Source organism: Empedobacter sp. UBA5924 (assembly GCF_002431085.1).
Taxonomy (GTDB): domain Bacteria; phylum Bacteroidota; class Bacteroidia; order Flavobacteriales; family Weeksellaceae; genus Empedobacter; species Empedobacter falsenii_B.
In genome coordinates, this window is record NZ_DJDM01000055.1 from 1 (window position 1) to 57671 (window position 57671).

At 30.8% G+C, this 57671-nt stretch carries 49 protein-coding genes (1 of these 49 running past the window's edge); 26 read left to right on the plus strand and 23 right to left on the minus strand.

Annotation, left to right across the window (positions count from 1 at the left end; translation table 11 throughout):
- Positions 1 to 596, minus strand: a 596-nt coding sequence (locus B3792_RS13585; protein ID WP_291069905.1) for a hypothetical protein, incomplete at its 3' end; no start/stop codon positions are given.
- A 267-nt stretch (positions 597 to 863) separates the two neighbouring features.
- Here B3792_RS13585 and B3792_RS13590 point away from each other — a divergent pair.
- Entirely contained in the window at positions 864 to 3290 is a 2427-nt protein-coding gene (locus tag B3792_RS13590; protein ID WP_291069907.1) for a hypothetical protein, read from the plus strand.
- A gap of 274 nt (positions 3291 to 3564) precedes the next feature.
- On the opposite strand, the gene B3792_RS13595 is transcribed toward B3792_RS13590, so the two are convergent.
- Both B3792_RS13595 and B3792_RS13600 read right to left on the minus strand, forming a co-directional pair.
- Complete coding sequence (locus B3792_RS13595) at positions 3565 to 3762, minus strand: hypothetical protein (protein ID WP_291069908.1); 198 nt, start codon at positions 3760 to 3762, stop codon at positions 3565 to 3567.
- A 66-nt stretch (positions 3763 to 3828) separates the two neighbouring features.
- Positions 3829 to 4323, minus strand: a complete 495-nt coding sequence (locus B3792_RS13600) for a hypothetical protein (RefSeq protein ID WP_291069910.1) — start codon at positions 4321 to 4323, stop codon at positions 3829 to 3831.
- A 2211-nt stretch (positions 4324 to 6534) separates the two neighbouring features.
- Here B3792_RS13600 and B3792_RS13605 point away from each other — a divergent pair.
- Together B3792_RS13605 and B3792_RS13610 are read left to right on the plus strand one after the other, a co-directional pair.
- Entirely contained in the window at positions 6535 to 6927 is a 393-nt protein-coding gene (locus tag B3792_RS13605) for a DoxX family protein (RefSeq protein ID WP_280050222.1), read from the plus strand.
- A gap of 183 nt (positions 6928 to 7110) precedes the next feature.
- On the plus strand, positions 7111 to 8103 hold the full coding sequence (locus tag B3792_RS13610) for an OmpA family protein (RefSeq protein ID WP_291069913.1): 993 nt from the start codon (positions 7111 to 7113) through the stop codon (positions 8101 to 8103).
- Positions 8104 to 8324: 221 nt separating this feature from the next.
- On the opposite strand, the gene B3792_RS13615 is transcribed toward B3792_RS13610, so the two are convergent.
- Both B3792_RS13615 and B3792_RS13620 read right to left on the minus strand, forming a co-directional pair.
- Positions 8325 to 10520 carry a B12-binding domain-containing radical SAM protein gene (locus B3792_RS13615; protein ID WP_291069915.1) on the minus strand — a complete coding sequence of 732 codons (2196 nt, stop codon included), beginning with the start codon at positions 10518 to 10520 and terminating at the stop codon, positions 8325 to 8327.
- A 59-nt stretch (positions 10521 to 10579) separates the two neighbouring features.
- Positions 10580 to 11530, minus strand: coding sequence for a M20/M25/M40 family metallo-hydrolase (locus B3792_RS13620; protein WP_291067470.1), 951 nt, complete (start codon positions 11528 to 11530; stop codon positions 10580 to 10582).
- A 313-nt stretch (positions 11531 to 11843) separates the two neighbouring features.
- Between B3792_RS13620 and B3792_RS13625 the strand changes: the two genes are divergently transcribed.
- The 5 genes from B3792_RS13625 to B3792_RS13645 all read left to right on the plus strand — a co-directional run bounded on the left by B3792_RS13625 (position 11844) and on the right by B3792_RS13645 (position 15341).
- Positions 11844 to 12407 (plus strand): RNA polymerase sigma factor, encoded by a 564-nt coding sequence (locus tag B3792_RS13625; protein ID WP_221855759.1) that lies wholly within the window; start codon positions 11844 to 11846, stop codon positions 12405 to 12407.
- Complete coding sequence (locus tag B3792_RS13630; RefSeq protein WP_291069917.1) at positions 12400 to 13227, plus strand: hypothetical protein; 828 nt, start codon at positions 12400 to 12402, stop codon at positions 13225 to 13227. The genes B3792_RS13625 and B3792_RS13630 overlap by 8 nt, the downstream gene beginning before the upstream one ends.
- 21 nt (positions 13228 to 13248) lie before the next feature.
- Positions 13249 to 14058, plus strand: coding sequence for a DUF4097 family beta strand repeat-containing protein (locus B3792_RS13635; protein WP_115000345.1), 810 nt, complete (start codon positions 13249 to 13251; stop codon positions 14056 to 14058).
- On the plus strand, positions 14055 to 14780 hold the full coding sequence (locus tag B3792_RS13640; protein ID WP_115000346.1) for a hypothetical protein: 726 nt from the start codon (positions 14055 to 14057) through the stop codon (positions 14778 to 14780). The genes B3792_RS13635 and B3792_RS13640 overlap by 4 nt, the downstream gene beginning before the upstream one ends.
- Positions 14781 to 14876: 96 nt before the next feature.
- Entirely contained in the window at positions 14877 to 15341 is a 465-nt protein-coding gene (locus tag B3792_RS13645) for an OsmC family protein (RefSeq protein ID WP_038330636.1), read from the plus strand.
- 41 nt (positions 15342 to 15382) lie between these two features.
- On the opposite strand, the gene uvrA is transcribed toward B3792_RS13645, so the two are convergent.
- Entirely contained in the window at positions 15383 to 18184 is a 2802-nt protein-coding gene (gene uvrA / locus B3792_RS13650) for an excinuclease ABC subunit UvrA (RefSeq protein WP_125350351.1), read from the minus strand.
- A 151-nt stretch (positions 18185 to 18335) separates the two neighbouring features.
- Positions 18336 to 18674, minus strand: a complete 339-nt coding sequence (locus B3792_RS13655; RefSeq protein WP_038331633.1) for a hypothetical protein — start codon at positions 18672 to 18674, stop codon at positions 18336 to 18338.
- Between the two features lie 158 nt (positions 18675 to 18832).
- On the opposite strand from B3792_RS13655, the gene B3792_RS13660 reads away from it, so the two are divergent.
- Together B3792_RS13660 and B3792_RS13665 are read left to right on the plus strand one after the other, a co-directional pair.
- Positions 18833 to 19807 carry a bile acid:sodium symporter family protein gene (locus B3792_RS13660; protein WP_280045722.1) on the plus strand — a complete coding sequence of 325 codons (975 nt, stop codon included), beginning with the start codon at positions 18833 to 18835 and terminating at the stop codon, positions 19805 to 19807.
- Complete coding sequence (locus B3792_RS13665) at positions 19788 to 20879, plus strand: DUF3810 family protein (RefSeq protein WP_291069922.1); 1092 nt, start codon at positions 19788 to 19790, stop codon at positions 20877 to 20879. Before B3792_RS13660 ends, B3792_RS13665 begins: the two co-directional genes overlap by 20 nt.
- A gap of 33 nt (positions 20880 to 20912) precedes the next feature.
- On the opposite strand, the gene B3792_RS13670 is transcribed toward B3792_RS13665, so the two are convergent.
- Together B3792_RS13670 and pepT are read right to left on the minus strand one after the other, a co-directional pair.
- Positions 20913 to 21581: a head GIN domain-containing protein gene (locus B3792_RS13670; RefSeq protein WP_125350349.1), complete on the minus strand. Its 669-nt coding sequence runs from the start codon at positions 21579 to 21581 to the stop codon at positions 20913 to 20915.
- An 88-nt stretch (positions 21582 to 21669) separates the two neighbouring features.
- Positions 21670 to 22911 carry a peptidase T gene (gene pepT, locus B3792_RS13675; protein ID WP_291069925.1) on the minus strand — a complete coding sequence of 414 codons (1242 nt, stop codon included), beginning with the start codon at positions 22909 to 22911 and terminating at the stop codon, positions 21670 to 21672.
- A gap of 64 nt (positions 22912 to 22975) precedes the next feature.
- On the opposite strand from pepT, the gene B3792_RS13680 reads away from it, so the two are divergent.
- Together B3792_RS13680 and B3792_RS13685 are read left to right on the plus strand one after the other, a co-directional pair.
- Positions 22976 to 23842 (plus strand): hydroxymethylglutaryl-CoA lyase, encoded by an 867-nt coding sequence (locus B3792_RS13680; RefSeq protein WP_125350348.1) that lies wholly within the window; start codon positions 22976 to 22978, stop codon positions 23840 to 23842.
- Between the two features lie 136 nt (positions 23843 to 23978).
- A complete protein-coding gene (locus tag B3792_RS13685) occupies positions 23979 to 25349 on the plus strand; it encodes a peptidylprolyl isomerase (protein ID WP_291069927.1) in 1371 nt (456 codons plus the stop codon).
- Between the two features lie 60 nt (positions 25350 to 25409).
- On the opposite strand, the gene B3792_RS13690 is transcribed toward B3792_RS13685, so the two are convergent.
- Positions 25410 to 25952 (minus strand): lipocalin family protein, encoded by a 543-nt coding sequence (locus tag B3792_RS13690; RefSeq protein WP_219034590.1) that lies wholly within the window; start codon positions 25950 to 25952, stop codon positions 25410 to 25412.
- A 125-nt stretch (positions 25953 to 26077) separates the two neighbouring features.
- Here B3792_RS13690 and B3792_RS13695 point away from each other — a divergent pair, with 125 nt between their 5' ends.
- Genes B3792_RS13695 through B3792_RS13710 form a run of 4 tightly spaced genes read left to right on the plus strand, consistent with a single transcriptional unit; the run spans position 26078 to position 28322 of the window.
- Complete coding sequence (locus B3792_RS13695; RefSeq protein WP_038331614.1) at positions 26078 to 26350, plus strand: DUF2089 family protein; 273 nt, start codon at positions 26078 to 26080, stop codon at positions 26348 to 26350.
- A complete protein-coding gene (locus tag B3792_RS13700) occupies positions 26343 to 26822 on the plus strand; it encodes a PH domain-containing protein (RefSeq protein WP_291053330.1) in 480 nt (159 codons plus the stop codon). The genes B3792_RS13695 and B3792_RS13700 overlap by 8 nt, the downstream gene beginning before the upstream one ends.
- Positions 26803 to 27399 carry a hypothetical protein gene (locus tag B3792_RS13705; RefSeq protein WP_291053334.1) on the plus strand — a complete coding sequence of 199 codons (597 nt, stop codon included), beginning with the start codon at positions 26803 to 26805 and terminating at the stop codon, positions 27397 to 27399. Before B3792_RS13700 ends, B3792_RS13705 begins: the two co-directional genes overlap by 20 nt.
- A complete protein-coding gene (locus B3792_RS13710; RefSeq protein WP_291053337.1) occupies positions 27396 to 28322 on the plus strand; it encodes an alpha/beta hydrolase in 927 nt (308 codons plus the stop codon). The genes B3792_RS13705 and B3792_RS13710 overlap by 4 nt, the downstream gene beginning before the upstream one ends.
- Positions 28323 to 28695: 373 nt before the next feature.
- On the opposite strand, the gene B3792_RS13715 is transcribed toward B3792_RS13710, so the two are convergent.
- From B3792_RS13715 to lipB, 9 genes are all read right to left on the minus strand, one after another.
- Complete coding sequence (locus tag B3792_RS13715) at positions 28696 to 29547, minus strand: carboxylesterase family protein (protein WP_219034585.1); 852 nt, start codon at positions 29545 to 29547, stop codon at positions 28696 to 28698.
- Positions 29548 to 29650: 103 nt separating this feature from the next.
- Complete coding sequence (locus B3792_RS13720) at positions 29651 to 31105, minus strand: glycoside hydrolase family 30 protein (RefSeq protein WP_291069929.1); 1455 nt, start codon at positions 31103 to 31105, stop codon at positions 29651 to 29653.
- 5 nt (positions 31106 to 31110) lie between these two features.
- A complete protein-coding gene (locus tag B3792_RS13725) occupies positions 31111 to 31950 on the minus strand; it encodes an endonuclease/exonuclease/phosphatase family protein (RefSeq protein ID WP_221855166.1) in 840 nt (279 codons plus the stop codon).
- 93 nt (positions 31951 to 32043) lie between these two features.
- Positions 32044 to 34290: a glycoside hydrolase family 3 N-terminal domain-containing protein gene (locus B3792_RS13730; protein WP_291069931.1), complete on the minus strand. Its 2247-nt coding sequence runs from the start codon at positions 34288 to 34290 to the stop codon at positions 32044 to 32046.
- Between the two features lie 10 nt (positions 34291 to 34300).
- Positions 34301 to 35641: a glucoamylase family protein gene (locus tag B3792_RS13735; protein WP_125350338.1), complete on the minus strand. Its 1341-nt coding sequence runs from the start codon at positions 35639 to 35641 to the stop codon at positions 34301 to 34303.
- Entirely contained in the window at positions 35641 to 37074 is a 1434-nt protein-coding gene (locus B3792_RS13740) for a RagB/SusD family nutrient uptake outer membrane protein (protein ID WP_291069934.1), read from the minus strand. The genes B3792_RS13735 and B3792_RS13740 overlap by 1 nt, the downstream gene beginning before the upstream one ends.
- 19 nt (positions 37075 to 37093) lie before the next feature.
- The gene (locus B3792_RS13745) at positions 37094 to 40024 is read right to left on the minus strand and encodes a SusC/RagA family TonB-linked outer membrane protein (protein ID WP_291069936.1); all 2931 of its coding nucleotides are present in this window, start codon (positions 40022 to 40024) and stop codon (positions 37094 to 37096) included.
- 178 nt (positions 40025 to 40202) lie between these two features.
- Entirely contained in the window at positions 40203 to 42920 is a 2718-nt protein-coding gene (locus B3792_RS13750) for a helix-turn-helix and ligand-binding sensor domain-containing protein (RefSeq protein WP_291069938.1), read from the minus strand.
- A 60-nt stretch (positions 42921 to 42980) separates the two neighbouring features.
- Complete coding sequence (lipB, locus tag B3792_RS13755; protein WP_125350693.1) at positions 42981 to 43694, minus strand: lipoyl(octanoyl) transferase LipB; 714 nt, start codon at positions 43692 to 43694, stop codon at positions 42981 to 42983.
- Between the two features lie 147 nt (positions 43695 to 43841).
- Here lipB and B3792_RS13760 point away from each other — a divergent pair, with 147 nt between their 5' ends.
- The 5 genes from B3792_RS13760 (at position 43842) to B3792_RS13780 (ending at position 48586) form a co-directional block, all read left to right on the plus strand.
- Positions 43842 to 44315: a hypothetical protein gene (locus B3792_RS13760; protein WP_291069940.1), complete on the plus strand. Its 474-nt coding sequence runs from the start codon at positions 43842 to 43844 to the stop codon at positions 44313 to 44315.
- 6 nt (positions 44316 to 44321) lie between these two features.
- Positions 44322 to 44462, plus strand: a complete 141-nt coding sequence (locus tag B3792_RS13765; protein ID WP_291069942.1) for a hypothetical protein — start codon at positions 44322 to 44324, stop codon at positions 44460 to 44462.
- A 196-nt stretch (positions 44463 to 44658) separates the two neighbouring features.
- The gene (locus B3792_RS13770) at positions 44659 to 46827 is read left to right on the plus strand and encodes a S46 family peptidase (RefSeq protein ID WP_181816304.1); all 2169 of its coding nucleotides are present in this window, start codon (positions 44659 to 44661) and stop codon (positions 46825 to 46827) included.
- A 145-nt stretch (positions 46828 to 46972) separates the two neighbouring features.
- Positions 46973 to 48121 carry an AI-2E family transporter gene (locus B3792_RS13775; protein WP_291046547.1) on the plus strand — a complete coding sequence of 383 codons (1149 nt, stop codon included), beginning with the start codon at positions 46973 to 46975 and terminating at the stop codon, positions 48119 to 48121.
- A 33-nt stretch (positions 48122 to 48154) separates the two neighbouring features.
- Positions 48155 to 48586, plus strand: coding sequence for a hypothetical protein (locus B3792_RS13780; RefSeq protein WP_219034573.1), 432 nt, complete (start codon positions 48155 to 48157; stop codon positions 48584 to 48586).
- Positions 48587 to 48694: 108 nt separating this feature from the next.
- Here the strand turns inward: B3792_RS13780 and B3792_RS13785 are convergent, their stop codons facing one another.
- From B3792_RS13785 to B3792_RS13800, 4 genes are all read right to left on the minus strand, one after another.
- Entirely contained in the window at positions 48695 to 49270 is a 576-nt protein-coding gene (locus B3792_RS13785) for a phosphatase PAP2 family protein (protein ID WP_125350689.1), read from the minus strand.
- The gene (locus tag B3792_RS13790; protein ID WP_236688155.1) at positions 49270 to 49824 is read right to left on the minus strand and encodes a twin-arginine translocase TatA/TatE family subunit; all 555 of its coding nucleotides are present in this window, start codon (positions 49822 to 49824) and stop codon (positions 49270 to 49272) included. The genes B3792_RS13785 and B3792_RS13790 overlap by 1 nt, the downstream gene beginning before the upstream one ends.
- Positions 49825 to 49916: 92 nt before the next feature.
- Entirely contained in the window at positions 49917 to 52832 is a 2916-nt protein-coding gene (gene secD, locus B3792_RS13795) for a protein translocase subunit SecD (protein ID WP_291069944.1), read from the minus strand.
- Between the two features lie 122 nt (positions 52833 to 52954).
- Positions 52955 to 53803 (minus strand): DUF6929 family protein, encoded by an 849-nt coding sequence (locus B3792_RS13800; protein WP_286500656.1) that lies wholly within the window; start codon positions 53801 to 53803, stop codon positions 52955 to 52957.
- A 124-nt stretch (positions 53804 to 53927) separates the two neighbouring features.
- Here B3792_RS13800 and B3792_RS13805 point away from each other — a divergent pair, with 124 nt between their 5' ends.
- From B3792_RS13805 to mnmE, 5 genes are all read left to right on the plus strand, one after another.
- A complete protein-coding gene (locus B3792_RS13805) occupies positions 53928 to 55145 on the plus strand; it encodes an MDR family MFS transporter (RefSeq protein WP_291069947.1) in 1218 nt (405 codons plus the stop codon).
- Between the two features lie 37 nt (positions 55146 to 55182).
- Positions 55183 to 55749, plus strand: a complete 567-nt coding sequence (locus B3792_RS13810) for a cob(I)yrinic acid a,c-diamide adenosyltransferase (protein ID WP_125350685.1) — start codon at positions 55183 to 55185, stop codon at positions 55747 to 55749.
- A complete protein-coding gene (locus B3792_RS13815; RefSeq protein WP_286495510.1) occupies positions 55742 to 56374 on the plus strand; it encodes a thiamine diphosphokinase in 633 nt (210 codons plus the stop codon). Before B3792_RS13810 ends, B3792_RS13815 begins: the two co-directional genes overlap by 8 nt.
- Positions 56375 to 56439: 65 nt before the next feature.
- Positions 56440 to 57174, plus strand: coding sequence for an SIMPL domain-containing protein (locus B3792_RS13820; RefSeq protein ID WP_291069950.1), 735 nt, complete (start codon positions 56440 to 56442; stop codon positions 57172 to 57174).
- Positions 57175 to 57635: 461 nt separating this feature from the next.
- Positions 57636 to 57671 carry the beginning of a tRNA uridine-5-carboxymethylaminomethyl(34) synthesis GTPase MnmE gene (gene mnmE / locus B3792_RS13825; RefSeq protein WP_115000468.1) on the plus strand. It continues 1362 nt past the right edge of the window, so only the first 36 of its 1398 coding nucleotides appear in the window; it begins with the start codon at positions 57636 to 57638; its stop codon lies off the right edge, out of view.

Below are 57671 nucleotides of genomic sequence, written 5' to 3' on the forward strand. Positions count from 1 at the left end.
CTAATTTTGGGGAAGCTTACAAAATAACTACATATAATTAAATCACAATTATTACCTTCTTTATCAAAAACTATATTTATTCTATTACAATTTTTTTCAATATTAATTGGTAAATTACATTCAGTTTTAATTCTTTCAAAATATGCTTCCCACAATTTGCTGTTTTGAGGAATTGGAAATAAAACAAAAGCAATAATTCCATATTTTGTATTCAATTTCTTTGTGTCGGAAATTATTGAAGCAATATTTTTCGTAATTGGTCTTCCACATTTTTTTACACCATTAATATTCCAATTTGTATTTGGAGTTTTTAATTCAATGAAGTATGTTGAATAGTCACCATTCATAAATGTTAAATCGTATCTATCTCTACTATTTTCATATTTAGATTCAACTATAACATCTCTTAAGTTTAATTGATTTAATTTCTTAGCTAACTCAAATTTTAACCAACCCTCAAATTTATTTCTATTTTTAACAGCAATACTTATAATGTCAATATTATCTAGTAAAATTTCTGTTATTGATTTTTTTATTAAATCATCAATATTTTCATAAGTTTTAGAATTTTGTTCTATTTTAGAAGTAAATTTCATTTTTATAGTTTATATAGAAGTTTTGCCTAATCTTGTTTTCACGAAGTAAAATATAGCTTCATTAAATATCCCCTATATCTTCATTTCGTAATATTATTCCAAACATACAACAACCATTTAACAATAAATTACGGTTTCACGTAAAAACAAATAACCTCCTTAAAATCACTTTTAAAGAGGTTATTTATTATTCTAAAGGTTATGTTATGGTTAATAATATTATACAAAGTTTTTAATTATATTTACGAAAAATACTAATATAGAATGATGGATTGGGGCGAAATTTCCGAAATATTTGCAGATATACATAAAAGAGCATTAGATAAGAGTTTAGAAAATGAATCCGAAGCACAAACCAGATTCGATATAATTGATCGAATAATTAGAGAAGTACTACAATGGCAACACGGTCAAATTAGTGTTGAACCTCATACAACAGGAGTTAGAGATGGTTATATAGATTATCTATTGACAGCAGGTGATTTTAAAATTATTATTGAAGCAAAAAAATATGGAGTTTCATTTCCTTCACCAACAAAACGTAAAAGGCTTAAAGTTACTGGAACTATTTTAAAAGCTACTGAAATAAAGAATGCTATTAATCAAGCTGAAGACTATGCAAAAAATAAAAAAGCAGATGTTGTCATTGTAACTAATGGAAATTGTTGGTGTTATTTTACTACAAATTATTCAGATAGAGAAAAATTATATGCAAATATTTTGTTTCCTTTTGATGATTTAAATGATGCAGAAGAATTATTTAATGTATTTGAAGTTCATAACGTTGAAAATGGCAGTTTATCAAATATTACAGGAGAAGAGGATTATATTCTTAATAATAGATTAATAAATGTACTTGATAATTCTGATTACAGGTTAGGAAGAAACAGTATTGCTGATCATATAATGGTTGGAATAGATAAAGCAATTATGTCAGAAGCTTTATTGTCTGATGAAGATATATTAAAAGAATGTTATGTAGAAAGCGATAATCGAACAAAATTCGATAAAACATTACAAATTCACTTAACTCAGTATAAACCTGAAATTATTGAGCCTGCTAAAAAGATAAAAAGAGACTCTAAGAAAGATGTTATTAATGATTTATTAAGTATATCTAAGCCTAATATTACTTCTCCAGTGACTTTAATAATAGGTTCTGTAGGTTCTGGTAAATCGACATATCTCAAACATTTTGAATTAATAAAATCTAAAGAAATATTAAATGATCAAAAAGCACAATGGGTATATATTGACTATGAAAAAATGGGAATTAGCGGTAATCCACGTGAATTTTTATATAAATCATTAAATGAATATTTATTACAGGATCATGATGATAATCCAACAGATTTCGAATCAGTTATTTTACCTGCTTACCAATCAGAAATTGAAGCATTAAAAAGAGGCCCGTATGCCTTATTGAGTAAAAATAAAGAAAAATTTGAAGAAAAAATCATAGAATTAATTGATAAAGACTTTAAAAATGTTGAACCTTACGTTGAGAAGGTTTATAATTATATTGCATCACAACAATTATGTATAATTGTAATTGACAATGTTGATCTCTATGAAGATGATACTTTAGAAACAAATGTATTTTCGGAAGCAATTTCAATTTCAAAAACTTTTAAATGTTTAGTTTTTATATCTTTAAGAGATTCTACATATATTAAACACAAAAATAGTTCCATATTTAATGCTCATGAATTAAAAAAGTTTTGGATTAATCCTCCTTCTTTTAAAGATGTTTTATCAAAACGACTAAATTATGCAGCCAGAAAATTAAAAGATCAAACTGCAACTGTCGAACTTCAAACAGGAGCTATATTGAATATTTCTGACTTAGGATTGTTCTTTAAAATTGTACAAAGAAGTGTATTAAATGAAATAAATTCAAAATTATTGGAATATTTAAGTGATCGTAATACACGAAAAGGTATAACATTAATTCAAAATTTTTTAATATCTGGACATATCCAAGCTGACAAAGCTATTAGAGATTATGTTGAAGGTGAAGCTAGTTTTTCATTTCCATTTCATGAAGTGTTTAAAGGAAGTGTTTTAGGACCATGGAAGTATTATAAGGAAGAACGGTCTGAAGCTTTAAATATATTTGATTCAAAGTTAGGTTCTCAAAAGCAACAGCTAATTATCTTATACTTATTAAAATATCTTCAATTAAATGCCAGAATAGATAATGCTGAAATAGATTTTCAAGAAATAGTAAAATTTGTATCAAATTTTGGTGCGAGTGAAGATGTATGTAAATTAATAATAGATAAGCTAACTGATTTTAATTTAATTCATACAAATGAAAAACATTTAAAAAATCCTAAATATTTTATAACATTATGTGGAGGATATTATATATCAAATTTAAGTAAACTATTTGTTTATATTGAAACTGTATTATTTGATACAAATATATTTGATACTGATATCTTCGATGAAATATGTGAAATTACATACCTGATTGAAGATAGTAAAAGTTGGATTGATAAAATGCATTTGAGAAAAAGTAGGATTGAATTGTTTTGTACTTACTTAAAAAATATGGAAGTTGAGCTATCTACTGAAATAGAATTAAATGAATACTTAATTATTGATGAAATTTCAAAAATAGTCATTGATGAAATTAATTCAGCAATAGAAAAAATGGAATATCGTGCAAAATTTATTGTGAGGTCTTAACAAACAGGAAAGCACATTACAAACCAATGATTCTTTGCAAAAAGAATTATTGAAAATGAAAAAAGAAATTGACTTGCTTCAAGAAAAAATAGAAATTGCAAGGCTGTTGACAGAAATTGAATAATTATTTACACTACGAAATTTAGATATAAATAAAATACTCTGGAGTTAGACAAACCTAAAATTAACTCCAGAGTACCATTACTAACATTAAACTTGCCTACAAGCTAACCCTACTAATTTAGTATATTGTTTTTAAATAAAACGTTTTTAATTACTTAATGTTTTGTGTTTTTTCAAATTCATCTAACTTTTTAAGTAATTCTGATTCTTCCAAATTAAATAATTTAGGATTATGTTCACCAGTTCTAGCAATAACCATTATTAGTTGACCAAGCCTATAATCTGGGGTTTCGATCCATATTTTTTCGATTCTTTCAAGTAAAGGTTTTATTCGTTTGGGATCTCTCATAAAATTATGATTTAGTATTGATGTTTACGAAAAGTAAAAATTCTAGAAGTCATTATGGTATTATAATTATTTCTTAGGCTTTATATAAATAGCCTTTCTACCAGTTGTTTCTTCTGAACTGACCAACTCATCGTTTTTTAAGTTCCTCATAACACCAGCGATAGCAACAGAAGTAATATCTTTCGGTACTAATTTTAACCGAACTAACTCCTCTTTTATTTCAGCAACAGTTTTACCTTTATTAAGAAAGTTTGTATTTACTATTTGTTCCCTAATTTTTGATGTCAATTTTAAAGATTCTATTCTATCTTTAGGTAATTCATTGAGAGGTTTAAGAGGAATTTTAAAGTCTAATAATGTTTCTAATGGGTACTGAACTGCTTTTGCATATTCAATATATAAATCAATATCTTTTGCAATTCCTTTTTCAACTTTTAAAACTGAACTTTTTGAAATTTCAGTCATAAGAATAATATCATCAATTGATAAAAAAAGTTTCAAACGATGAGATCTTAACTTACCTCCTATTTGCTCTCTATATTTAGAACCACTACTATTCATTAATGTCTATAGGTTTTTAATTAGAAAATAATTTGCATTTAATTAAAAAAGTATTATATTTGTAATAGCGAATTGATAATTAGTCTATAAAGACAAATTACTTACGATGGGTTCTCGGCTCAAAACGACCAATTTTACCTCGAGACTATCGTGGAATCGCTCCATGTCTAAAAAGTTTTGTACTTTCGTATATGGCATGGGCGGTTTTCACGTATGCTTTAGAGGTAACTTTTAAACTTTCGAGTTTTTAAGATGGGTTTGGTCGCCCTTGAGTCTAAAGTGTGAAGCCGCCTTGCTTTTTTTTGCAAGTATTTCTTCATACACGAGAAACATCGTTCCATAAAACCCAACACAAAATGAGAACGAAACAATTTCCATTCATCCGTAAAAAACCGCCAGACAAAGTCTGTTAGTTTTTCCTTTTCTTTTAAAGAACAAACCTCCGTATAGCATTTTTAAAACACGGATCGTAAAGCAAAGGGCTATCCTTTCTTTACACGCTCTCTATCAGAGCCTCGGTAAGGAGACTTTGAAAGCATTCGTTTTATCTTTTTTATTCGCACACTAAATGTAAAGCGTTTCATGTCATTTTCCAAATTTATTGGGCTCTGCTACCTATTATTTAGATGTGAGATGTGAGATTTTAGTATTGAGAGAATTCAATTATGTACAGATTAGATTTCTTGAAATGACAGAATATTAGAAAATAAAGTGTTAAAAAGTGTTAAATTTCTGTATCGGTGTATATCGAAAATGACACTTTTCTGTATCGGTTATGTATCCGCGCTATATCCATTCTGTATCCATTGTATATGTGTTCCGTATGGTTTGTTCGTGGTTCGTGTATCGGAAGGGATTGTTAGGATGTACTATGTACTATGTATTAAGTAAAAAGTACAGATTAGATGTTAGATTTTAGATTCGAGATTCGAGACGCGAAATTCGAAATTCGAGGTGCGGGATTTGAGAATTTATATGACAATGAATTTGAATATTGAAAAAGGATGAAAAACCGGCATTAAAACTCTCACGTTAAGAAAATGGTTGAGTGCAACGTTAAAAAGGTTTTAGCCCGTAGGGTTTGTAAAATCTTTAGAGGAGTGAAAACATTTTTAGTAGAGAGGTTTACAGCCAAGCGTTTTTTGTTTCGTTTTTTGCGCTCAAAAAATGAAAATAAAGAACAAATTTGAAATAAAAAACCAAAACCCCTTTCCCAAAAACAAAGTTGGCGCGATGTACTGGAAAAGGAGTGGCTTTTAAAACTAATGTTGAATTAAAAAACTTATGTAAAATTATGAAAGAGTAAACAGATTCACACTCTATCCCCCGAAGACAACACAATAAGAAAGTAAATGATCTTCATAAAATGATTAGTGTTAATTTTTTCATTTATTAATGTATTTTTTAAAACCTGTCGGAGGGGGATATTTTAGGAGGAATATAGGATTAACAGGTGCGAATGCGCGCGCGCGTGATAATAGAGATGAAATTCTAAATGGAATTTGCGATAATAAGAAGTTCTCTATTTATTGCTTTTTGCTTGATCAAAAAGTAATCAAAAAATCAAGTCTGTGCTTACAAGTCGGTCAATAACGGCTACTCGCTAAATGCTTTAGAACATTCGCATATGAAATGCGAACATAAATCATTTTTAACGCTCTTTACGCCGAATTGACACTCGACTTTTCAGCAATGACGATTTATAAATTCATTGTAAAAAAAGGATTTTGAATATTGAAAAAGGAGTTAAAAATCCGACGATTTAGAATCGAAATGTTTTAATCATAGTAAATAAATCGATATTTTTCAGTTTACTGAACTATACAATTTCTAAAATAAAAAAAACTATGTTTCTATTGTGGTTAGAAAATTAGAGGATTCGGTTCGACACTTCGACACTTCGTAAACTCAGTAACAAGTTTCAATACTCACATCAAATACCGTCACTTCGAGTGATTTTCGAAATGTAATGTAGAAAATTATATCAAGAAGTTAAACGTTTTAAAACAATTTTCATCTTATTCTTCAACATAATAAATGTGACAGCAAGAAAGAAAAAAACGTAAAAAGTTAAGCGTAAAACATAATAAATTAATTCCCTATAAATTTCAAATAAAAAATCTTGATTTTTCACCTATTCAAAACCCATTAAGTGTTAGTTGTACGATTTTTGATTCATTATTGAATAATAACATTCTAAAAATGAATACCATGAAAAATAACACGACACAAAACATCGCACGATATACCTTAGGAGCTTTTTTGATTGGAGCAGGAATTGCTCACTTAACTATAGCTAGAAAAGAATTCAAGACACAAGTACCAAATTGGGTTCCTTTACCCAAAGATGACACAGTTGTGTATTCGGGAATTGCAGAAATAGCCTTGGGTAGTACGATTGTTTTAGCTCCAGATAGTAAAAAAGAAATAGTTGGAAAAATAGCAGCTTGTTTTTTTGGGGCTGTTTTTCCTGGAAACTGGGCTCAATATAAAAACAAAAGAGATGGTTTTGGATTGGATACAGATCAAAAAAGATTAGCACGATTATTCATGCAACCTTTACTAATTATATGGGCTTTGAAATCGACTAAAAATACTAAATAACTTGTTTGAAGTAACCAACTTACGACAATTGAATTATATTAAACAAATTTGAATGAAAGAGGATGACTTTTAATAAAGATCTAAATAGAAGATTAAAATAATTACGTAAATAAATAACTGTATGATAATAATTTATAGTATTTTTATCTCAAATAATACTATAAAATTAATATTTGAACAGCGATGAATAAACTATTTATTGTAGCGATTGCAGCTACTTTGATTGTTTCTTGTAACAACAAAACAGAAGAAAAGAAAACGGATAATGTTATAGTAGATACTAATCAAAAACAAGAAAATACGATTGCTGATAATGGATTTGACATCAGCAAAATTCCATTTTCAACAGCTGATATTGGAGATTTTCCTTTCATAAATCTTCCGCAAGGTTTAAAAGAAATGAACAAACCTTTGGTAAAACAATTTGACATATGTTTTTTTCCTATTAACGGTGTTATGACACCTTTTGAAGGAAAGTTGTATAAAACTTTTGTTTCACCTAAACAAGGAGAAGAATTTTCGCAACATTTCTTTGAAAAAAGTATGGCTGATTATTTACAATCTATCGGGGCTGTTAAAGTGTTTGATGGTGAAATAACCAAAGAAGAATATGAGCGTTACAATAAACAAGATCCGAATAAAGGAGGCGAAGGTGATATGGGATACGCTGGACAAAATATGAAGTTTTGGGTATTACGTACAAAAGATAAAGGAAATGTATATATACAATACCTTTCTAACAATGCTGGTGCTTCGCTTAATGTACTACAAGAAACAGACTTTAAGCAAACTATCACCAAAGTAACAGCAGACGAAATTGCTGAGGATTTGACTAAGAATGGAAAATCTATTTTATATATTAATTTTGATGTTGATCAAGCAAAAATCACGCAAGAAGGTGATGAGATTGTGACTGAAATTGCAAATGCCTTAAAGAAAGATAACACATTAAAAATATCAATTGAAGGGCATACTGATAATTCTGGCGACGCTAAGCATAACAAAAAACTATCTAATGATCGTGCAAATGCTGTAATGCAAAAACTAATTGCTTTAGGTATTGATAAAACACGTTTATCTGCTATAGGATACGGAGCTGAAAAACCATTGGTAGCAAATGATACAGAAGAAAATAAAGCTAAAAATAGACGTGTAGAGTTGGTTAAAGTAAAGTAAAATCTATATATGTTTTAATTTTATTAAACATGAAAAATATTGATACTAATCCGTAGTACATTATTAAAAAAAGTTGCTCCAAACATTATAGAAACTAAAGAACTAGATTCTATACCAAAGAATGTTTAATGCTGATGGTTCTTTAAAATCATTTGATCAAAATTAATACAAATTCATATCTACCAAAAAAAACCTTGAATTATTCAAGGTTTTTTTTATGTTTATACAATTAGTAAAACTGTTTCTTTTAATTTTTCGGCTTGTTTTGAATAGATAAAAATCTCAAAATCTGTTAGCGCTTTTTCTTCAAAATTTTGTTTCATTTGTTGATACGAAACTGCTTTTGGACTTTCTTTCAAGTATTGAACAAAATCAACCAACCATTCACCAATCGCTTTGTCCACAACAATTTCAAGATAATCTTGTTTGGTATGAAACTGTAAAACAGCATTCTCAAAAGTCTTCCCTTTTTTGGTTTTCGTAACAAATTCTATTTGAGGCTTCCCTCCTAACCAAACTACTTTTTGCGTTGGTTTATGCGTTATGAAAGTTTCATTATTCAAAACTGTTTCGATATAATTTGGTTGAATTGACGTTCTCGGAACTTTAAAATCAAACCATTCATTCAGCGATAATTCAAAACCAACACCATGCATGTAATTAAACAATGATTTCTTTAATCCATACGAAAATTGATCGTGAATTAAGCCTGATTTCTCTTCGTGAATCATATCATTATTTGCAAAAGTTCCTAATTCGGTGCTATGATTAATCACTTGATATTTCTCTGGATTCAACCCAACTGGACTATGTGCTGTCATCGCAAATTGATGCCAAAATCCTGATTGAAGAATTCCTAATTCAAACATTTGACGCACCATTTCCAAACTATCAATGGTTTCTTGCTTCGTCTGTGTCGGAAAACCATACATCAAATACGCATGTACCATAATTCCAGCTTCAGTAAAATTACGATTCACAATTGCAACTTGTTCCACGGTCACACCTTTATCAATTAGTTTTAACAATCGATCCGAAGCTACTTCCAAACCACCAGAAACCGCAATACAGCCCGAAGCTTTTAGTAATCGACACAAATCGTAAGTAAAACTTTTCTCGAATCTGATATTTGTCCACCACGTTACGGTCAATTTTCTTCGAAGAATTTCTAACGCAACTTCTCGCATTAATGCTGGTGGAGCAGCTTCATCAACAAAATGGAAACCTGTATTTTGAGTAGTTTCAATCAACTCTTCCATTCTGTCCACAATTTGTTTTGCCGCAATTGGTTCATAAATCTTAATATAATCTAACGAAATATCACAAAACGTACATTTTCCCCAATAACATCCATGTGCCATCGTCAGCTTGTTCCAACGTCCATCACTCCACAAACGATGCATTGGATTAACCACTTCGATGACAGAAATATATTGATCTAATTTGATGTCCGTATAATCTGGCGTTCCAACTTCGCTAAATTTATAATCACGAATAGTTTGATTGTTAATATAAGAAACTTGTTGATTTTGAAGTGCAAAAGTTCTTTTTAAATCAGAAATTTCAACTTCTTGATTGATATATTTTAACAATTGTTCAGTTGGCGCTTCACCGTCATCTAATGTAATAAAATCGAAAAACTCAAATACTCGTGGATCGCTTAAAGAACGTAATTCCGTATTTGGAAAACCTCCGCCCATGTCCACCACAATTTCAGGATAATTTGCTTTTATATATTGCGCACAACGGAAAGCCGAATATAGATTCCCTGGAAAAGGAACCGAAAAACCAATCATTTTTGGATTCGTTTTCTGAATTAATTTCTCTAACTCCGAAAGTGTAATTTTATCAATATAAGTTGGGGCTTTCTGTAATTCTTGATACAATTCATCAAAAGAATTTGCCGATCTTCCTAAACGTTCAGCATAACGAGAAAAACCAAAATTTTCATCAACAGCTTCAATGATTAAATCCGATAAATCTTCTAAATATAGCGTTGCCAAATGCTTCGCTTTATCTTGAAAAGACATCGAACCAAAAGCCCATTCCAAATCTTCAACTTCTGCAAAACGAGAAGCTTCTGGTAAATATCCATCTTGAATAATTGAATCAGCTAAGGTCGAATTTTTTCCTTGTAAAAATCGGATAACAGGATCAATAGTTGCGATATATTCGTCGCTTAACATCACCATTCTTTTACTATTATCACCTAATTCAATCTCTTGATTTTGAATAAATTCAAATAAATCAATTAAACCTTTTCTTGAAAATAATTGTAAGATAACATCTAAACCTAAATCAGCTTGAAAAGTTGAATATGAAAGTGTGTTTAGAAATCCTTTTAAATAAACTGTTCCAGGATATGGTGTATTTAATTGCGTAAAAGGTGGTGTGATTAATAAAAGATCCGTTTTCAATCGTTGAAATTTGTTGCAAAAATACGGATTGAAAAAAAATAATTTTAGATTTTTATCAATTATTTTTCAGTTTTATCAGTGCTTCTAAACGGCATCGTTTCAATTTTAAAACTTTCCTCAATCACAGCTTTTTCGAGATTAAGAATTCCTTTCAACGATTCATAATCTACTTTATCTGCATCGTCAGTTGGTTTGTGATAATCGTCGTGACCGCCTGTATGGAAAAATAAAACTGGAATATCTTTCTCATAAAACGAAGTTTGATCCGAACCGCCTCTACCTTCATAACCTGTATAAAATTTAACAAAATCAGTCGGATTAATTTCATTAAAAATTGTTTCGAAAGTTGGAGAAGTTCCATAACCTATAATTGAAACGCCAGATTCTTTGTTCAAACGACCAATCATATCCATGTTTAACATCCAATGCACTTTCGATAAATCATACGTTGGATGTTTCACAAAATAACGTGACCCTACCAAACCTAATTCCTCTGCACCAAAAGCAATGAATAGAAAATTAACAGGTTCTGTCACTTTATTTTTACTGTAAAATCTTGCCAATTCTAACAAACCAGCAACGCCAGAAGCGTTATCATCAGCACCATTGTGAATCATTCCATAACTATCTTTCGCCAAAGAACTTCCTTGCTTTCCTTCTCCCAAATGGTCGTAATGTGCACCAATCACAATCGTTTTCTCCGCTTTATTATCTAAAAAAGCAATCACATTTTTTGCAGAACGAATACTGTCAACAACTTTTACTTTTTTTACCTTCGCCTCAAATCCTTGAAAATATCCATCTTCTCCTAAAGGTTGAAGTTTATATTTTTTGAATTCTTTTGCAATATATTTTGCAGCTTTCAAATTTTCTTCACTTCCAGTTCCTCTTCCTTTCATTTTGTCATCAGCCAAAAAATAAACGTGTTTTTTAAGATTTTTGACTTCAATTTCTTGCGCAAAAGACTTGGCTCCTACAACCAAAGATAAGATGATAACTATTTTTTTCATATTCAATTTCGACTAACTATGTGTCTAACAAAAATAGAAAAATAATCAAGAATATATCTTGCGCGTTTTGAATTAAAATTCGTCAATTCGAGTGATTTTTAGGAATGGAATGAATAAGAATTGTATCGAGAATAGAATTTTATCAACTAAAACCTTTTTAAAATTTATATTCAAAATTTTACTTATTATCACTGAAAATCAGGGTGAATAATTCAATAATTGTTAAATTTCAAAAACTTTTTTAAAAATTGATGCAACATTCAAAAACTTGCTGCGTCTATACAATAGAAACAACAATGAAACCTTGAAAATTTTGGAGAAAGAAAATTTTTCAATAAATGATAAACAACTATTAGATTGGTGCGAATCTGGTGTAGAGGCTGGCTATACTCAGCTCTATCATCGCTATTCGAAATCAGTTTACAATTCTGTTTATCGTTTGGTCACAGAAGTTTCTGATGCGGAAGATTTGACACAAGAAATTTTTATTTCACTTTTCTCTGATATTCAAAAGTTGAAAAACATCGAAAATTTAGGTGCTTGGTTCAGTAGAGTTGCGATTAATAAATCAATTTCACATTTACGAAAAAACAAAGTTTATTTTTCTGATGTTGCTGGAGCAAATATTATTGATGACAGCGAAGAAAGCATGGAAGAAAAACAAATGTTGGATGGTAAAATTGAAGAATTGCAACAAGCAATTGAAGAATTACCAACGGATACAAGAACAATTGTGAATCTATTTCTGTTCGAAGACATGCCGCAAGAAGACATTGCTCAACTTTTGGGATTGAGCCACAACACGGTGAGAAGTAAATATCATCGTGCAAAAAAGAAAATTTACGAAACCTTACAACAAACCGTTTGCAATGAATGATTCTTTAAAAAAACATATCGAAAAAAACAGAGAAGCCTTTGAAAACAAAGAACCTTCTGCAGAATTATGGAAAAGAATTCAGGCTGAGATTCCTAAACAGGAAGAAAAAACTTTGGTAATTGAACAGCCTAAGAAATGGAGAATTCAAAATTGGAGTATTGCTGCTTCTGCGCTTGTTTTATTGAGTGTTGGTGGATATTTTTTATTAAAAAATGATCAAGTAAATTCACCAAAAACAATTGAAATTGTAAAAGAAAAGCAGGTTAAAAAAGTAGAAGAAATTCAACCAGAAATTGTTCATCCAACTGAAATTAAAACTGAACAAAATGAAAAAGAAATTCAGTTTGTAAGAATTACGAAAGAGAAAAAAGTTGAAAAAGTTGTTCAAGCAAAAGAAGAATTAATTGGTATAGATGAAAACCTTAAAAATGAAATTTTAAGTTCATTAAACGATCAAGAATCAACAAGTAATCGTATTAATGCAATTGCAAAAATAGCTGATTTACCAAGTATTGATCACAATTTAAAAAAGAGTTTATACAACTTAGCTTTAAATGACAACAATACAATTGTGCGACTAAATGCACTCGAAGCACTTGCTTCAAAATTACCTAAATCGGACGTTTCAAAAGAGTTAACAGACATTTTTATGAAGCAAGATGATCCGATGGTACAAATGGAATTAATAGGAATGATAGCGCATATCAATAACGATCAAATCGATTTGAAATTAACAAATAAATTACAAGAAATGGTTTTGGATCCTACAACAAAACCGTTTGTGAAAGACGAAGCGTACGCGGTTCTTTTTAGAAAATAATAATTAACAAAAAATCAAAAAATGATAAGAAAAATATTTTTGGTAGCTGCATCTTTTATGATGATGTCTACGTACACTTTTGCGCAAAACGAATCGAAAAGTGCGAATGAAGATAATTCGAAAACGTACAAATTAGCTGTAAGTAAAGGAAAACTGAACCTTGATCTTGGACGAGTTACAGTCGAAGGTTACAATGGAAACGAAATTGTTTTTTCTACTAAAACAAGATCGCGAGATAATGACGAAAGAGCAAAAGGATTGCGCTCAATCAACTCATTAGGACTTGAAGACAACACTGAATTAGGAATAAATGTTGTAGAAAAAAATGGTGTAATCGAAGTAAAACAACTTCAACAAATGACACCTCCAAACATCAAAATATTGGTTCCGAAAGGTGTAACAATTTCATTTAATCATCAATCTCAATTTGGAAGTACCATTACGTTCAAAAATATTGAAAATGAAGTTGAAGCAACTGCAAGCTACAACAATATTGTATTAGAGAATGTAACGGGTCCTGCAACAATCAACACGATTTATGGTTCTATCGATGCTAAATTTAGTCAAAATGTAAAAGGTCCTTTGTCGCTTGTGTCGATCTATGGTCACGTGGATGCTTCGATTCCGAAATCTTCTAAAGCAAATGTAAAATTAACAACTTCGTTTGGTGATATTTTGATTGCACCCGAATTATCATTAAAATTAGAAGCGAACAATAGTTCGTCTGACATGATAAAAATTAACAATCAAGCAACAGGAACGTTAAATGGTGGTGGAACAAGTTTCCTTTTCAGATCAGATTACAGTAAAATATATTTGAGAGCGTTATGAGAACAGTAATTTTATCTTTAGCAATGGGCTTATTGGCAAATTTATCAATCGCTCAAACAAAAATTCAGAAGAGTTTTTCAGTTGAAAAAGGGCAAGAATTAACATTAAAATTTGATTATCCACAAATCATTAAAATCACCACTTGGAAACAAAACGAAGTGAGTATTTCTGGAAATGTAAATATCAATAATGGTAAAAATGACTCGAATTTTAACTTAACTGAAAGCAAAAACGGTCAAGGAAAAACCATCGAAGGTAGAGTTGTTAACCTAAAAGATATTCCGCATCAAGTGACAGCGACTTTTGGGAGTGAGAAAAAACAATTTCAAACCAAAGAGGATTACCAGAAATATGTTGATGCAAATGACATTAAATCTTCTTCGGTTTCTACAGGCGTACAAATGGATATTGTATTGGAAATCAAAGTTCCTGAACATATGAAAACGGCTATCGAATCGACTTATGGAACAATTGAAGTTATCAATTTTGATGCGCCGATTATTGCACAATCAACTTACGGAAGTGTGGATGCAACAATGAATGCAAAACAAATTGGAGAAATAAAAGTGGAAACTTTTTTTGGGAAGATGTACACGAATTTAGATTTTGCAATAAAGACTATAAAGTCAGATAATTTTCATTCAGTAATTGCAGCAAACGTAGGTAAACAGCCATTGCAAGAATTTTCTTCTAAATATGGAAATGTCTATTTGAGAAAATAAATAGTAGATAAATTATAACATTTTTTGAAAGCACAATTGAGGATTCTCAGTTGTGTTTTTCTTTTAGAAAAGATTATTTTTGATAAAAATTAAGCAATGAATCATTTATTTAAAGTTGCGCTAAATTGGATGAAGAAAGATAATATTTCTTCTTCTTTAAGCAGAATTTATACAAAAAGTCATCACATTTCGATTGAAGGAAAACCTGATTTAGAGGTTTCTGCTGCGAAAGCTTTCAAAGGTGATCCAAATTTATACAATCCCGAAGATTTACTTTTGAGTAGTTTGACTTCTTGTCACATGATGTCGTATTTATATTGTTGTATGCAATATAAAATTGAAGTAATTTCTTACCAAGATCATTCAGAAGCTACACTGCAAGTCAATCCTGATGGAAGCGGAAAGATTGTAAAAGTAGATTTATTCCCTGAAATCATTATTTCTGATTCATCACAAATTGAGTTGGCGCTTTCGCTACACAAAAAGGCAAATGAATTGTGTTTTATTGCGAATTCATGCAATTTTCCTGTATATCATCACGCAAAATGTAGCGCAAAATAAAACCGAGCTAAACTCGGTTTTAATAATTTATTTTATTTCTGTTATAATTTCTCTTTTAAGAATTGAGCTGTGTAGGACTCTTTTACTTTGACAATTTCTTCTGGTGTACCTTCGGCAACCAAATAACCGCCTTTCTTCCCTCCTTCTGGACCAAGATCTATCACCCAATCGGCAACTTTGATAATATCCATATTATGTTCGATTACAAAAACCGAATGTCCCAAATCAATCAAAGCACGTAATGCTTTAATCAACTTCTGAATATCATGGAAATGCAGACCTGTAGAAGGCTCATCAAAAATAAACAAGGTTTTATTTGTCGTTTCTCCTTTCGTCAAGAAAAAAGCCAGCTTCACACGTTGTGCCTCTCCACCAGAAAGCGTATTCGACGATTGCCCAAGTTTTACATAACCCAAACCAACATCTTGTAATGGTTTCAGCTTTTCGACAATTTTATTTTGTTGATGCGTTGCAAAAAAGTCAATTGCTTCATCAATTGTTAGATTTAAAATATCTGAAATCGATTTTCCTTCGAATTTAACTTCTAAGATTTCTTTCTTGAAACGTTCGCCATGGCAATCTTCACAAACCAGCTCTACATCAGCCATAAACTGCATTTCGATGGTAATTGTCCCTTCTCCTTTACATGCATCACAACGTCCGCCATCTACATTAAACGAAAAATGTTTTGGTTGAAATCCCATCACTTTACTCGCTTTCTGATTGGCAAATAAATTTCGGATATCATCGTAAGCTTTTACATACGTCACAGGATTAGAACGCGAAGATTTCCCGATTGGATTTTGATCGATTAACTCAATTCCTTCCAATTGTTTCAGATCTCCAACTAACTCATCAAAATCACCGATTTTATTTCCAAAAATCTCGAAATGACGCTGAACAGCTGGTGCTAAAATATCTTTCATTAAGGTAGATTTCCCTGAACCCGAAACACCTGTAATAACGGTTAATTCGTTCAGAGGAAATTTAACATCAATATTTTTTAGATTATTTTCTCTTGCTCCAATAATTTTCAAATAATTAGGAGATTTTAGACGTTTTTTAGGAACTTCAATTTCTAATTTTCCGTTCAAATATTTAGATGTTAATGTATCACCTTTTAATAATTCATCATAGGTTCCTTCAAAAACTACTTCACCTCCATTTGTTCCTGCTTCTGGACCAATATCGATGATATAATCAGCAGCTTTCATGATATCTTCATCATGCTCTACCACAATCACTGTATTGCCTAAATCGCGTAAACGATGTAAAATTGTAATAAATTTAGCTGTATCACGCGAATGTAAACCAATCGAAGGTTCATCTAACACATACATCGAACCAACCAAACTACTTCCCAAAGAAGTTGCTAAATTGATACGTTGTGATTCTCCTCCAGACAACGTATTCGAAGCACGATTTAGCGTTAAATATTCTAAACCAACATCTAACAAAAACGTTAAACGCGACTTAATCTCATATATAATTCGACCCGCAATTTGCTGATCATATTCGTTAAATGTAATACTTGTAAAGAAATCATTCAACTCATTCAAAGGTAAATCAACCAAATCATTAATCGATTTATCCGCAATTTTCACGTAATTCGTTTCCTTACGCAAACGCTTTCCTTTACAAGTTGGACAAGTTGTTTTACCACGATAACGAGACAACATTACACGATATTGAATTTTGTATGTATTCTCCTCAACCATTTTGAAAAAGCCGTCCAATCCTTCCCAGTCGTTATCTCCGTGCCACAAATAGTCTTTTTGCTCTTCGGATAATTCAAAATAAGGTTTATGAATTGGAAAATCTACTTTTTGAGAAAGTTTGATAAAATGATTTTTCCACTCGCCCATTTTCTCGCCTTTCCAAGCTACAACCGCATCTTCGTAGATTGACAACGATTTATTTGGAACGACAAGATTTTCCTCAACTCCAATTACTTTCCCGTAACCTTCGCAAGTTGGACAAGCTCCATAAGGATTATTGAAACTAAAGAAATGAATAGTTGGTTCATTAAAAATCAAACCATCTGATTCAAATTTATTTGAGAAATATTTTACCGTATTATCTTCTACATTTACAATCGCTATTTCTCCTTTTCCTTCGAAAAAAGCCGTCTCGATAGAATCTGCCAAACGATGATAAAAAGATTCTTCGTCCTCTGTTGGCAAAGCGATACGATCAATGACAAGATGAATATCATTTTCGGGTTGAGGTTCAAAATTAAATGAAATTAAATCTTCAATTTTCACTTGATTTCCATCGACACTCAAACGTGTAAACCCTTGCTGTTGAAGAATATTCAAATGTTCTGCAAACGAACGCTCTTCTGGCACAACCAATTTTATTTGAAGAATAAATTTAGTTTCAGCCACAAAAGTTTTTAGATAATCAATCGCATCCGTTACCGAATCTTTTTGAACTAATTCTCCTGTAATCGGTGAATATGTTTTTCCAATTCGTGCGTACAACAACTTTAGATAATCATAGACTTCTGTCGTTGTTCCAACTGTAGAACGCGGATTTGTAGAATTTACTTTTTGCTGAATCGCTATTGCTGGCGCTATTCCTTTGATATAATCAACTTGAGGCTTATCCAATTTTCCTAAAAACTGACGTGCATAAGACGATAAACTTTCGACATAACGACGCTGACCTTCCGCATACAACGTATCAAAAGCCAAAGTAGATTTCCCAGAACCAGACATCCCAGTAATCACGACTAATTTATTTTTTGGAATCGCTAAATCAATGTTTTTTAAGTTGTGCAATTTTGCACCTTTAATCAGAATAAATTCTTTCGGATCAAGTTGATTGATATCTTTTTTCATCTTGGCACAAAGTTAAGTTATTTTAGAAAGTTAAACTTAATCGAAACAAAAATTAGTCATAAAATATAACGTATAAAAAAGAACAGATTTAGTTAAAATATAAAAGCGCATCAACATGTTGACGCGCTTTTTTCAATAAAAAAATAAAAATTTATTCCTGAAATAATAAATAATTTTCTTCGTTTAACTCTTGATATCCAACATCGTACACATAAAAAATTGTGCCATTTTTTGATTCATCTACATTTGTAATGTACTTAAAATCAAAGTTTCTCAAACTCAATTCGTTTTTATTTACCGAACGAGCTCCTTCTTCTAATAAAGTTTTTAAGATACGATTATTTTTTCTTAATCTGTTGTTAATATTTCGTACAATTTCTACTTTATCACGATTAAGATTATTATTATAAGAATTTCGACAAAAATCGTTACAAAACTTTTTGTCTTTTCGACCAAATAAAGTTTGGTTACATTGAAGACACGTATTCATAAGATAGATTTTAGGTTATTTAAATACAAATATAAAAAAAAGTTAATCAATTTACAAATACTTAACATTATACCCTTTTCTACTTTAAAACGAAAGTATTAAATATTTAGTAAATGTTTATCATCTTATTTATTATTTTTGTTTAAATTTTATTGATTTTGAAAATTCTAAATAAATTACCCGACCCTTTTATTCTGTTTTTATTCGTTGCCATTGTTGTCGCATATTTTTTCCCAGATATTAGTTTGTGGTCTTACAAGGATTTCAATCTGAATACAATAATTGATATTGGAGTTATCTTAGTATTCTTTTTTTATGGATTAAAACTTAATTGGAAAGAAGTTTTTAAAGATTTAGCAAATTGGAAAATGCATGTCTTGATTCAATCCATCACATTTATATTTTTTCCATTATTAGTCTTGTGTTTCTATCCTTTCATAAAAAATTACCCAATTTATTTTACTCTGTATGTCGCAATATTTTATTTAGCCGCGTTACCAAGTACAGTTTCTTCGTCAGTTGTAATGGTTTCTATTGCGAAAGGAAATATACCAAGTGCTATCTTTAACGCAAGTATTTCTGGACTAATAGGTATTGTTGTTACACCGCTTTGGATGAGTTTGTTTTTATCAAAAAGTAATGGTGAATTTGATTTATTAGGAACTTTTTTGGATTTAGTTCTTAAAATTATTTTACCTGTTTTTATCGGAGCTCTTCTTCAACCTTATTTAGGGTTCTTTTACAATAAATATAAAAAGCAATTCGGTAATTTAGATAAACTAACCATTGTACTTATTGTTTACAACAGTTTTAGTCATACTTTTTTGGATGGATTATTTACAAAATTAGGCGTTCTTCCGTTGTTGGCAGTTTTCATAATTGTAGTTGCGTTATTCTTTTTCTTTTTCAAACTTTCAAAATGGATTGGTAAGAAAATGAATTTTAATCGAGAAGATGATATCACAATTCAATTTTGTTCGACTAAAAAATCATTGGTTCATGGCTCGGTAATTGCAGCGGTTATTTTCACGGGAGATATCGGTATTTATTTGATTCCGATTATGCTTTACCACACTTTTCAGTTAATTTATATCAGTTATATCGCCAATCAATATGCTAAAGAAGTTGAATAAAACTTATCGAAGTATCCTTATCTTTCTATTTCAAATTATTTTATTTTCGGTACTATTTTCAATAGAAAGCGTTGATGATTTTATCGTGAATCATCTTACATTTCCAATTTCAGGATTTATTACAAGAATAACAAATTCAGTTCATTTTCCTGTTGGAGAATTGTTTTATTTAATCATTGGAATAATCGGTTTTGTACTGATTTTTAAATTGATTCGAAGTTTTTTTAAATCAAAAGAAAAAGTTTCGCATTCAATTTATTACATTATGATTTTTGTAAATTGTATTTACTTTATTTACACGTTTGCCTGGGGCGTGATGTACAAAAAAGAAACATTAACGATTGACAAAGAAAAAATCGTTATTCAACCTAAAATTCTGAAAAAAATCTATTGCTACGAACTTGATAAAGCAATATCAGCAAGAAATTTAATCGAACACAATGATTCGACAACAACGATAAAATTCAAATCAGATTTAGAAGAGTATAACCAAGAGTTTTTTGCTTTACAATCTCAAGTAAAAAATATAAAATGGTTGAAAAATTATCGATTATTAAATGATACACATTACAAATTATCTTGGATTTCGGAAATGCAAAATTATATGGGAATTTTGGGGTACTATAATCCTTTTACGGTAGAAGCAAATCTGAATCGATACAATACAAATTTGAAACAACCTGCTACGCTTTTTCACGAATATGGGCATCAAATGGGATTTGCATCAGAAAGTGAAGCTAATTTTTTAGCTTATTATTTAGGTACAAAATCTAGAAATCCTGAAATTAATTATTCGTTTTATTATAAAAGTATTTATACGCTTTTAGGTGCTATTTACAAATCTGATCCGTATTTTGTGAAAATGGAATTGGATAATATGCATTCTAAAATAAAGCAAGACAGAAAAGCCGAATTAAAACATTATTTGAAATATGAAGGTGTTACGAGCGATACTTTTTCTGAGTTAAATAATCAGTTTTTGAAGGCTAATAATCAAGAAGGAACTATAAGTTATAGCAAATATGTCGAATTGATTTATTTGTTATATCAGACAAAAAAAGCAACGAATTAATCGTTGCTTTTATATTATTGTTAAAGTTCTAAATCATTTAAAATTAATTTTTCCACCAGCTAATTTTTTCTGATTACGTTGCGTTGGATTACCATAAATATCAATCACTCCTCCTGCTCTAGTTTTTGCATCTACAGATTTCTCCGCTCTCGCTTCTATTACTCCTCCTGCATTTGTTGTTAAACTTGCTGTATCAGAATTTAATGTTTTCGAATAATATTTCCCTCCAGAATTTGCAATTACAGTCTGAAATTCAGTATCACCAGTTAAAATTACTTCAGCACCAGAATTTATTTTGACTTCTAATTTTGATGTTTCGATTGGTAATTTGATAGATGAACCTTCGTTAGATGTCAAATACAATGCTTGTGATTTTACAACATCATCAGAATAAATGCGAGAACCTTGACTTGCCTGAATTTCGTATAATGATTTGTAATAAACCTTAACCGTTGCTTCTCCTCCTTGCATCAATTTGGTTCCTGTCATTTTCAATTTCAGTTCACCTTTGTTATTTTCAACTTGAACATCGCTCGCATTAACTCCATCTACTTTCACTAGGTTTTCGTTTGATGAAATTAATTCAACTGGAATTTTATCATAAACTTTTAAGATATTAAAATCTCCAACATTTATCTCTTCTTGCGCAAATGCAAAAGTTGAACAAAATATAGCGGCTGCTGATAATACGATATTTTTCATAAAAAAAGTTTTCTAATTTGATTTGAAATTATGCAAAATTTAAACCAAAAAAGAAAACTTAAGTTATTTTTAAGATATATTGTAAGAATTATTTCGCTCCTTCAGCTGTTAATTCTGCAATACGTACAATAATTTCTGTTGCTTTTTCCATAGATTCTACCGGAACATATTCGTAAGGTCCGTGGAAATTATGACCTCCAGCAAAGATATTAGGACAAGGTAATCCCATAAAAGATAAACGAGCACCATCTGTACCTCCACGAATTGGTTTGATGTTTGGCGTAACTCCACAATCTTTCAAAGCTTGTTCAGCAATTTCAACAGATTGGAATTTCTCTTTTACTTTCTCAATCATATTAAAATATTGATCAGAAACTTCTGCTGTAATTACTTCATGATCAAAACGCTCTTGAATATCAGCAGCAATTTGTAAAAATAAAGCTTTACGCGCTTCATATTGCTCCATATCGTGGTCACGGATAATATAAACCATTTTTGCTTCAGATACATTTCCTGTAATTTTAGCTAAATGAAAGAATCCTTCGCGACCATCAGTTAATTCAGGAACTTCGTCGTTTGGTAATTGTGCAGCAAACTCCATTGCAATATTAGATGCATTAATCATCTTATCTTTTGCATAACCTGGGTGAACAGATTTACCTTTGATTGTCACAATTCCAGATGCAGCATTAAAGTTTTCGTACTCTAATTCTCCAATTTCAGAACCATCCATTGTGTAACCCCATTCAGCACCAAATTTCTCTACATTAAAGAAATCTGCACCACGACCAACCTCTTCGTCAGGTGTAAATCCAATAGCGATACGTCCATGTTTAATTTCTGGATGAGCAATCAAATATTCTGCAGCTGTTACAATTTCAGCAACACCAGCTTTATCATCAGCACCTAATAATGTTGTACCATCAGTTGTAATGATTGTTTGACCTTTATATTGAGATAATTCAGGGAACTCGTTTGGTGATAAAATCATTGATTCGTTCAATTTGATATCTCCACCATCGTAATTTTCCCAAATTTGAGGTTGTACATTTTCTCCAGAAAAATCTGGCGATGTATCCATATGAGAAACAAAACCAATAGTAGGCACTTCGTGATCAACTGTAGAAGGAACATATCCAAAAACATACCCGTTTTCATCTATTGAAACATCTTCTAAACCGATTTGTTTTAACTCTTCAAGCAAATAATTTGCTAAATCCCATTGACGGTCTGTACTTGGAAATTTATCTAAAAAAGCTTCACTTTCAGTGTAAGTTTTAACATATTTCAAAAAGCGTGTTACCAACTTTTCTCTCCATTCTGTTTGCATTGCGTTTTAATTTTTGTCAAAATTACTAAATTATCTACCTTTAAGGCGCAAATAAACCAAAAAAATGAGTGAGCTAACTTTTAAAATTATTGAATGTCCTCGTGATGCAATGCAAGGACGCAAAGATTTTATTCCAACTGATAAGAAAATCGATTACTTAAATCGTTTATTGACTGTTGGTTTTGAAGCGATAGATTGTGGAAGTTTTGTTTCGCCAAAAGCGATTCCACAGATGGCGGACACAAAAGAAGTTTTAGATAATATTGATAAAACCAATTCAAAATCGAAATTATCTGTTGTTGTTGCCAATAAAAGTGGCGCAATGAAAGCTGCAGAACACGAAAAAGTGGATATTATTGGATTTCCTTTTTCTATTTCAGAGAATTTTCAACAATTCAACACGAATAAAAGTCGTGAAGAAGCGTTTGAAATGGTGAAAGAAATCAACCAAATCTCAAATGATAATGGTAAACATATGTTAATTTATCTTTCGATGGCGTTTGGAAACCCTTATGGAGAAACTTGGAATGAAGAAATCGTAAAAGAATGGTCTAAAAAAATGGCGGATATCGGAATTTCTTCAATCAATTTATCAGATACAATTGGTGTTGCAGACGAAAAAACAATTGTTGATTTGTTCCAAAATTTGATTCCTCATTATCCAGAAATTGAATTTGGCGCACATTTTCATACCGTTTATACCGAATGGCATTCCAAAGTACAAGCCGCTTATGATAATGGTTGTCGTCGTTTTGATGGCGCTATAAAAGGTTTGGGCGGATGTCCAATGTCAAAAAGTGATATGGTCGGAAATATGCCAACTGAGAAGTTAATTAGTTTCGCAAATGAGCATAAAGAAAAACATGGTTTGAATCTTTTTGATTTCGAATCTGCTTGGAATGTTTCTTTGCGTACATTTGGCTTAGTTTAATCTTAACAATAAACTAAAAAATCAATTCTTTTGTTAAAGGAAATTAAAATATGTTGGACTTTAACAAAAAAAGTTAAATTTGCTCATCGGTAAGTTTTTTTATCGAGCTTAGAATATTAAAATGAAATTAAAGTATATGAAATTTAAATCGAGTATGATGTTGCTAATTGCAGCATTATTTACGGTAAATACTTTTGCACAAACAGCAAAACCAACACCAAAACGTCTTGCTAAAGTAGATGGTATAGCTGCTGTTGTCGGAGATCAGATTGTTTTAGAGTCTGATGTAGATCGTGACTATTTAATGTCGAAACAACAAGGGATGAAAGTCGAAGACAAATGTGATTTCCTAAATGACATTATGTTAGACAAAATGTTGGTTGATCGTGCAAAACAAGATACTTTAATCAAAGTGACACAAGACGAGGTCACTCGTCAATTAAACAACCAAATCGAAGGTTTGATTGCTCAAGCTGGAGGAGAAAAACAAATTTTAGACTATTTCGGATTCCGTACAATGGCGGAAATGAAAAACGAAACTAAATATATCGTAGAAGATAATATTTATGCACGTAACAAAAGAGAAATGGTTGTAAAAGGTGCTGATGCTACGCCAGAAGAAGTTCGTTTGTTTTTCGAAAAACACCATGGTGAGTTACCAGACGTAAAAGACGAAGTTTCGATTAGCCATATTGTAACTTATCCTGAAGTTTCGCAAGAAAATCAACAAAAGATTATTGATCAATTAAAAGAAATCAAAAAAGAAATTGAAGAAGGTGCTTCTTTTGCAACGAAAGCAATTTTATATTCAGAAGATCCAGGTTCTGCAAGTAACGGAGGTGAATACAAAAAAGTTTCTCGTGGTAAAATGGTAAAAGAGTTTGATGCGGTGGCGTTTAACTTACAAGAAGGTGAAATTTCTGATCCATTCAAAACTGATTTTGGATATCATATTATTAAGTTAGAAAAACGTCGTGGACAAGAATTAGATTTGCGCCATATCTTGATTACGTTGAAACCAACAGAAGACGAAATAAAAAAGGCTTATAATAAATTAGATTCTATTCGAGTTTTAATTAACGACGGAAAAATGTCATTTAAAGATGCTGCATTAAGATTTTCTGATGATAAATACACAAAATTTAACTCAGGAAATATCATGAACCAAAATTCTGGTGACGATCGTTTCGAGAAAATGGCTTTGCCTCTACCAATGTTTACAGCAATTGCAACATTAAATGAAGGAGATATTTCTCAAGTTTTCGAAGATGATTTTGATAACAGAAAAGCTTTAAGAATCTTAAAAATCAATAAATTTTATCCAGAGCATAAAATCAATTATCAAGATGATTACTATAGAATTCAGAAATTTGCGGTTCAAGATAAAGAACGTACATTGTTGATGGATTGGGTAAAACGTCAAGTTGGTGATGCTTACATTAAAATTGGAAAAGAATACCAAAGTTGTAATTTCCCGATCGATTGGGAAAAGAAAAACCAAAAATAATAAAACAAAAAACCTCGAGAAATTCTCGAGGTTTTTTTTATGTCTTAAAAATAAATAATCTTATTTCGCAATCGGAACTTGAGAAGGCCAAATTAACTTACTTGGATCAAATCCTACTTTCTTTGCCGAATCAAAAAATCTGTCTTTTACCTTATCCGAAATCTCTTTCTTACGCGATAGAATCCATAACTTTTTATAATCTTCACTTGCAACTAATACATTATTGTAATCTTTATCAAAATCAATTACATATAATTTTTTTGCTAAAATTGGTAAAAACGTTGTCGAGAACAACCCAACATTTTCGATATCTTGTGCTGCAATTCCTTCAATCTTTTCCCACCCTTTTTTCTTCGCATTGTAGCCGCGCACAATCACTTCCAATTGCCCATTTTCTTCGTTCAAATTAAAACGATGCGTCACATTTGTTTGTCCTTTTTGTGCTTTATTTTCCAAACGTGCAATCTCGTACCAACGCCCTAAAAATCCACCTAAATCAAAATTTTGAGCAGGTTTATATTTTACATTTTTCTTATTGTGATTAACGATATATGCTGTTGTCCCTAACGCCAATGCTGCAAGGGCTAATTTCTTAAAATTCATTTTACTAAAACTTAGGTTGCAAATGTATCAATAATATTAAAGTTGAAAAAATATGATTTCAAATTTTGAATTAATTAAACTTTCATTTAACTTTATTAAAATTAATTTTAATATTATTTAACCAAATGAAAAAACTTCCTGTTATATGTCCCAGCTGTGCCGAAGAATTAGCGGTCGAAAAATTAATTTGCAACCATTGCGAAACACAAGTTGTAGGAAACTATGAACTTCCTTTATTTCTGAAACTTACAAATGAAGAACAAGCATTTATTATGCAATTCTTTGTCAACTCAGGAAGTTTAAAAGACATGGCAAAAGAATTTGAAGTCAGCTATCCAACCATGCGAAATAAAGTAGATGATTTGATTAATAAAATAAAAACAATGTCCGATGAATAAAGAATTTTCAGTATCGATGTCGCTATTTTTTAAGGTTACAACTGCTATTTTAATTGTATTATTAATCTTAATTGGAGGAATATTGTTTAAAGAAACAGAAGTATATGTTGCGGTGATTTATGCAATCATTATTTATCCGTTGTTTGCGTATTATTTTTTAATCTCTTTAAATAAAATTAAAGTTGATTTGAATAATATTTATCTTATTTCAAAAGTCAAAACGAGTATTATTCCGATAAATGAAGTGAAAATTATTACAAGAAAATCTCAAAATAATTTGATGATTATAGGTGCACGAGGCATTTATGGTTTGATAGGAAGATCTATGGACAATTATCGATGCAATATAAAAAATCGTACAAAACTTGTTGCTATTGAATTAGAAAATGTAAAATATTTGGTGAGCTGCGATCAGCCAGATGAATTTGTTAACACAATAAATACACTAAAAAATGATAAAGAAACTCCTTAATCCATTTGCATATTTCGATGAAAAAATACTGTTCATTATTGGACTATTTTCGCATTTCCTTTTCACTTATATCGCCAATATTACTGAATCTTTTTTCCCTGATTTTTTAAGCATTAAGAAAAATGGAATTTCTTATTCTTATCTCGATTTGTTGTATCAAAATACGAGAAATTTAGTAATTGCAATCCTCATATTTTACATTTTAGGAAAAATCATCAATAACAGAACACGAATTATAGACATTGTAAACGTTGTTTTAATCTCAAGAATCGCTTATTACATTGTATTCATAACGGATTTTATTCCAATTGTCAACAAAAGTATGGACAAGGTTTTGAAAGGAGTTACAACAAATAATCTCGAAGTTTTGCACGAAGCTCCAACAATGATTGTACTTGTAATTGTAGCTTTTATCGCGATATTTTTCTTGTGTATAATGCTCTATTTTTTATACATAGGTTTCAAAACTGTTACAAACATGAAAAATACAAAACAAGTTTTTGCTTTCATTGCTACCTTGTTATTTATCATTGTTTTAACCACAATATTATCATTATTAATACCACAAAAAATATGAAAAAAGTTTTATTTTTCTTTATACTTATTTGTTCTACAGTTTTTGGTCAATCAAAAAATGATTTCACAGAATCAGATATTCAACTTAACGAAAATCAAGTTAAATTATTTGGAACATTATGTTTACCTCAAAATGCAAAATCTAAAATACCAATTGTTTTATTAATTTCTGGTTCTGGACCAACAGATAGAAATGGAAACAATAATATGATGATTAATAACTCTTTGAAATATTTAGCTCATAGTTTAGCTGAAAAAGGAATTGCATCTATTCGCTATGACAAAAGAGGAATCGGAGAAAGTTCTATTGCTAATTTGGACGAGTCTAAACTTACATTTGATGATTACGTTGAGGACGCAAGGAATTGGATAACTTTCATAAAAAAAGATAAAAGATTTGGTTCTATTTCAATAGCTGGACACAGCGAAGGTTCATTAATTGGAATGCTTGCATCTTCAAAAAATGTCGACAAATTCATCTCGATTTCTGGTGCAGGAGAATCTATTGACCAAATACTTAAAAAACAATTAAATCTACTTCCTGAACAATTAAAAACCGAATCGTATGCTATTATAGATTCTTTGAAAAATGGAAATACTGTAAATAATATTAATCCTAATTTATCTTCATTATTTCGTAAAAGTGTACAACCTTATTTAATTTCTTGGATTAAATATAATCCTGTAAATGAAATCAATAAATTAACTATTCCTTTTTTAGTGATTCAAGGTGATATGGATATTCAAGTTGATACGGAGAACGCTAAAAACCTATCTCCTAAATCTGCTGTTATTATCAAAGGGATGAATCACGTTTTAAAAAATGTTACTTCAAAAGATGATTTATCTTCTTACAACAACCCAGAACTTCCAATAAATATAGAATTAGTAGAAGTCATTTCTAATTTTATCCTCAAAAACTAACTATAAAAGACAAAGCAAATTGCTTTGTCTTTTTATTTAAGAATTAACAAGCTGTTCCTCCTTCAAAATTTATCACTGTAGTTTTTTTTATCAGATTTTCGAGTGATTGTCATTGTTCCATTAGCTAAAACTGAATCAGATTCTACATTTTGTTTAATTATTATTTCTTGATCTACATCAATTTAAAACAATAATTGTATTTCTAAATTTACAATTCTTATTTGTGATTCGTAACAAAGGAGTTTAAAGATTATACAGATTTTTCATAGTATAAAGTTGGTTAGGTTATTTAACAAAGAGCAGAAGAAATTTTGCTCTTTGTTTGTTTTATATTTATAATCATTAAATAATTTATCATGTACTTATATTTTTATTAGTCAACAATTATTCGATTATTTACTTTTTTATTTCCAATTATTGATTGATTAATAAAATTGAAAACTTCGTCTAAATATTGCTTTCTTAATCCAGACCATTCATGTTTTCCTGAATTAGAGAAAATAGCAAAAGATGCCTGACTATATTTTCTATTCAAATCTTCTAAAGTAGCAGAACCATTTAAAGGAAAAAACCCTTGTTGATTATCCAAACAACTTCTGTGTGGCGCATTGTAAGCTGGTACAACATCATCGCTTAAACCATGTACATAAACTGTTGGCAAAACACTCGATTTTGTAACATAACGATTGTCTACAATCGCTCCTGCATAACTTACTAATCCATCAATTTTAACTTGATTGAATTGATTTCCGTACCATAAATCTCTCAAATAATAAGCATTTAGAATAGTCTCCGCTCCTGCACTACTTCCTCCTAAAATTAATTTATTAATCGAGAATTTAAGTTCTTTTGAATTATTTTGAATAAAATTTAGCGCAGTTAAAACATCAAAAGAGGCTTCTTTAAAAATCATCAACTTTTCTTGTTTTGGCAAATCACACCCAAAACCAGCCGAAGAATTTGCCAATAATCTATACGAGATAGAAACAGCTACGAAACCTCTTTCTTGAGCATCTTTCATTCGTTCAATTTCTTCTTTATCCGCTCTTGTTCCTCCTGAAAATCCGCCTCCGTGTACCCAAGCAAATACATTATAGGTTTGATTCTCTTTATAGTTTTTCGGATAATAAATATCAAACGCTAAATTATTTTTTTTATCATATACTATCGTTTTCTGCGCATATGTATAACTTATCATTAAAAATAAGGCAACTAAATATTTCATTTTCTTCTATTTTAAATAAAAATTGCTTGACTTTAACTTCTTACGTTGTCAATTTGTCAAGCAATTTACTATAAATAATTTTCCCTTTAATTATTCTATTTTTTTACGAAATAATGATTGTGCTAATCGAATGTTCTTGCGAATTCACCTCAACAGCTTCTCCTTCTATCCATAAATTATATTGATAAGGTTTATCTGTTTGATTCATCACAACCACCACAACTTTTCCGTCTTTGTTTACAAAAGAAGTCGTCATTAAATCTGAACGATTAGACGATGCTGCAATTCTTTGCGCACCTGGACGAATAAATTTTGAGAATTGACCAATGTAGTAAAACGAATTTGTATACGTAACTTGTCCATTTCTAGTATCACCATGAATTGGTGCAAAACAGAAATTTCCTACGTGATTTGGTCCTCCTTTTTCATCCAACAAAACATTCCAATCTGTCCAAGCAACTGTTCCGGAGTTAAAATCGTTGATCATATTGTAACCATATTTTTCACCCAATGCCCAATTTCCCATTTGATTGTAATCAAATTGTTCTTTACAACCTTCTGTAAAAATTAAATTAACATTTGGAAAAGCTTCATGAGTTAACGCTACATTATTGAATAAATTCACGCTTCCGTTCCATGTTTCGTACCAGTGAAAACCAACTCCCCAAACATATTTAGCAGCTTCAGAATCATTCAAAATAGTTGAAGCACGTTGATAAATTAAATCACGGTTATGATCCCACACAATAATTTTTTTGTCTTTTAATCCTTTTTGGTGAAAAGTCGGACCTAAATTATTTTTCAAGAAATCACGTTCTTCTTCAGCTGTATAAATACACGATTCCCATGTTTGCGTTGCCATTGGTTCGTTCTGAATAGAAACTCCCCAAATTGGTAAACCAATTTTCTCATAATTCTCGATAAATTTCACAAAATAGTTAGCCCAAGTTTGGTAATATTCAGGTTTCAAAGAACCTCCTTTTAACATACTGTTATTCGTTTTCATCCAAGCTGGCGGACTCCAAGGACTTGCATATAAACGATAAGCATCTTTCATTTCTGCTTTTGCCATTTTAATCATCGGAATTTTATAATTCAAATCATGTGCAATGTCAAAAGTTTTTAACTCATTATCATTATCTTTTACATACGTGTAACTATCGCTCGAAAAATCACTCGAATTTATTGTTGTTCTAATCAACGAATAACCAATTCCTTCTTTTTCGCTATAATAAGCTTTGATAATTTCTTGTTGCGCTTTCTTTGGCAATTTTGCTAAAACTTCTGCTGAAGCATCTGTGATAGCTCCTCCAATTCCTTCAAATTTTTGGAATTTACGTTTTGGATCAATAAAAATTGCAATATCTGTTTCTTTTGGTTGTGGAAACTTTTTTACAGCTAACTTATCTGTCCATTTTGCGATACGTTGATTCGTATTTTTAGCAGTTGTATATATTTCGATTTTCTTGTTCGAAAGTTTAAAATCTTGCGCATTTACGGCAAAATAATTTAACAATAAAGCTGCAATAAGAGGATATTTCAAATGTGATTTTGTCATAATTATTATTGAATTAAAAATTTGGCTAAAATTGGTAAATGATCTGATGGATATTTGAAATCGTAGAAATCATCAATCGTATTGAAACTTTTACACGTTACTTTTGAATTCTTTTTGTAAAAAATGTAATCTAAAATTTCTGTTCCTTTTACATTGAATTTAAAATCTTCCCATGTAAAATCTGGTCCATAAACCATTTGCGCATTTAGACGAGTATCTAAATATTTGTTTTGAATATATTTAACAGATTCATCGTTTTGATTCATATTAAAATCTCCCATAAAAAATGCTGGAACGTTTTTCTTTTCAGTTAACTTTTGAATTAAATTATCAATCATTTCTAACGATTTTTGACGCGCAATTTTTCCATCATTATCAAAATGTGTATTGATTATCCAAAATGTATTTTTCGTTTTTTTATCTTGAAATAATCCGTAAGTGATAATTCTATAATAAGAAGCATCCCAACCTTTCGACATTTTTTCTGGCGTTTCTGATAACCAAAAAGTATGTTGTTCTAAAACTTTATATTGATCTTTTTTGTAGAAAATAGCAGAATATTCAGCATTTTTATCATCATTTCGAGGAGATCCAATAAAATCTAAACTCGAATTATTTTGTTTGATAAAATCTAACTGAGGAACTTGCGCTTCTTGTACACCAACAAAATCAGCATCATAATACTTGATTAAATCAACCAATTTTTGTTTGCGAATATTCCAATGATTTGCGCCATCATCAACAGACGCTAATCTAATATTGTAAGACATAATTGATAAATTTTGTTGTGCAAAACCTATCATTGTCATGATTAAAACTAAACTTAAACTAATATATTTTTTCATGTGTGTGATGTTAAAAAATTCCAAGTAAGCACAACAATACTTACTTGGATGAGAAATAAATTAAATTTCTAACTAAAACTATAAATGAGGAATTTAATCAACTAAAGTAAAACTTGTTTTAAGCGTTGCGTCTGAATTTCCTCCAACAAAAATGTCGAAATCTCCAGCTTCAGCAACATAATTCATATTGATATCGTGGAATTTTAAATATTCTGGAGTTAATGTAAACGTAATTGTTTTTGTTTCTCCTTTCTTAATCATCACTTTATCAAAACCTTTCAATTCTCGAACTGGACGCGTCACACTTCCTACTAAATCGCGAACATATAATTGTACTACTTCTTCTCCATCGTAGTTTCCTGTATTTTTAACATTTACAGTTACTTTGATTTCATCTTTTCCATTTTTCATTATCGATTTATTCAACTTCAAGTTACTATAATCAAACGTTGTATAACTTAAACCGTAACCAAATGGATATAAAGGCGAATTTGGAGAATCTGTGTAACGAGATTTATATTTTTGCTCTACATCACTTTCTCCTAAATAAGGACGACCTGTATTTTTTTGATTGTAATGAATTGGAATTTGACCAACAGAGCGAGGGAATGTCATAGGTGTTTTAGCCGAAGGATTATATTTACCGTATAAAACATCTGTAATCGCTAAACCTCCCATTGTTCCTGGATACCATGCATATAAAATTGCATCCATATTATCATTCTCCCAAGAAATTGTCATTGGACGACCAGACATTAAAACTAAAACAATTGGCTTACCAAGTTTCTTTAATTCTTTTAATAATTCTTTCTGATTTCCTGGTAAATCTATATTTGTTTGAGAAGCCGCTTCACCTGTTTGATTCTCGTTTTCTCCCATAACCGCAACAATTACATCCGAGTTTTTCGCTACATTAATTGCTTCTTGAAAACCATCAGTTTTAGATGAATTAAGTTCTGTTCCTTGTGCATAAGTAATTTTTGCGTTTTTACCTAAAACATCATTCAAACCTTCCCAAACAGACCACGCTTTTCCATAACGATCTCCACGTGCAGCCCAGTTTCCGATGATATTTTTCTCATCTTTAACTAAAGGTCCAATAACTGCAACTTTTTGAGATTCTTTTAATGGTAAAATTTGTTTATCATTCTTTAATAAAACCATTGATTTACGCGCAACATCACGAGCTTCATTTAAAAACTCTTGTTTCATTACCGTTTCTTTCTCTCGTTTTGCATTTGAATAACGATATGGATCTTCGAAAAGACCTAAATCATATTTAGCTTCTAAAATTCTACGAACCGCAGTATCAATCACATCTTGTTTTACTTTTCCTTCTTTTACTAATTTTGATAAATGATTAAGAAAAGCACCACTCATCATATCCATTTCAATTCCTGCTTCAACCGATTTTAGAGTTGCTTCTTCCAAATCTTTTGCAATTCCATGAGGAACTAATTCCTGAATCGCCGTATAATCTGTTACAACAAACCCTTTATAATTCCACTCTTTACGCAAAATTTGATCGTACAAATATTTACTTGCTGTAGAAGGAACTCCTCCAATTTCGTTGAAAGACGTCATGAAAGATCCAGCACCTGCATCAACAGTCGCTTTGAAAGGCGGCAAAATATAATCTCTTAAGAAACGATCAGAAATTTCTACCGAACCATAATCGCGACCAGCCTGCGCTAAAGCATATCCTGCAAAGTGTTTTGTACACGCTAAAACGGTATTTAAATCATATAAACTTTTACCTTGAAAACCATTAACACGCGCTATTGCAATTTTACTTCCTAAGAAAGTGTCTTCACCTGCACCTTCAGAAACACGTCCCCAACGAGGATCAAAACCGATATCAACCATCGGAGCAAAAGTCCAATGAACTCCACCTGCAGCTGTTTCTTCAGCAGCAATTCGAGCCGATTTTTCAATTGCTTTTAAATCCCAAGAAGAAGCTTCACCAAGTGGAATTGGGAAAATAGTTTCGTAACCATGAATTACATCGTATCCAAAAATTAATGGAATTCCAAGACGTGTTTCTTCAACAGCTATTTTTTGTAATTTTTTAGTAATATCTGTTGTCGTTGCGTTAAACACGGACCCCATCATACCTTGTTTCGTGTATTTTATATAATTTTTATCAATTGCAGATCCTGTAACATCACCTCCGTCATAGGTATATTGTACCATCTGACCTACTTTGTCATCAATCGTCATTTGACTCATCACATAATCAATAAATTCTGATTTCGATTTTGATTTATCAAACTTTATTTTTTGCGCATAAGTATTGAATGCTAATCCTAAGAAAGCAATTGAATAAATTAGTTTTTTCATTTTTTTGATTTTAATTCGAGGCTGTTGTTTTGAATTTCAATTTATCTAAACCTCTTTGTACATCTTCATTTTGCATAAACAATTTCCACAATAATCCAGAGCGATAATTCTCTATCATTGGTGTAATTGTTCCTTGATCTATCGCCAAATATTTTGTAATCACTCGATCATTTTTTACATCAACCGCATCATACGGACCTGCTACTCCAATCAAGCTTTTGTTTTGTTTTTCGTAAATAAACTTCAAGAAATCCATAGATTCTTTCGGTGTATATGGGAAAGACGATAACGCAGCTGTAGGCGTAATTACATTATTGTCATTTAATGGAGAATGTGCTGTATAACCTTCTGTTCCATCTGGATTGAAGGTATAACTTGCCGTTAATCCCCACATATTTTTTTTGTACTTCTTGAAACTTTCCTTTTTTTGTTGATTGTAGATGTAATGAATCTTTGCTTGATTTTTCACTACTTTTCCATAATCAATACCAATTCCATCTATTAAATTGTTTGGATTAAGTCCAATAAATGAATATTGTGCCCAAAATAAAGGTCCAACATTTTTATTAGCTCCGTTATGCTTTACAATTAATGGAACTCCGTATGCAGAATCATTTGATTTTATATCACCATTTCTCGTCCAACCGCTGTAATAAACTTCTGAATTGATAGAATGTTTTGGAGAAGCCGCAGCAATAACATACGTAATCATGGTTTCATCAAATCCTTTTAAAGGAAAATTGATTTTCCATTCGTAATTTGGAGACCAATGCCAGTACAACACATTTTCTCCTCGTGTATAAAAATTGAAATCGATTTCTTTCCAAAGTTGATCAGCTAATTGCGAAATCTCTATTTCTTTCTCATTTTTAGAATCTTTGAAATACTCTTTCAAACAAATTAACCCCTGAGCAAGAAATGCAGTTTCTACCAAATCACCTCCGTTATCGTATGTACTAAAAGCTTTTACTTTTCCTGTTTCGCCATTTAACCAATGTGGCCAAGCTCCATGAAAACGATCTGCATTTTGTAAAAATTTCAACCCTGTTAAAATTCGTTCAGTTGCTTCTTTTCTTGGAATAAATTCGCGATCAATACCAACAATTAAACTCATTAATCCAAATCCTGTTCCTCCTGTTGTAATGATATTTGAATCATTTTCTGGATAAAAACCATCAGGATGAAAACGTTCACGAGCTAATTTTGAATGAGGTTCAGCGTAATCCCAAAAATATTGAATCGTCTGTTTTTGAACTTTATCTAACAGCTTATTTTCTTGTTTTGTTTGAGCAAAAGCACTTGCGCCACATAAAAGAGCGCAAGTAACTATTGTTTTATTTAATTTAATCATTACCAACCTGGGTTTTGAGTCATTGTTGGAGTTTGAATTAATTGAGCATTTGGAATTGGGAATAACTCATGTTTACCTGTAACAAATGTTTTTCCATCAAGAGCCATCATGTCTTTAGCTTGTCCTGTACGAACTAAATCAAACCAACGATCGTGCTCGAATGCTAACTCCAAACGTCTTTCATTCCAAATTTTTAATCGTAATTGATCTTTAGACATACTTGCTATTGGAGCTAATTTTACACGTGTTCTAACACGATTAAGAGGTGTTAAAGCATCTTGCCCAATTTCATTTGCTGCTTCGGCTTGAATTAATAAAACTTCAGAAAAACGAATTACACGAATGTTTTTGTCTCCATCCGCAGAACCAAGATTCGCACTTGAATACGCTTTTTCGTTATACATCGGGTTTTCTACAGAAGTTGGAACTAAACGACCGTCATATAAAGTTTCACCTCTAAAAATGATTGTTGCATCACGACGAATAGCATCTCCTTCAGCATTAAAAGCATCTAATAAATTTTGAGAAGGAACATTGAATCCCCATCCCCAACCTCCAGTACCACGAGCTCCTTGAGTTTCTGAATATTGTTGAACGCCATGCGCAACAGCATCTCCACGAGCTTGGATTTCAAATAAAGACTCTTTACCATTCTCAGTTTCTTTTCTCCAAGTTGTTGCGTAATCACTTTCTAAATCATAAATACCAGAATTAACAACGGTTGTAGCCATATCGTACGCTTGTTGATTTTTTCCTTGGTATAAATATACCTTTGCCAATAAAGCTTGAGCAGCTCCTTTTGTTGCACGTCCTAAATCTTTTGCAGCATATTCATTTTTAGTAGGAAGTTTTGATATTGCATCTAATAAATCTGCTTCAATGTATGCATAAACTTCTGCTTTTGGTTTACGTACTGAATAAGACGCCGGAACATCTAACTCCTGTATCACAGTATCTCCAAACATACGAACCAAATAGAAATAAGAAACAGCTCTCAAAAATTTTGCTTCCCCAATTAATCTATTTTTTTCTGCATCTGTGATTGATGATTCTGTCGTATATTTTATAGAATATGACGCTCTACCAATTGTTTTATAAAAACGTTTCCACATAGCTTCGATAGAACCAGTTGTAGAACTATGTAATAATTCGTCTAAATCTCTTTTATCTCCACCATTATCTGTAGAGGAACTTCCTTTATCTGCATTATCAGAAATCATTTCAGTAACTCCTAACCAAGAGAATGCATAATCCCAATCTGTAAACATTCCGTAAATACCATTCACATATTTTTCTGGAGATTGAGAAGCTTGATCATCAATAGCTATATTTTCTTGAGAATCTACATTCAAAAAATCACTTGTACATGAACTTAATGTTCCGATTGAAAGAATAGAAGCTAATGTTACTATTTTAAATATATTTTTTTTCATTTTTTTAAAATTTTCTAGATTAGAATTCTACGTTTAATCCAACTAAAAATGTTCTAACATTTGGATATGCAGAGAAATCCATACCTGTCGTTCCATAAGGACTTCCATCATAACGTTTTCCTTTTACATTATCTAAAGTTAATTCCGGTGTAAATCCTGAATACTTCGTAATCATGAATACATTTTGTGCACTAACATATAATCTTAGGTTTCTGATAAAATCAATTTTATCTCTAAAATTATATCCTATTGTCATGTTACTTAATTTGAAATAATTACCTTTTTCTAAATAGTAAGAAGAAGCAACTTGATCACGCTCCGCTCCTGGATGAGAATTTGTACTACCAGCTCCTGTCCAACGATCGTTAAACATATCAACTGTTATATTTTCCCCTCCTAAACGTGTATTTTTGATACCATTGTAAATCTTGTTACCTCCAGCTCCGTAACCGCTAATCGTTAAATCGAAATTTTTATATTCTAAACTAACATTGATTCCGTAGTTATATTTTGGAATATATGATCCCATGAATTTTTTATCACGATCATCAATAACTCCATCTCCATTTTGGTCTTTGTAGCGTAAATGTCCTGGACGAGCACTTGATAAATGAGCATTGCTATTTATTTCATCTTGTGTTTGCCAAACACCTTCTACTTCATATAACCAGAAAGAACCAAGTGGTTGACCAGCTTCTAAACGTTTTGCAATTTGTCCATTTCCTAAAGAACCTCCTGTCATTCCAGAATATCCTTCTTTCACAGACTTCACTTCATTTTCATTGTAGTTAAAGTTACCACCTATCGAATATCTAAATCCTCCAGCTGTTTCATTACGATAATTCAAAGCAATTTCAAAACCTTGATTTACTACTTTTGCAGCATGGTCATAAAAATCTTTTTCATAAGGAGACGATCCTATTTGTTTAATATTTAAGATGGCATTTTTCGTGGTCTTGTTGTAGTAATCTAAACTTCCTGATAATTTACCTTTCAATAACTCGAAATCTAGACCAGCACTCCATTCATCTACAATTTCCCATGAAATATCATAAGCTGGAGATCCGATATAAGCTCCATAAATTAAATCTTGACCTGGTCCAAAAACATAATTCGCATTATCACTACCTGTTGAAGTAGAAATTGTTGTATAATTGTATGGCACATCTGCATTACCTAAGCGTCCCCAACCTCCGCGAAGTTTTAAGAAAGAAATTACATTACTATCTTTTAAGAACTCTTCGTTAGAAATATTCCAAGCAGCAGAAACTGATGGGAAAGTTCCCCAATATTTTTCGTTTTGTTTAAATTGACTTGAGCCATCTCTACGAATAATTCCAGAAACGTAGTATTTATTTGCGTAATTATATTGTAAACGCGCAAAATAAGAAGCATAAGCAATTGGAGTGTAATTATTTTGATCCATTGCAGCCTTGTATTGTCCAGAAGCATGATGAGCTGACCAATATTGTTCTTTATCAGGAACATCATATACTGTGATATCTGAATATTGACCAATACCCATTTTTTCAGCAGAAACTCCCGCAACAACATTGAACGAATGATCTCCAAATTTGCGATCAAATGTTACAAAATTTTCCCATGACCATCTAAATGTTTCTACATTATTTAGATTTAGAGAGTTATTCATATAAGTTGAACTTGCTGGATTTTTCGCTTTTAAATCTTCAAATTCAGCAGCAGTTCTAATTGGATTACCTACAATCCATCTTTCTTTAATTGGATTAAATTCTCTGTATTTGTACCAATATTTTGTTCCTCCAGCACGAGAAGTTACAGTTAAACCTTTTGCTAATTTTAGTTCAGCTTCAATATTTCCTTGAAGCGTAGTAGAATTAGCTTTTTGATTATCATAGAATAAAGTAGACATTGGATTACCATGAGAGTTCAAATTACTTGTCACCTCTCCTGGTTTTGCAACGTATGTTACTTCTCCTGTAGTTGTATTAAAAATAGGTAAACCCCATCTTCCGTTATCATATTTTACAGGAACTAATGGTGACTGACGGTAAGCTGTATCAAATGCTCCATATGGTTTAGGAACTTCTCTAGAAAATGTAGCGCTAACGTTTTGTTTAATCTTTAAAACTCCATCAAACAATTTGTAATCGTTGTTACTACGAACAGTTGTTCTTTTGAAGTTATTTCCTTCTAAAATTCCTTTCTCTTCGAAATTATTAATACTGAACATGTAATTAATATTTTCTCCAGCACCAGCCAACGAAACATTATTACTAACTAACTGTCCTGTGGTTAACATTTCATCAAACCAATTCGTGTTATATTGTTGATTTGTAGAAATCAAAGAACCTCCTGTTGCTTTTCTTTGCTCGTTAAAATAAGTTATGTACTGATTAGCATCAGCCATATCTACCATATTCATAGTATTTCTTACTCCAATATATGAATCATAGTTAACTCTTATCTTTCCTGTTTTACCACGTTTAGTTGTTACAACAACAACACCGTTTGCACCACGAACTCCATAAATAGCTGAAGATCCTGCATCTTTTAAAACATCAATTTTTTCAATGTCATTTGGATTAATATTATTAATATTTGGAACAATTAACCCATCCACAACATACAAAGGAGCTTTACCTCCCAAAGCTGTACCCATTCCACGAACCAAAACAGTTGGTGTACCTCCTGGAGTATCCGTATTAATAATATTAACACCAGCTAATTTACCCTGCAAAGACTGCATGGCAGTTGTACTTGCAATTTGCGTAATGTCTTTAGCATTAGCTGATGAAACAGCTGATGTAAGATCTGATTTCTTAACAGTACCATATCCAACCACAACGGCTTGATCTAGTATAATAGAATCACTTTCAAAAGGATCTCCTATCTGTATAGAATCGTTAGTAACTTGGGCATTTACACAGAAAGACCCGAGAATAAATAATGGAAGAAAATATTTTTTCATTCTATTTCAATAAATGGTTATTTCAAAAATAGAATGTTTTAACACTTGATTAACAAGTAATAATTTTAGTTAGAATAATTTTCTAAAAAAATAAAATATATAATACTAAATACCAAATAATTATAAATCATTACATTTACAACATGATGTAGTTATGATGTAATTTATTTTCCGATATTTAAAAATTAATCATATACTTATTTAGGTTTATTTCAGAAGGAATTTGCATTTTTTTGCGTAATCTATATCGTTGTAGTTCTACTGATCGATAATTAAGGTGCATTAAAGGAGCAATCTCTTTGGTTGATAAATTCATTCGAAGGAATACACACAGTTTTAAGTCTTTCGCAGTTAAATTAGAATACTTGTCAGCTAATCTCTTAATAAAATCTTGGTGAATTTCCTGAATATTTAATTCGAAATTTTGCCATTCATTTCTGTTGTAACTATATTCCGAAAACGTTTTCTCAAATTTCTTTTTTAACTTTTTATTGATTTCATTCATTTCCAATTGAGAAAACAATTGATTAATTTCTAGGATCATAGCACGTTGATTAGCTAATTTCAAAGCTTGTCCTGCCAATTCTGTAGATTTTGTTTGTAAAGAAGTTTCTAAATGTTGTTTTTCTTTATGATGATTCAATTCTTTCAACTCTTGTTGATGTTTCATTTCCATCAAATTCAATTCATATTCAAATTGCTTTTGTTTAATTCTGAAACTTTGTTTCAACTTCATTCTGTTATACTTATAAATAGCCAAAATCGATCCAACAATTAATAAAATATAAAATAATATCATCAAATTTGATAAATACCAAATCTTTTTAACCCGAAAATCAAAATGATTCAACTCAACAAAATTTCCATCTTTTAAAGCATAAATTGACAATTGATATGAACCACTTTCTAATTGTTTATAATTAATTATTGGCTGATTAAGTGGTTGAATTTTAGAGTTATTTAATTGATAATATAATTGATAATTCGCAAAATCATCATTCAAAATTGAAACATAAAAATCTATATAATTATTTGAATACTCTATATTAGGTTCATTATTCAAAACCGTTTGATTGATTTTTGCTTTAATTTTAATCTTTGGTAATTCACGACGTATAGATTTTAAATCATATTTCAATAATCCGTTTTCGAGGTTAATATATAAAAACTGATCGTTGATTTTAGCCGTTAAATTGTCATCAACCAATTTTCCATCATACAATTTTTTTGGAATTAAATAATGAATCAATTTATTCTGTTCCACTTTAGAATAATACAGAATATTATCCGCTTCAACTAAATAACGATTCTCCTTTAAATAACGAATTCGATTAATATTCTTTAATTTTGAATCTAAATTCTCATCAGAAAATAAATTTTTATTTATATCATAACGGACTAAATGTTGATCGTCAATCAGTACAAAAACCTTGTTATCTTCGAGAATAGTTTGCGGATTAACTAATTTTTTATGTTGGTAAAATATCTCCTTACCTGTTCTATTTTTAAGATCAAATAAATATAAACCACCATTTTTTCCAGTTCCTAAAATTTTATTTTCGACAATAACAAAATCAATAATAGGAATAGTTAAACTAGAAACTTTAGTAGATTCTTTATGAGAACCTTGTATATATTCATTGATTCCCGTAAAAGATGATTGATATAATTTATTTCCATTTTTGATCAATTTAAAACCTCCATTTGTAGAAGAAATCTTATTCAATAGTCCTGAATAAATGTAAGTTCCCCAACTATCCGAAACATAAATTGTATTATCAATATTTGTTATATTCCAAATTAAACCTTTTTCGAGAACTGAATTTGTTTGGTTTGAAGTATTTGAATAATTATAAAATCCATGATTTGTTCCCAGCAAAATATTATCCTTATAAAAGTCGAACGAAAAAACATTTCCTAAATGACCATTGTAATCATATAAAAGTTGAGTTTTGTTTTTCAATTCTATTTTCGAAATACCTTTGTCCGTTCCAAGCCAAGCATTTCCTTTAGAATCTATTCTTATATTTTGGATTGTATTACTGATTAACCCAGAGTTTTGATTGTAATTTTTGTAAGAATTAGTTTTTAAATCATATACATAAATCCCATTATTTGATGTTCCAATGATTAATTTATCTTCTAATCGAATCATTTTTAACACTAAATAATTCTTTAGCATTTTATTGAATTCCACATTGAACTCTTGTAAACCAGCTGTTTTGTTGTACTTGAAAATTCCTTCTGTTAATGTACCAACTAAATAATCATTATCATATTTTTCTATTCCATGAATTACAATTGATTTACCTTTTTCAATTTCAAATAACGGCTCAAAATGTCCATTATTAAATTCGAAAATACCTTTAGAAATAGTCGCTACTAACATTTTACCTTTCACCAGATAAACGTAAGAAGAAAGCGCAGGTAATTTGTATCGTTTAACTGTTTTACCATCAAATTGAAAAAGATAATTGAACGATTGAAAATAAATAGAACGATTATGATAAAATATTTTCCAGATTTCTTCTTGTTCTAATCCTTCAAAACTTTTGAATTTATCTGAAATTGAAATGTAAACTTTCTTTCCTTCAATCGTTTTCCAATATCCAAAATTATTTAATGCACCTGAATACAATACATTATTCATTGTAAAAACAGAACGTATAATTGTTAAGCTATTTGGCGAATATTTTTCCCAAAAATTACCGTCATATTCTAAGATATTTCTATTGTTCGCAAAATATACTTTTCCTTGCTTGTTATTTTCTGTAATATCCCAAATAGGCGATTCGCCCAAATATTCGCTTTTAGAATAATTCGAAATAATTGGCGCAAACGATTGAGATTTGCTATAAGTGGAAACAAGTAAAAATAGAATAAATAAGCTTCTCATTGTGCAATAAAAAAGACCGTAAAAACGGTCTTTAAAAATAGATTATATTTTTGAATTATCTTATTTAAATTCTACATCAAAAACTTCTGCAAAATGTTTTTTTGTAAACGCTTTCACTTCGTTCATATCTACCTGATGTCCAAGTTCTCTTTCCAATGAAGCAACAGCTTTATCCTGAATTCCACATGGAACGATGTATTCAAAATAACGCAAATCTGTATTCACATTTAGTGCAAAACCATGCATCGTTACCCAACGTGAAGCCTTAACACCCATTGCACAAATTTTTCGAGCAAAAGGTCGACCTACATCCAACCAAACGCCAGTTTCTCCTTGAGAACGCTCACCTTTTAGTCCATATTCGGCAATAGTTTTGATAATCACTTCCTCCAAATTGCGCATATACAAATGAATATCTGGCTTGAAGTTATCCAAATCCATAATAGGATAACCAACTAATTGTTGCGGTCCATGATAGGTAATATCTCCACCACGATTCGTTTTCACAAAAGTTGCATTTATTTCGTTTAATTTATCACTCGAAGCTAACATATTTTCTAAATGTCCACTTTTTCCAAGTGTATAAACATGCGGATGTTCTACAAAAAGTAAATGATTTTTAGTGTTTTTAAAATCTGAACTTCCCTCCTTTTCTTGCGCTCTGTTATATTGTTTTACGGCTATATTTTCTGCTAAAAGACTTTCTTGATAATCCCAAATTTCTTGGTAATCTCTGTTAATTCCTAAATCTTGGAATTCGACAATTTGTTTCATTTCACAATGTGTTTCGAATGTCAAATTTACGAAAGAATCAGTTAATAATTAATTTTAGCTTAGCTATTCTTTAAATCGTTTCATCTAACAAAATTGCATATATAAATTGTTTAAAGTAATTTCGAATTCATAAATAATTTATTTTTTATGAAAACAATTCTATTAATCACACTAATGATTAGTTCTCTTGTTATAAACGCTCAAGAATATTCTTTTGCCAAAGATTTTGTTGCTGGAAAAGTTACATTAAATGATCTATCTGAATTAAATGGAGAGCTTAAATGGACTCCAAGTCATGATAGTGACTTAAAATTTAGAAAAACGAAAGATGATAAAGTGATAAAATACAATCCGAATGAAATTATTGGTTTTACAATTGATAAAATGAGTTTTGTCTCTTTAAAAAATCTTGTTGTTTACTCTGATAATTATGCTTTGATAGGACAAACTACGAAAATTAAAGAATCTTTTGCGCAAGTCGTTTCTAAAGGAAAATTTAATATTTACTTAATTACTATAGCAGGGTATAATCCAATTAGTAGAACTAGAGAAGATTATCTCAACTTTATTTTTCAGGATGCAAATAATCTAAACAATAAACTTATTGCTTATCCTTATTAAATCAGAATGAAAGACAAAAAATATGAAAAAGCGAAAGCGGATTTGTATATTTTATTTAAAGACTATCCTGAAGTAATAGAAAAAATCAAAAGTTTTAGTAAAGAAAATAGTTTTTTAGAAATAATAGAAATGATTGGTAAAATTTAATAAATAAAAACATTCAGTCACTTTTAATCACCTATATTGTTGGTTCAATTGATCTTAATAAAATCGAAGTTTATGAATAAATTATTCTTTAAAACCTCACTAATAATAATGGTTTTAAGCAATTCATTAACGATTGAATAAAAATCTTTATCTTTGGAATTCTAAGAAATCGGTAGAATAAAATAATCAAATAAAAATGAAGAAACTATTCGTTAAAGGATCTATTTTAATGGCTTTGTTTGCAAACTTTAGCGTTTTTGCACAACAAAGTGGTGGAATGTGGATTCCGACAGAATTGAATGAAAAGGAAATGAAAGACATGGGATTGAAAATCTCATCAAAAGACATTTTCAGTACAGGAGATAAAAGTATCAACAATGCAGTTGCTCACTTTGGTGGCGGTTGTACTTCTGAAGTTATTTCTCCAAATGGTTTATTATTAACGAATCATCACTGTGGTTATGGAGAAATCCAAGCACATTCATCTTTAGAAAATGATTATTTAACAGATGGTTTTTGGGCTAAAGAGTTGAAAGACGAATTACCAAACGAAGGTTTAACAGCGACTTTTATTGTAGACATTAAAGATGTAACTACTGCAATTTTAGCTGGTGTTAACGATAATATGTCGGAGGAAGATCGTAACAAAATCATCAAGAAAAATATTGAAGATTTTAATGCAAAAACTAAAACAGAAGCTTATCGTTCAGTATTTATCAAACCTTTTTACAAAGGAAATAAATATTACCAATTTACGACAGAAACATACAAAGATGTTCGTTTAGTTGGTGCGCCACCTTCTGCAATTGGAAAATATGGAAATGATACAGACAACTGGGTTTGGCCACGTCATACAGGAGATTTCTCGATGTTTAGAATTTATGCAGATAAAAACAACAAACCTGCAGATTATTCACCAGACAATGTTCCGTACAAACCAAAACATTTCTTACCAATTAATATTTCGGGAATTAGTGAGGACGATTTCACGTTTGTATATGGTTTCCCAGGTACGACGGACGAATATTTACCAGCTTCTTCTATCCAGCAAATAAAAGATGTAATTGATCCTGCGCGTATCAATGTGCGTACAATTGCATTATCTCATATTGATAAAAAAATGCGTGAAGACGATGCAACTCGTATCGCTTATGCGTCTAAACAAGCGCGTATTTCGAATGCACATAAAAAATGGATTGGCGAAGTTTTAGGATTAAACCGTTCGAAAGCTGTAGAAAAACGTCAACAATATGAACAAGAATTCATGAATCGTATTGCGAAAAATCCGAAATTAAAAGGTGAATATTCGAATATTATTTCTGAATTAAATCAAGTTAATAAAGCAAATCAAGATTACAATTTAGCGTACACAATGTATTCTGAAACGTTTTTCTCAAATTCAGAAACATTCAGAATGGCGTTAACATTGAACAATATTTTGAATGCGGTTGGACAAAAAAATTACGCAGAAACAAAAGCTAAAGCGTTGAATACAGTTGCGTCTATGCACAAGGATTATAATCCAGAATTGGATAAAACAATTTCTTCTGATTTAGCAGATAATTATTTCAAAGTTGTTCCTCAAAATTTATTACCAACTACAACTGCTGCAAATATCAAAACAGCTTTAGGAAATTCGGTAATCAACGGAACGAAAAAAATTAATGGTCAATCTGTTTTAGGAAATATCAAAACTTTGGCTGAAAATGATGCTGAGTTTATCAAAGCCTTAAAAGAAGATGCCTTAATTGCTCAAATTCGTTTAATTTTAGATGCAAATCAAACGAAAGTAACGCCTACATATTTAGCGAATCAAGATAAAATCAACAAGTTGATGCGTACGTATATGAAAGCGCAAATGGATGTATTTACAGACAAGAAAATCTTCCCAGATGCAAATTCAACTTTACGTGTAACTTACGGAAAAGTTGATGGTTACCAACCTCGCGATGCGGTTTATTACGAACCTGTAACGCACATGGAAGGTGTAATGGAAAAATATATTCCGGGAGATTATGAGTATGATTTACCAAAACAAATGTTAAGTTTATACGATAAAAAAGATTACGGAAAATACGCCGATAAAAACGGAAAATTACCTGTAAACTTTATTGCAACAAACCATACAACTGGTGGTAATTCTGGTTCTCCTGCATTGAATGCAAAAGGAGAATTAATCGGATTGAATTTTGACCGTGTTTGGGAAGGAACAATGTCAGATTTAAATTATGATCCAGAGATTTGTCGTAATATTATGGTGGACTCTCGTTATATTTTGTGGGTAGTTGACAAGTATGCTAATGCGCAACGTTTGATTGATGAAATGACTATCGTTGACGAAAGCAAAAATGCAAAGAAAAAATAATATTTTTCACTATATTCTGAAAACCACGTTTTTATAACGTGGTTTTTTTATTAAAATAAACGTAAGATTCAAATAAAGTCTTAAGAAATAAAACTATATTTATACAACTTATCTAAAAAATTGTCAAAATAAAACACTCATAATTATGGAAGTCATTAGAAAATGGCCTTTTTATTTAAAACTAACTTGCACATTATTGTCAATCATTTGTTTAACATTTATTTCAATAATAGGTAAAGGAATTTTAGTTCCATTAATATTAGGCTTCTTAATTTCAATATTATTAGCACCCGTTTGTTCATTTTTCGAAAGATATTTACGCATTCCACGTGTTATTTCAAGTATCATTACCACCTTGCTTTTTGCAGCATTTATCTTAGGAATTTTCTATTTGATTGCTATACAAATGGCTGAAATAGCAAATGAATGGCCTACGTTTCAGAAACAAATCATAGAAGCATTTATGAATTTGCAAGATTGGATTCACCATACCTTTGGTGTTAATTCGCATGCGCAAATGGAATATTTGACAAAGAATGTCAAAACGACTATCGAAACGAGTACAATTGTAATCGAAAAAGTAATTTCTATTGTTTCATCGATGGCTGTTACAGTCTTGTTCACTTTTTTATACATTGTTTTCTTGTTGATTTATCGTCGTCATTTAGTAAAATTCTTATATTACGCATTCAATTCAAATACACACGACCAGGTTTATAACGTCATTACATCTATTCAAAAAATGGTCAAACAATATTTGATTGGCTTATTTTTACAAATGTTAGTCGTATCAATTTTATCTTTTATTGCATTTTCTATCCTTGGACTTAAATACAAATTTGTTTTAGCTATTTTAACTGGTGTTCTAAATGTTGTTCCCTATGTAGGAATTGTTATTTCATTAATTATAACGCTAATAATCACATTTGCCACAATGTCAGCTTCAAAATTGTTCTTTGTTTTAATTGCATTTATTGCAATTCATGCAATTGATGGAAATGTAGTGATGCCAAAAATTGTAGGTTCTAAAGTAAAAATTAATTCTTTGATTGTGATTATTGGATTAGTAATTGGAGAAATGACGTGGGGAATTATGGGCATGCTATTATCGATTCCAATACTTGCGTTGATGAAAATTGTTTTTGATAATGTGACTGAATTAAAACCTTGGGGTTATCTTTTGGGTGATGAAGATTCTACAGAAATTGATGATGATTTAAATACATTTTTAGCCAAAAAGAAAGCTAAAAAATCAAAGAAAAAAACAAAGATGTTGGACGAGAATTTGGAATAGTCTGATTTCTATTTTACATAATTATCGCTATTTATGAAATATAATTTATTGTTCATTTTTAGTTTATTGATTTTCAGTATTTCTTGCGAAAAGAAGTTAGAAAAAGAAGTAAATAAAAAATATATGTATAATACGATGTCAATTGATGATAGAAATTTATCTATAAGAATTTATGATTACTCTGATTCAATAGAATTTATAACATGGAAGAATATCAATGATTACACAACAAAATCATTCAAAATTTCTAAGAACGATAAAAAAGCATTGGAAGAGAATATTTATAAAATAGTTACAACTCCATATGAAAATGAAATATTTTGCACAGACTATGTGGGGAAAATAAATATTAGTATGTCCAATCATAATAGCACTTATTCTATTAATCTAAATTCTGTTTGTGATTGGAAAACATTTAATGAAGAAACTAAGAATATTTCTAAAATAATAGATCGTTATAAATAAAATTTTATTTTATCAAATAGGATGAGAAACTGAAATAAATTCAGTTTGACAATACAAAAAAAGTCTATAACNNGTTATAGACTTTTTTTGTATTTATTTATTATGAATCTAATTCTTCTTCAAATATTTTTTTTCTAAGAAATAATACAATTTCAAGAAAAGAATCGAGAAAAATATTCCGATTAGTGTTCCGAAAAATATATCTCCTGTGAAATGTACCCCGACATAAACTCTACTGTAAGCAACCATTAACGCCCAAACAATTAAGATATAAAGTAACCATTTGTAATAGCGTCTCAAAAGTATTCCAATAAAAATTGCAATCGCCATATGATTAGATGCATGCGCCGAAGTAAAACCGTATCTACCTCTACCCTCGCAATCTATCGGGCGAAATAATCCTTGAATCGACTCGGTGTAACATGGACGAAAACGTTGAAAAGAATTTTTCAAGATATTTGTAAATTGATCTGCACACGCTATCATCAGTGCAATACAAACTCCAGCCAATAAGGTTTTTTTCCAACCAAGTTTTACATAAAGTAAGATGAGAAAGATGACATACAACGGAATCCATGTTTTTTTATCGGTTACTAATAACCAAAACCAATCCCATTTTTCATTCCCTAAATTATTGAAATACAAAAATATTTGTACGTCCCAATCAAAATAATCTTGTATCATTACCTACTTACTGATCCGCCTAAACCTAATGCTTCGTCTACAGATTTTGGTTCTACAACAACCGCAGGTTCTTCCACAATTGGCTCAACCACATTTTCTATAACGGGTTCTGTTGTTTCTTGCACATCCAATTCCAAATCCTGTACAGGATCTACAGCTTTCATAGTTGGTGCATCATCTTTCAACGCTGCATTTACTGTATTGTCTTGATGAATAGCTTGATGCATTTCATCTACTGGATTACGAACTTCATCAAATGATTTCTGAAAATCTTCCATTGGATTAATTTTCGCAAAAGAATCTTTGACTTCATTCATTGGATTTAACTCTTTTATGGTATTCTGAATCTCTTTTGTAGGATCAACATCCTGAACAGGATTCATAATCTCTTGCTTGATATCTTCAGATGCTTCTTTTAATTTGCGCACAGCAGTTCCCAAACCACGAGCAATTTCTGGAATTTTATCTGGTCCAAAAATCACTACAGCAACCACCATAATAATCACGACTTCCTGGAAGTCTAAAAACGCTGGGTATATTACTAAACTATTCACTAAACAAATGTATAAAATCTAAATTTAGTAGAAGAAAAAAAGCCATCAAATTTCTTTGATGGCTTTCTTAAAATTTATTTAAAATTTGAATCTTATTTATTCATTTGACCTTTTTTAGTAAAGTCGTACAATAAAGGAGATGCAACGAAAATAGACGAGAATGTACCAATTACGATACCGATTAATTTCGCAAACATAAATCCTTTGATTGATTCTCCACCAAATGCAAAAATGATTAATACGATTAAGAACGTTGATAAAGACGTATTAATTGTACGTGATAATGTTTCTGAAGTAGAAATATTAATAATATCGTACAAGTTGTGGTTTTTCTCAACTGTTAAATTCTCACGAATACGATCCAAGATAATAATCGAGTCATTCATCGAATAACCAATTACCGTCAAAATCGCCGCGATAAACGCTTGGTCGATCTCCATGTTGAAAGGTAAAATTCCTTTGAATAAAGAGAAAACTCCTAACACAATAACCACGTCATGCGCTAAAGCAATGATAGTTGATAATGAGAATTGCCAACGTTTGAACATCACGATTAAGTAGAAGAAAATTGCAACTAATGCTAAAGAAACCGCTATGTAAGAAGCTCTTGTTGTATCATCGGCAATTGTAGGACCTACTTTTGCAGAAGACATTAAACCAATTGTAGCATTATCTTCAGAGAAATCTTTTTCAGACATATTCGCTGGTAAATAAGATTTAAGACCTGCATATAATTTGTCTTTAATCTCATCATCTACATTTGTTCCATCTTCGTCAGCCTTGTATGCTGTTGTAATTTTTACTTGATTTTGACCACCATACGTTTTCACCTGTGGTATCATTTTTTCACCATCTAACACGAAAACATCACCCAAACTTTCAGAAATTTGTTGAGGATCTACATGTTTATCAAAACGAACTGTATATGTACGTCCACCTTGGAATTCGATACCCATATCAAATCCTTTTGTGAAAATAGAAATTAAAGCAACTACTGTTAAAACAATTGAAATCGCATAAGAGATTTTTCTTGTTTTTAATAAGTCAACTTTAATGTTTTGTAACCAGTGCGCTGTAAATGATGTATAAAAAGGAACAGATTTTCCTTTTACTAAACGTCCTTCTACAAAGTAACGTGTAATAAAAATCGCTGTAAATGTTGATGTAAAAATACCAATCATAAACGTTGTTGCGAAACCTACAACAGGACCTTTACCAAAGAAGAATAAAATTAATGCTGTGATAAATGATGTCGAGTTGGCATCGATAATTGCAGAGAAAGCTCCTTTCCATGAATAAGCGAAATCTACTGCTTGACGTAATGATTTTCCTTTTCTTAATTCTTCTTTTACACGTTCGTAAATCAAGATATTCGCGTCCATTCCTGTTACCAATGTCAAGATAATCCCGGCAATACCTGGTAAAGATAATGTAGCTTTTAGCGATACTAAGAATCCTAATAAGAATAATAAGTTAATGATTAAAGCAACGTTAGCATAGATACCTGCACGGCTGTAGTAAAATACCATCCAGATTAATACCAATGCAAATGCACAACCGAAAGCGATTAACGAACTGTTAATTGCTTCTTGTCCTAATGATGGACCAACAACCTCTGCAGAAACGATCTTAGATGAAGCTGGTAAAGAACCTGCTTGTAAAATGTTTGCTAAATCTTTTGCTTCATCAATTGTAAAGTTTCCAGAAATAACAGAATTACCTCCTGTAATTTGATTACTGATGTTTGGCGCAGAATACACCATATTGTCTAACACAATTGCAACACCTTGACCTGGTTGTCCAGGACCTGCAGGTTTCAACTCGTCTGTAATACGAGACCACTCTTGTGCACCAACTTGGTTCATTTGCATTGTAACAACAGGCTCATTTGTAAGAGAACCAGGATTACGTTCACCAGCAGCAGAAACTACTTTATCTCCTTCAATTAATGGTTCTTGCGTTCCATTTTTACCTTTTAAGACATAAAACTCTAATAATTTAGGAGCAGATTTATCATTTGCTTGTTTACCTAAATTCATTGGCTTATTCGCCCAAGAGTATTTGTATCCTCTAATGTTTGCTGGTAATCCAGGTACAAAACCTTTGTCTTGCATCACACGGTTTACAACAGCAGTATCTTTTACATTCACAACAAAACTTGCGTTAGAACCAGCTGGTTGCATAACTTCTGCTAAAGTTTTGATTGTTTCTCCTTTCTCATTTTTTACATTATATTTCTCTGTATTAACGCTAGAAAAATATTGTAAAACTGTAGGATCTTGACGAACAACTTGCCAAAACTCTAATTTTGCTGTAGATTGTAATAATTTTTTTACACGGTCAGTGTCAGAAACACCTGGTAATTCTACCAAGATACGTCCATCACCTTTATCACCTAAACGTTGAATTACTGGCTCAACAACACCAAATTGATTAATACGAGAGCTAATTACATCATAAGCTGTTGCAACTTTAGCTTCGATATCTTTACGGATTACTTCTTTTACCTGATCGTCAGAAGCATTGTACGCAATTTTATCTGCATTGTTTTTGTTTCCAAACAAATCTGCAGCTGCGTATTTTGTTCCTCCTTTTATTTTATCAAATTCTTGAAAAAATAATTCGACATAAGGTACGTTACCGTTTGTTTTTTGAGCTTTATCTGTAGCATCCAAAGCCGTTGCCAACATAGGGTTTTGACTTTTCGCTGATAAATTCTCGATTAAATCTCTTTCAGAAACTTGTAAAATTACGTTGATACCACCTTTCAAATCTAATCCTAAATTGATTTCATTGTTTTTGGCATACCCATAATCGTACTTAATAATTCCCAAATCAAGAGGATGCTGAGCCAAGCTATCTAAAATTCTTGGTTCGTCTTCTGGCTTACTCGCCAAGCGCGCCGCCTCATGCTCCACTTTAGTTGTGTACCAAGTATAACTTAGTTGTCTGATACACAAGAGACTTAAAATAATTGCAAATGCTGCAATGAGCCATCTTCCTCGCATAATGTTTAATTGATAAATAAATTTTGACGGACAAATATAATAGTCTTGAAAATACTTTCACAATTTTTTAAGAATAAATCGAAAATCGATGTCCGTATTTCGAAATTCTTTATTCAAAAAAATTAGATTTCCTTTTGGTATTTGTAGATATAAATTGACGCTTTATTAGAGTCATCATCATTATCTTCGCACAAATACAAGGTATAATTCTTTCCAGATTCTTTATACAACGCTAAACCTTCGATTTTCTTATCATCCGAAATTTTTTGCCAACGCGTAACCTCCATTGTAGCTAAATCTAACTCACCAATAATAGAACCTTTTATTTCTCCATTAAACTGAGTTGTACTTTTAGATTCTACTGTTGCTGTAAACAAAACTTTTCCATCTACTAAAATAGCATCCGAAAAAGTAGTCGTTTCATTGTTGATTTTAGGCAAAGTGATTGGAAAAAAATCAATTGTTTTCCCTCTCAAATCATTTATCTTACCTCCCACTCTATAAATTCCATTTACACCAGCAGGTCCATTTCCTCTGTTGAAAAAATATGTACAATGTCCATCTGTAATAATTCCTTCGATGTTAAAATCTTTTTTAGATAAATTCGAAACTTTTAAAAATTCATCCAAAAGAAAACTATAATTATCGTTTTGTACCTCTTTAGTTTTGATGTTATATGAAATCAAATCGAAACGATTTTCCTTAGAACCCGAACCAAGAATATACAAATGATTGTCAAATTTTGTAATCGCTTCAAAATCTGGTTTATCTTTTTTGGTGATATGTTTTGATTTTACTTCTGGATTCAAATCAACTTTATCCACTTCTTTTTTCTTTTTATTGTAAACGTACAAATGTGCTTTATCATCGGAAATCGTGTAAACATGGTGTTTATCAACCACTAATCCTGATGCCGCTCCAAGCCCATTTATGACAATTAAAACCTTAAGAATGAAATTGTAAAACAACATAGATGTAAGATTTGTTTTTAAGAGGTTTCAAAAGTAATCAAAGAATATCAGAAACCTTGATAAATAACCGATTTTTTGTAAAAAAAGAACTTAACTTTGTAGCATTTAAAAAGAAAATTGAGAGATGAAAAAAATTCTAAAAATTTACATTGACGCCTACAGCGGACTTTCGAAAGAATCTTGGATGTTAGCCATCGTAATGTTGTTGAACCGAATGGGTTCGATGGTTTTACCATTTTTAGGAATTTATATGATCTCCGAATTAGGATTTTCTTTGGAAAACTCGGGAATAGTCTTGAGTTGTTTTGGAGTTGGTTCTGTAATTGGTTCTTGGCTTGGAGGTTGGATAACAGATAAAATCGGAAACTTTAAAGTACAAGCTATCAGTTTATTTCTAAGTGCTCCAATGTTTTTGATTTTACCTTATTTCAAAACGGTAGAATCTTTTGCTATTATTATGCTTGTTTTGAGTATTATTAGCGAAATGTTTCGTCCTGCAAACTCAGTTGCTATCACACGTTATGCTAAAAAAGAAAATATCACTCGTGCTTTTTCGTTGAATAGAATGGCGGTTAATTTAGGTTTCTCTATTGGTCCATCAATGGGAGGTTTTTTATCTAATTATTCGTATGATTTATTATTCTATTGCAATGCAGGAGCCGCTTTAATTGCCGGAATTGTATTCTTTTTCTTTTTCAATGGACGAAAAGAACGAAATGCTGCCACAGAAAATGTATCTGAAAAAACAGTGGTCGAAAAAGAACGTAATGCTTACACCGATACACCTTTCTTAGTGTTTAATCTATTTTGTGTATTATTCTCTATTGCATTTTTCCAAATTCTGAATACACTTCCATTATTTTACAAAGATGTAGTTCATTTAACACAAACAGAAATTGGATTATTAATGGGATTCAGTGGAATAATCATTGTTGTATTCGAGATGTTGTTGATCCATTATACCGAAAAAAGATTTACAGTTACACAACTTTTAGTTTTCGGTTCATTTGTCACAGCAATTAGTTATTTTATCTTCACATTTAGTCACACATTAGGTATGTTATATTTAGCAATTGGACTAATGTCTATTGGAGAAATGCTTGTTTTACCTTTGATGTCAACGGTAACAGCTTTTCGTTCGCAAAAAAATAACCGAGGAGCTTATATGGGATTGAACGGAATGACAGCTGCAATTGCCTTTATTGTTTCGCCATTTTTAGGAACTCACATTGCTACCGATTATGGTTTTAATATACTTTGGATAATCACCACAGTTATTTTAGTTATCGTAGCTATCGGATATCACTTTTTTACTAAACCACTTTTACCAAAAAATATTTAAGATTTTCTTATCTTCGATAATTATAAGTTGAAATCACATGAAAGTATATACAAAAACAGGAGACAAAGGAACAACAGGTTTATATGGAGGAACACGTGTCTCTAAAAATAGTTTAAAGATTGATTCTTACGGAACAGTTGACGAATTAAATTCTTATTTAGGATTAATTCGTTCATATGAAATTGATCCAGCATTAGAGGAAGAAATTATCATCATCCAAAAAGGTTTATTCAATCTTGGTGCTGAATTAGCAACGCCAGTCGATAAATTATACTTGGCAAATGGTAAACCTCGTATTCCGAAAACCGTTACTGAAGAAGATATTGTTCAATTGGAAGAATGGATTGATGATTTGGAAGGACAATTAGAACAATTGACACATTTTATTCTTCCAGGTGGAAATCAAGCAGCTTCTCATGCACATGTTGCGCGTTGTATTTGTCGTCGTGCAGAACGCTTAACAGTTGGTTTAGCTGAAGAAGAAGAAATCCGTCCAGAATTACAAAAATACTTGAATCGTCTTTCTGATTATCTGTTCGTTTTAGGGCGAAAAATTGCCACAGACAATAATCACGAAGAAGTAAAATGGATTCCAGGTGAATAAAAAAGCACTTTTATTTTTGAATGGCGAAGTTCCAACTATTCTGCCTGATACATCAAATTATGATATGATTTTTTGTACAGATGGTGCATTTCGTTATTTACAAAAATTACATATAACGCCCGATGTTATTTCGGGCGATTTTGATTCTTTTGAAATCAGTCAGTTTCCTCCTGAAACAGAAGTTATTTCTACTCCAGATCAAAATGACACAGATTTTACAAAAGCCTTACAAATCATTTTGGATAAAGGTTTTGAACAGGTTGATGTTTTTGGAGCAAGTGGTCGTCAACAAGATCATTTTATTGGAAATTTGAATGCGGCTTATCGTTTCAAAGATCAAATCAATATTTTATTTTACGATAATTATAGTCAATATTTTTTCGCAGAAAAACAAACAAAGTTAGAAGGCTATTTTGGACGAACAATTTCGCTCCTACCCTTTCCTGAATGTAAAAACATTGTCACAAAAGGCTTGGAATATCCGTTAAATAACGAAGATTTGAACTTACTTTCTCGCATAGGAACTCGTAACAAAGCCAATGAAGATGTGGTTACAATTGATTATTCAGAAGGTAATTTAATCATCTTTATCATCGATCAAGAATTTCCTATTTTGATTGCTTAATTTCACTATTTTCAGTGAAATACATCTTTAGTATTTTTTGTACATTTACTGAAAACCAAATTACTATGAATAAATTTTCAGTTATTGTAGCATCTATTTTAGCCGTTGGGTTAATTGCTGCAACATGTATATTAGGAAACGCTTACAAATACAAATTCAGAAGTTCTGAATCGATCAATGTTACTGGAAATGCTTTGAAAGATTTTAATGCTGATTTAGTCAAATGGCGTGCAACTTTTAGTCGCAAAGATTATGATTTGCGCATTGCTTCGGATCAATTAAAAGCTGATCAAACGGTTGTCAAAAACTTTTTGATTTCGCAAGGAATCAATCCAAAAGAAATTGTTTTTGAAGCGGTAAATATTTCAAAAGATTTTCAGTACGGAACAGATGCAAACGGAAATTCGATTAGTCAATTTACTGGTTATAATCTATCTCAAGACGCAACAATCGAATCGAAAGAATTGGATAAAATAGAGAAAGCTTCGCGGGAAATATCAACTTTAATTAGCCAAGGCATCGAATTGAGTTCATCTAATCCAAATTATTATTACTCGAAATTAGAAGATTTAAAACTTGAATTGATTGCAAAAGCTTCTGAAAATGCAAAACAACGCGCTGAAAATATTGCAACAAAATCTGGCACTAGTTTAGGAAAATTGAAACAAGCCGATTTGGGTATTTTTCAGATTACAGGTAAAAATGATAATGAAGAGTATTCTGCTGGTGGATCATTTAATACAACATCACGTCAGAAGACAGCTCAAATTACAGTGAGAGCAAGTTATAATTCAAATTAAAATAAATAAAAAAGCTTCTTAATATAAAGAAGCTTTTTTGTCTATTTAAATACTACTGCAAGTAATATCAAAGCGGATATTACAATAAGTACATCTACAATTTTAATTCTAAAATTACCAATTCCAAAACCTCTTTTTGTAGCATAATTTTTCTTTGATGACATTATAAATTCCAATTTCTAAAAGAAACACTAAAAGTGTGCCAATTATCTATCAAAATCTAATTTTTTATAAGTTGATGATAATTTAGAATCATAGGATTAAAACCATTTGACTAAAAATTTTAATTTCATGATCCTCAAATTCTTTCCCAATAGCATCAGATGTAGCAGTAATTAGTTCAGGTTAAAAAACATCCCTTTTTAAGTATTAATATATTAACAGTAAATATTTTTACATTTTAAAAAATTATCATATAAATTATAATTTTCCAACAACTTATTATGTTGTAAATTTGCCTTATGCTAAACAACGATACAATTTGTGCATTGGCAACT

Bases quoted from the DNA above. Each gene is read 5' to 3' on its own strand.
- B3792_RS13775 (WP_291046547.1), top strand. From the start codon at position 46,973: ATGGAAGTCATTAGAAAATGGCCTTTTTATTTAAAACTAACTTGCACA.
- B3792_RS13605 (WP_280050222.1), top strand. From the start codon at position 6,535: ATGAAAAATAACACGACACAAAACATCGCACGATATACCTTAGGAGCT.
- B3792_RS13595 (WP_291069908.1), bottom strand. From the start codon at position 3,762: ATGAGAGATCCCAAACGAATAAAACCTTTACTTGAAAGAATCGAAAAA.
- B3792_RS13635 (WP_115000345.1), top strand. From the start codon at position 13,249: ATGATAAGAAAAATATTTTTGGTAGCTGCATCTTTTATGATGATGTCT.
- B3792_RS13800 (WP_286500656.1), bottom strand. From the start codon at position 53,803: ATGTTGTTTTACAATTTCATTCTTAAGGTTTTAATTGTCATAAATGGG.
- B3792_RS13820 (WP_291069950.1), top strand. From the start codon at position 56,440: ATGAATAAATTTTCAGTTATTGTAGCATCTATTTTAGCCGTTGGGTTA.
- B3792_RS13610 (WP_291069913.1), top strand. From the start codon at position 7,111: ATGAATAAACTATTTATTGTAGCGATTGCAGCTACTTTGATTGTTTCT.
- B3792_RS13690 (WP_219034590.1), bottom strand. From the start codon at position 25,952: ATGAATTTTAAGAAATTAGCCCTTGCAGCATTGGCGTTAGGGACAACA.
- uvrA (WP_125350351.1), bottom strand. From the start codon at position 18,184: ATGAAAAAAGATATCAATCAACTTGATCCGAAAGAATTTATTCTGATT.
- B3792_RS13710 (WP_291053337.1), top strand. From the start codon at position 27,396: ATGAAAAAAGTTTTATTTTTCTTTATACTTATTTGTTCTACAGTTTTT.
- B3792_RS13740 (WP_291069934.1), bottom strand. From the start codon at position 37,074: ATGAAAAAAAATATATTTAAAATAGTAACATTAGCTTCTATTCTTTCA.
- B3792_RS13720 (WP_291069929.1), bottom strand. From the start codon at position 31,105: ATGACAAAATCACATTTGAAATATCCTCTTATTGCAGCTTTATTGTTA.
- B3792_RS13590 (WP_291069907.1), top strand. From the start codon at position 864: ATGGATTGGGGCGAAATTTCCGAAATATTTGCAGATATACATAAAAGA.
- B3792_RS13810 (WP_125350685.1), top strand. From the start codon at position 55,183: ATGAAAGTATATACAAAAACAGGAGACAAAGGAACAACAGGTTTATAT.
- B3792_RS13780 (WP_219034573.1), top strand. From the start codon at position 48,155: ATGAAATATAATTTATTGTTCATTTTTAGTTTATTGATTTTCAGTATT.
- pepT (WP_291069925.1), bottom strand. From the start codon at position 22,911: ATGCAAACAGAATGGAGAGAAAAGTTGGTAACACGCTTTTTGAAATAT.
- B3792_RS13665 (WP_291069922.1), top strand. From the start codon at position 19,788: ATGCTAAAGAAGTTGAATAAAACTTATCGAAGTATCCTTATCTTTCTA.
- B3792_RS13620 (WP_291067470.1), bottom strand. From the start codon at position 11,530: ATGAAAAAAATAGTTATCATCTTATCTTTGGTTGTAGGAGCCAAGTCT.
- B3792_RS13745 (WP_291069936.1), bottom strand. From the start codon at position 40,024: ATGAAAAAATATTTTCTTCCATTATTTATTCTCGGGTCTTTCTGTGTA.
- B3792_RS13765 (WP_291069942.1), top strand. From the start codon at position 44,322: ATGAAAGACAAAAAATATGAAAAAGCGAAAGCGGATTTGTATATTTTA.
- B3792_RS13600 (WP_291069910.1), bottom strand. From the start codon at position 4,323: ATGAATAGTAGTGGTTCTAAATATAGAGAGCAAATAGGAGGTAAGTTA.
- B3792_RS13805 (WP_291069947.1), top strand. From the start codon at position 53,928: ATGAAAAAAATTCTAAAAATTTACATTGACGCCTACAGCGGACTTTCG.
- B3792_RS13700 (WP_291053330.1), top strand. From the start codon at position 26,343: ATGAATAAAGAATTTTCAGTATCGATGTCGCTATTTTTTAAGGTTACA.
- B3792_RS13770 (WP_181816304.1), top strand. From the start codon at position 44,659: ATGAAGAAACTATTCGTTAAAGGATCTATTTTAATGGCTTTGTTTGCA.
- B3792_RS13715 (WP_219034585.1), bottom strand. From the start codon at position 29,547: ATGAAATATTTAGTTGCCTTATTTTTAATGATAAGTTATACATATGCG.
- B3792_RS13630 (WP_291069917.1), top strand. From the start codon at position 12,400: ATGAATGATTCTTTAAAAAAACATATCGAAAAAAACAGAGAAGCCTTT.
- B3792_RS13695 (WP_038331614.1), top strand. From the start codon at position 26,078: ATGAAAAAACTTCCTGTTATATGTCCCAGCTGTGCCGAAGAATTAGCG.
- B3792_RS13655 (WP_038331633.1), bottom strand. From the start codon at position 18,674: ATGAATACGTGTCTTCAATGTAACCAAACTTTATTTGGTCGAAAAGAC.
- B3792_RS13730 (WP_291069931.1), bottom strand. From the start codon at position 34,290: ATGAAAAAACTAATTTATTCAATTGCTTTCTTAGGATTAGCATTCAAT.
- B3792_RS13670 (WP_125350349.1), bottom strand. From the start codon at position 21,581: ATGAAAAATATCGTATTATCAGCAGCCGCTATATTTTGTTCAACTTTT.
- B3792_RS13685 (WP_291069927.1), top strand. From the start codon at position 23,979: ATGAAATTTAAATCGAGTATGATGTTGCTAATTGCAGCATTATTTACG.
- B3792_RS13640 (WP_115000346.1), top strand. From the start codon at position 14,055: ATGAGAACAGTAATTTTATCTTTAGCAATGGGCTTATTGGCAAATTTA.
- secD (WP_291069944.1), bottom strand. From the start codon at position 52,832: ATGCGAGGAAGATGGCTCATTGCAGCATTTGCAATTATTTTAAGTCTC.
- B3792_RS13705 (WP_291053334.1), top strand. From the start codon at position 26,803: ATGATAAAGAAACTCCTTAATCCATTTGCATATTTCGATGAAAAAATA.
- lipB (WP_125350693.1), bottom strand. From the start codon at position 43,694: ATGAAACAAATTGTCGAATTCCAAGATTTAGGAATTAACAGAGATTAC.
- B3792_RS13785 (WP_125350689.1), bottom strand. From the start codon at position 49,270: ATGATACAAGATTATTTTGATTGGGACGTACAAATATTTTTGTATTTC.
- B3792_RS13750 (WP_291069938.1), bottom strand. From the start codon at position 42,920: ATGAGAAGCTTATTTATTCTATTTTTACTTGTTTCCACTTATAGCAAA.
- B3792_RS13645 (WP_038330636.1), top strand. From the start codon at position 14,877: ATGAATCATTTATTTAAAGTTGCGCTAAATTGGATGAAGAAAGATAAT.
- B3792_RS13760 (WP_291069940.1), top strand. From the start codon at position 43,842: ATGAAAACAATTCTATTAATCACACTAATGATTAGTTCTCTTGTTATA.
- B3792_RS13735 (WP_125350338.1), bottom strand. From the start codon at position 35,641: ATGATTAAATTAAATAAAACAATAGTTACTTGCGCTCTTTTATGTGGC.
- B3792_RS13725 (WP_221855166.1), bottom strand. From the start codon at position 31,950: ATGAAAAAATATATTAGTTTAAGTTTAGTTTTAATCATGACAATGATA.
- B3792_RS13680 (WP_125350348.1), top strand. From the start codon at position 22,976: ATGAGTGAGCTAACTTTTAAAATTATTGAATGTCCTCGTGATGCAATG.